The sequence below is a fragment of the Rhizobium sp. CRRU65 genome (assembly GCF_048551595.1).
Taxonomy (GTDB): Bacteria; Pseudomonadota; Alphaproteobacteria; order Rhizobiales; family Rhizobiaceae; genus Rhizobium; species Rhizobium leguminosarum_J.
Genome location: NZ_JBLYZH010000018.1, coordinates 1 through 54,291, shown reverse-complemented (window position 1 = coordinate 54,291; position 54,291 = coordinate 1). Strand labels below are relative to the sequence as shown.

General features: G+C 61.8%; 56 protein-coding genes, 1 tRNA gene and 2 pseudogenes. 31 read left to right on the top strand and 28 right to left on the bottom strand.

Going from position 1 to position 54,291, the window contains the following annotated elements:
* Nucleotides 1-204 precede the first annotated feature (204 nt).
* From ACM5SV_RS29385 to ACM5SV_RS29370, 4 genes are read left to right on the top strand one after another with little or no spacing between them, the layout of a single operon-like run.
* Entirely contained in the window at nt 205-333 is a 129-nt protein-coding gene (locus ACM5SV_RS29385) for a hypothetical protein (protein WP_012756348.1), read from the top strand.
* A complete protein-coding gene (locus ACM5SV_RS29380; RefSeq protein ID WP_222015568.1) occupies nt 330-1,079 on the top strand; it encodes a metal ABC transporter ATP-binding protein in 750 nt (249 codons plus the stop codon). The genes ACM5SV_RS29385 and ACM5SV_RS29380 overlap by 4 nt, the downstream gene beginning before the upstream one ends.
* Nucleotides 1,076-1,948: a metal ABC transporter permease gene (locus ACM5SV_RS29375; RefSeq protein WP_222015566.1), complete on the top strand. Its 873-nt coding sequence runs from the start codon at nt 1,076-1,078 to the stop codon at nt 1,946-1,948. Before ACM5SV_RS29380 ends, ACM5SV_RS29375 begins: the two co-directional genes overlap by 4 nt.
* 16 nt (nt 1,949-1,964) lie before the next feature.
* Nucleotides 1,965-2,864, top strand: a complete 900-nt coding sequence (locus ACM5SV_RS29370; protein ID WP_419425464.1) for a metal ABC transporter solute-binding protein, Zn/Mn family — start codon at nt 1,965-1,967, stop codon at nt 2,862-2,864.
* A gap of 112 nt (nt 2,865-2,976) precedes the next feature.
* Here the strand turns inward: ACM5SV_RS29370 and ACM5SV_RS29365 are convergent, their stop codons facing one another.
* The 4 genes from ACM5SV_RS29365 to ACM5SV_RS29350 all read right to left on the bottom strand — a co-directional run bounded on the left by ACM5SV_RS29365 (nt 2,977) and on the right by ACM5SV_RS29350 (nt 5,138).
* A complete protein-coding gene (locus ACM5SV_RS29365) occupies nt 2,977-3,561 on the bottom strand; it encodes a cation transporter (protein ID WP_012756351.1) in 585 nt (194 codons plus the stop codon).
* Nucleotides 3,562-3,638: 77 nt separating this feature from the next.
* On the bottom strand, nt 3,639-3,947 hold the full coding sequence (locus ACM5SV_RS29360) for a Dabb family protein (protein WP_222015562.1): 309 nt from the start codon (nt 3,945-3,947) through the stop codon (nt 3,639-3,641).
* A 134-nt stretch (nt 3,948-4,081) separates the two neighbouring features.
* On the bottom strand, nt 4,082-4,507 hold the full coding sequence (locus ACM5SV_RS29355) for a hypothetical protein (protein ID WP_032996248.1): 426 nt from the start codon (nt 4,505-4,507) through the stop codon (nt 4,082-4,084).
* A 142-nt stretch (nt 4,508-4,649) separates the two neighbouring features.
* Nucleotides 4,650-5,138: a RidA family protein gene (locus ACM5SV_RS29350; protein WP_222015561.1), complete on the bottom strand. Its 489-nt coding sequence runs from the start codon at nt 5,136-5,138 to the stop codon at nt 4,650-4,652.
* 195 nt (nt 5,139-5,333) lie between these two features.
* On the opposite strand from ACM5SV_RS29350, the gene ACM5SV_RS29345 reads away from it, so the two are divergent.
* Complete coding sequence (locus tag ACM5SV_RS29345) at nt 5,334-6,026, top strand: TetR/AcrR family transcriptional regulator (RefSeq protein ID WP_222015559.1); 693 nt, start codon at nt 5,334-5,336, stop codon at nt 6,024-6,026.
* An 85-nt stretch (nt 6,027-6,111) separates the two neighbouring features.
* On the opposite strand, the gene ACM5SV_RS29340 is transcribed toward ACM5SV_RS29345, so the two are convergent.
* Nucleotides 6,112-6,462, bottom strand: coding sequence for a DUF2200 domain-containing protein (locus ACM5SV_RS29340; protein WP_222015557.1), 351 nt, complete (start codon nt 6,460-6,462; stop codon nt 6,112-6,114).
* A 412-nt stretch (nt 6,463-6,874) separates the two neighbouring features.
* Here ACM5SV_RS29340 and ACM5SV_RS29335 point away from each other — a divergent pair, with 412 nt between their 5' ends.
* The 4 genes from ACM5SV_RS29335 (at nt 6,875) to ACM5SV_RS29320 (ending at nt 10,499) form a co-directional block, all read left to right on the top strand.
* Nucleotides 6,875-7,546, top strand: coding sequence for a DUF938 domain-containing protein (locus ACM5SV_RS29335; protein ID WP_222015555.1), 672 nt, complete (start codon nt 6,875-6,877; stop codon nt 7,544-7,546).
* Nucleotides 7,547-7,857: 311 nt separating this feature from the next.
* Nucleotides 7,858-8,967, top strand: a complete 1,110-nt coding sequence (locus ACM5SV_RS29330; RefSeq protein WP_260690233.1) for a sulfite oxidase — start codon at nt 7,858-7,860, stop codon at nt 8,965-8,967.
* 283 nt (nt 8,968-9,250) lie between these two features.
* Nucleotides 9,251-9,877: a class I SAM-dependent methyltransferase gene (locus tag ACM5SV_RS29325; protein ID WP_222015671.1), complete on the top strand. Its 627-nt coding sequence runs from the start codon at nt 9,251-9,253 to the stop codon at nt 9,875-9,877.
* A gap of 112 nt (nt 9,878-9,989) precedes the next feature.
* Nucleotides 9,990-10,499, top strand: a complete 510-nt coding sequence (locus ACM5SV_RS29320) for a nucleoside kinase (RefSeq protein WP_012756360.1) — start codon at nt 9,990-9,992, stop codon at nt 10,497-10,499.
* 25 nt (nt 10,500-10,524) lie between these two features.
* Here the strand turns inward: ACM5SV_RS29320 and ACM5SV_RS29315 are convergent, their stop codons facing one another.
* The 4 genes from ACM5SV_RS29315 to thrC are packed head-to-tail and all read right to left on the bottom strand — an operon-like array spanning nt 10,525 to nt 16,804.
* Entirely contained in the window at nt 10,525-13,437 is a 2,913-nt protein-coding gene (locus tag ACM5SV_RS29315) for a sensor domain-containing phosphodiesterase (protein WP_017993188.1), read from the bottom strand.
* Nucleotides 13,434-14,048, bottom strand: coding sequence for a GNAT family N-acetyltransferase (locus ACM5SV_RS29310; RefSeq protein ID WP_012756362.1), 615 nt, complete (start codon nt 14,046-14,048; stop codon nt 13,434-13,436). Before ACM5SV_RS29310 ends, ACM5SV_RS29315 begins: the two co-directional genes overlap by 4 nt.
* Before the next feature lie 29 nt (nt 14,049-14,077).
* Nucleotides 14,078-15,376: a M16 family metallopeptidase gene (locus ACM5SV_RS29305; protein ID WP_012756363.1), complete on the bottom strand. Its 1,299-nt coding sequence runs from the start codon at nt 15,374-15,376 to the stop codon at nt 14,078-14,080.
* Nucleotides 15,377-15,379: 3 nt separating this feature from the next.
* Nucleotides 15,380-16,804, bottom strand: a complete 1,425-nt coding sequence (gene thrC / locus ACM5SV_RS29300; RefSeq protein ID WP_222015553.1) for a threonine synthase — start codon at nt 16,802-16,804, stop codon at nt 15,380-15,382.
* Between the two features lie 287 nt (nt 16,805-17,091).
* On the opposite strand from thrC, the gene ACM5SV_RS29295 reads away from it, so the two are divergent.
* Nucleotides 17,092-17,739: a hypothetical protein gene (locus tag ACM5SV_RS29295; protein WP_020486924.1), complete on the top strand. Its 648-nt coding sequence runs from the start codon at nt 17,092-17,094 to the stop codon at nt 17,737-17,739.
* Nucleotides 17,740-18,041: 302 nt separating this feature from the next.
* On the opposite strand, the gene ACM5SV_RS29290 is transcribed toward ACM5SV_RS29295, so the two are convergent.
* The 4 genes and pseudogenes from ACM5SV_RS29290 to ACM5SV_RS29275 all read right to left on the bottom strand — a co-directional run bounded on the left by ACM5SV_RS29290 (nt 18,042) and on the right by ACM5SV_RS29275 (nt 22,746).
* Nucleotides 18,042-18,731 carry an HAD family hydrolase gene (locus ACM5SV_RS29290; protein ID WP_017993195.1) on the bottom strand — a complete coding sequence of 230 codons (690 nt, stop codon included), beginning with the start codon at nt 18,729-18,731 and terminating at the stop codon, nt 18,042-18,044.
* Between the two features lie 356 nt (nt 18,732-19,087).
* A complete protein-coding gene (locus ACM5SV_RS29285) occupies nt 19,088-20,497 on the bottom strand; it encodes a Dyp-type peroxidase (RefSeq protein WP_222015552.1) in 1,410 nt (469 codons plus the stop codon).
* Nucleotides 20,498-20,647: 150 nt separating this feature from the next.
* A pseudogene (locus ACM5SV_RS29280) lies at nt 20,648-20,879 on the bottom strand (hypothetical protein); the annotation flags it as partial.
* Between the two features lie 34 nt (nt 20,880-20,913).
* Entirely contained in the window at nt 20,914-22,746 is a 1,833-nt protein-coding gene (locus ACM5SV_RS29275; protein WP_222015551.1) for a methyl-accepting chemotaxis protein, read from the bottom strand.
* Between the two features lie 262 nt (nt 22,747-23,008).
* Here ACM5SV_RS29275 and ACM5SV_RS29270 point away from each other — a divergent pair, with 262 nt between their 5' ends.
* Nucleotides 23,009-23,218 (top strand): hypothetical protein, encoded by a 210-nt coding sequence (locus ACM5SV_RS29270; RefSeq protein WP_024323048.1) that lies wholly within the window; start codon nt 23,009-23,011, stop codon nt 23,216-23,218.
* On the opposite strand, the gene ACM5SV_RS29265 is transcribed toward ACM5SV_RS29270, so the two are convergent.
* Complete coding sequence (locus ACM5SV_RS29265) at nt 23,215-23,439, bottom strand: hypothetical protein (RefSeq protein WP_222015675.1); 225 nt, start codon at nt 23,437-23,439, stop codon at nt 23,215-23,217. The two genes, ACM5SV_RS29270 and ACM5SV_RS29265, sit on opposite strands and share 4 nt — an antisense overlap.
* A gap of 147 nt (nt 23,440-23,586) precedes the next feature.
* Between ACM5SV_RS29265 and ACM5SV_RS29260 the strand changes: the two genes are divergently transcribed.
* Nucleotides 23,587-24,018: a hypothetical protein gene (locus tag ACM5SV_RS29260; RefSeq protein WP_260690232.1), complete on the top strand. Its 432-nt coding sequence runs from the start codon at nt 23,587-23,589 to the stop codon at nt 24,016-24,018.
* Between the two features lie 45 nt (nt 24,019-24,063).
* Here the strand turns inward: ACM5SV_RS29260 and ACM5SV_RS29255 are convergent, their stop codons facing one another.
* Nucleotides 24,064-24,750, bottom strand: coding sequence for an ArsR/SmtB family transcription factor (locus ACM5SV_RS29255; RefSeq protein WP_166478033.1), 687 nt, complete (start codon nt 24,748-24,750; stop codon nt 24,064-24,066).
* Between the two features lie 72 nt (nt 24,751-24,822).
* On the opposite strand from ACM5SV_RS29255, the gene ACM5SV_RS29250 reads away from it, so the two are divergent.
* The 3 genes from ACM5SV_RS29250 (at nt 24,823) to ACM5SV_RS29240 (ending at nt 26,817) form a co-directional block, all read left to right on the top strand.
* A complete protein-coding gene (locus tag ACM5SV_RS29250; protein WP_018069138.1) occupies nt 24,823-25,152 on the top strand; it encodes an NIPSNAP family protein in 330 nt (109 codons plus the stop codon).
* Entirely contained in the window at nt 25,149-25,499 is a 351-nt protein-coding gene (locus ACM5SV_RS29245; protein WP_222015549.1) for an antibiotic biosynthesis monooxygenase family protein, read from the top strand. Before ACM5SV_RS29250 ends, ACM5SV_RS29245 begins: the two co-directional genes overlap by 4 nt.
* A gap of 178 nt (nt 25,500-25,677) precedes the next feature.
* A complete protein-coding gene (locus ACM5SV_RS29240) occupies nt 25,678-26,817 on the top strand; it encodes a site-specific DNA-methyltransferase (RefSeq protein WP_012756374.1) in 1,140 nt (379 codons plus the stop codon).
* 161 nt (nt 26,818-26,978) lie between these two features.
* On the opposite strand, the gene ACM5SV_RS29235 is transcribed toward ACM5SV_RS29240, so the two are convergent.
* From ACM5SV_RS29235 to mutY, 3 genes are read right to left on the bottom strand one after another with little or no spacing between them, the layout of a single operon-like run.
* Nucleotides 26,979-27,344 (bottom strand): nuclear transport factor 2 family protein, encoded by a 366-nt coding sequence (locus ACM5SV_RS29235; protein ID WP_182211004.1) that lies wholly within the window; start codon nt 27,342-27,344, stop codon nt 26,979-26,981.
* Between the two features lie 5 nt (nt 27,345-27,349).
* Nucleotides 27,350-27,964 carry an HAD family hydrolase gene (locus tag ACM5SV_RS29230; protein WP_012756376.1) on the bottom strand — a complete coding sequence of 205 codons (615 nt, stop codon included), beginning with the start codon at nt 27,962-27,964 and terminating at the stop codon, nt 27,350-27,352.
* 2 nt (nt 27,965-27,966) lie between these two features.
* Nucleotides 27,967-29,058 carry an A/G-specific adenine glycosylase gene (gene mutY / locus ACM5SV_RS29225; RefSeq protein WP_128407839.1) on the bottom strand — a complete coding sequence of 364 codons (1,092 nt, stop codon included), beginning with the start codon at nt 29,056-29,058 and terminating at the stop codon, nt 27,967-27,969.
* 108 nt (nt 29,059-29,166) lie between these two features.
* On the opposite strand from mutY, the gene ACM5SV_RS29220 reads away from it, so the two are divergent.
* Complete coding sequence (locus tag ACM5SV_RS29220) at nt 29,167-29,658, top strand: DUF721 domain-containing protein (RefSeq protein WP_130708747.1); 492 nt, start codon at nt 29,167-29,169, stop codon at nt 29,656-29,658.
* A gap of 74 nt (nt 29,659-29,732) precedes the next feature.
* On the opposite strand, the gene ACM5SV_RS29215 is transcribed toward ACM5SV_RS29220, so the two are convergent.
* The gene (locus ACM5SV_RS29215) at nt 29,733-30,176 is read right to left on the bottom strand and encodes an RbsD/FucU family protein (protein ID WP_222015548.1); all 444 of its coding nucleotides are present in this window, start codon (nt 30,174-30,176) and stop codon (nt 29,733-29,735) included.
* Nucleotides 30,177-30,413: 237 nt separating this feature from the next.
* Here ACM5SV_RS29215 and ACM5SV_RS29210 point away from each other — a divergent pair, with 237 nt between their 5' ends.
* The 6 genes from ACM5SV_RS29210 to ACM5SV_RS29185 all read left to right on the top strand — a co-directional run bounded on the left by ACM5SV_RS29210 (nt 30,414) and on the right by ACM5SV_RS29185 (nt 39,659).
* Nucleotides 30,414-31,418, top strand: coding sequence for a LacI family DNA-binding transcriptional regulator (locus ACM5SV_RS29210; protein WP_221970880.1), 1,005 nt, complete (start codon nt 30,414-30,416; stop codon nt 31,416-31,418).
* Between the two features lies 1 nt (nt 31,419).
* Nucleotides 31,420-32,907, top strand: a complete 1,488-nt coding sequence (locus ACM5SV_RS29205; RefSeq protein WP_222071799.1) for a sugar ABC transporter ATP-binding protein — start codon at nt 31,420-31,422, stop codon at nt 32,905-32,907.
* Nucleotides 32,908-32,920: 13 nt separating this feature from the next.
* The gene (locus tag ACM5SV_RS29200; protein ID WP_012756382.1) at nt 32,921-33,853 is read left to right on the top strand and encodes an ABC transporter permease; all 933 of its coding nucleotides are present in this window, start codon (nt 32,921-32,923) and stop codon (nt 33,851-33,853) included.
* Between the two features lie 26 nt (nt 33,854-33,879).
* The gene (locus ACM5SV_RS29195) at nt 33,880-34,881 is read left to right on the top strand and encodes a substrate-binding domain-containing protein (protein WP_113545740.1); all 1,002 of its coding nucleotides are present in this window, start codon (nt 33,880-33,882) and stop codon (nt 34,879-34,881) included.
* A 326-nt stretch (nt 34,882-35,207) separates the two neighbouring features.
* Nucleotides 35,208-35,978, top strand: coding sequence for a DsbA family protein (locus ACM5SV_RS29190; RefSeq protein WP_404943758.1), 771 nt, complete (start codon nt 35,208-35,210; stop codon nt 35,976-35,978).
* Nucleotides 35,979-36,197: 219 nt separating this feature from the next.
* Nucleotides 36,198-39,659, top strand: coding sequence for a chromosome segregation SMC family protein (locus ACM5SV_RS29185; RefSeq protein WP_222015544.1), 3,462 nt, complete (start codon nt 36,198-36,200; stop codon nt 39,657-39,659).
* Between the two features lie 251 nt (nt 39,660-39,910).
* Here ACM5SV_RS29185 and ACM5SV_RS29180 read toward each other — a convergent pair whose 3' ends face one another.
* Nucleotides 39,911-40,093 (bottom strand): hypothetical protein, encoded by a 183-nt coding sequence (locus ACM5SV_RS29180; protein ID WP_041935471.1) that lies wholly within the window; start codon nt 40,091-40,093, stop codon nt 39,911-39,913.
* Nucleotides 40,094-40,118: 25 nt separating this feature from the next.
* The gene (locus ACM5SV_RS29175) at nt 40,119-40,475 is read right to left on the bottom strand and encodes a hypothetical protein (protein WP_222015542.1); all 357 of its coding nucleotides are present in this window, start codon (nt 40,473-40,475) and stop codon (nt 40,119-40,121) included.
* 62 nt (nt 40,476-40,537) lie between these two features.
* On the opposite strand from ACM5SV_RS29175, the gene ppdK reads away from it, so the two are divergent.
* Nucleotides 40,538-43,246 (top strand): pyruvate, phosphate dikinase, encoded by a 2,709-nt coding sequence (ppdK, locus tag ACM5SV_RS29170; RefSeq protein WP_222015541.1) that lies wholly within the window; start codon nt 40,538-40,540, stop codon nt 43,244-43,246.
* 37 nt (nt 43,247-43,283) lie between these two features.
* On the opposite strand, the gene ACM5SV_RS29165 is transcribed toward ppdK, so the two are convergent.
* Nucleotides 43,284-43,562: a hypothetical protein gene (locus tag ACM5SV_RS29165; protein WP_222015540.1), complete on the bottom strand. Its 279-nt coding sequence runs from the start codon at nt 43,560-43,562 to the stop codon at nt 43,284-43,286.
* 135 nt (nt 43,563-43,697) lie between these two features.
* Between ACM5SV_RS29165 and ACM5SV_RS29160 the strand changes: the two are divergent.
* Nucleotides 43,698-43,853, top strand: a pseudogene (locus ACM5SV_RS29160) (tRNA lysidine(34) synthetase TilS); the annotation flags it as partial.
* A gap of 8 nt (nt 43,854-43,861) precedes the next feature.
* Here ACM5SV_RS29160 and ACM5SV_RS29155 read toward each other — a convergent pair.
* Complete coding sequence (locus tag ACM5SV_RS29155; RefSeq protein WP_003546062.1) at nt 43,862-44,059, bottom strand: hypothetical protein; 198 nt, start codon at nt 44,057-44,059, stop codon at nt 43,862-43,864.
* A gap of 124 nt (nt 44,060-44,183) precedes the next feature.
* On the opposite strand from ACM5SV_RS29155, the gene ACM5SV_RS29150 reads away from it, so the two are divergent.
* Nucleotides 44,184-44,429, top strand: a complete 246-nt coding sequence (locus tag ACM5SV_RS29150) for a hypothetical protein (RefSeq protein ID WP_003546063.1) — start codon at nt 44,184-44,186, stop codon at nt 44,427-44,429.
* A 16-nt stretch (nt 44,430-44,445) separates the two neighbouring features.
* Here ACM5SV_RS29150 and ACM5SV_RS29145 read toward each other — a convergent pair whose 3' ends face one another.
* Complete coding sequence (locus ACM5SV_RS29145) at nt 44,446-44,838, bottom strand: hypothetical protein (protein WP_012756390.1); 393 nt, start codon at nt 44,836-44,838, stop codon at nt 44,446-44,448.
* A gap of 338 nt (nt 44,839-45,176) precedes the next feature.
* Between ACM5SV_RS29145 and ACM5SV_RS29140 the strand changes: the two genes are divergently transcribed.
* Complete coding sequence (locus ACM5SV_RS29140) at nt 45,177-46,088, top strand: DUF1499 domain-containing protein (RefSeq protein WP_222015539.1); 912 nt, start codon at nt 45,177-45,179, stop codon at nt 46,086-46,088.
* A gap of 641 nt (nt 46,089-46,729) precedes the next feature.
* On the opposite strand, the gene ACM5SV_RS29135 is transcribed toward ACM5SV_RS29140, so the two are convergent.
* From ACM5SV_RS29135 to ACM5SV_RS29125, 3 genes are read right to left on the bottom strand one after another with little or no spacing between them, the layout of a single operon-like run.
* A complete protein-coding gene (locus tag ACM5SV_RS29135; RefSeq protein WP_222015538.1) occupies nt 46,730-48,451 on the bottom strand; it encodes an SDR family oxidoreductase in 1,722 nt (573 codons plus the stop codon).
* Entirely contained in the window at nt 48,448-48,906 is a 459-nt protein-coding gene (locus ACM5SV_RS29130; protein ID WP_222015537.1) for a thiol-disulfide oxidoreductase DCC family protein, read from the bottom strand. Before ACM5SV_RS29130 ends, ACM5SV_RS29135 begins: the two co-directional genes overlap by 4 nt.
* A gap of 30 nt (nt 48,907-48,936) precedes the next feature.
* Complete coding sequence (locus tag ACM5SV_RS29125) at nt 48,937-49,848, bottom strand: MBL fold metallo-hydrolase (protein WP_130800580.1); 912 nt, start codon at nt 49,846-49,848, stop codon at nt 48,937-48,939.
* A 162-nt stretch (nt 49,849-50,010) separates the two neighbouring features.
* Between ACM5SV_RS29125 and ACM5SV_RS29120 the strand changes: the two genes are divergently transcribed.
* The 5 genes from ACM5SV_RS29120 to ACM5SV_RS29100 all read left to right on the top strand — a co-directional run bounded on the left by ACM5SV_RS29120 (nt 50,011) and on the right by ACM5SV_RS29100 (nt 52,983).
* Nucleotides 50,011-50,084, top strand: a tRNA-Gln gene (locus tag ACM5SV_RS29120).
* Nucleotides 50,085-50,241: 157 nt separating this feature from the next.
* Nucleotides 50,242-50,880, top strand: coding sequence for a nucleotidyltransferase domain-containing protein (locus tag ACM5SV_RS29115; RefSeq protein WP_260690228.1), 639 nt, complete (start codon nt 50,242-50,244; stop codon nt 50,878-50,880).
* A gap of 10 nt (nt 50,881-50,890) precedes the next feature.
* Nucleotides 50,891-51,280, top strand: coding sequence for a hypothetical protein (locus tag ACM5SV_RS29110; protein ID WP_260690227.1), 390 nt, complete (start codon nt 50,891-50,893; stop codon nt 51,278-51,280).
* 25 nt (nt 51,281-51,305) lie between these two features.
* The gene (locus ACM5SV_RS29105) at nt 51,306-52,262 is read left to right on the top strand and encodes a DUF3387 domain-containing protein (protein ID WP_222015536.1); all 957 of its coding nucleotides are present in this window, start codon (nt 51,306-51,308) and stop codon (nt 52,260-52,262) included.
* A complete protein-coding gene (locus ACM5SV_RS29100) occupies nt 52,249-52,983 on the top strand; it encodes a M48 family metallopeptidase (RefSeq protein ID WP_222015535.1) in 735 nt (244 codons plus the stop codon). Before ACM5SV_RS29105 ends, ACM5SV_RS29100 begins: the two co-directional genes overlap by 14 nt.
* A gap of 87 nt (nt 52,984-53,070) precedes the next feature.
* On the opposite strand, the gene ACM5SV_RS29095 is transcribed toward ACM5SV_RS29100, so the two are convergent.
* Nucleotides 53,071-53,838 carry an SDR family NAD(P)-dependent oxidoreductase gene (locus ACM5SV_RS29095; protein WP_419425463.1) on the bottom strand — a complete coding sequence of 256 codons (768 nt, stop codon included), beginning with the start codon at nt 53,836-53,838 and terminating at the stop codon, nt 53,071-53,073.
* Between the last annotated feature and the right edge of the window lie 453 nt (nt 53,839-54,291).

Below are 54,291 nucleotides of genomic sequence, written 5' to 3'. Positions count from 1 at the left end.
GTCAGCGAGTAGGGGCCATGGCCTGATCATACGTCAAGTCTGGCTCAGCAGCATATGGCTGTCAAATGGATGCGCGCACGCGATCATCTCATGTCGAATGCTGCCCGTATTTAGCTTAGCAATGAATCTGGGACTAGCTTCCGCCTCAATCTCGCCGCAATCGTTATAACATAACGGTAATGTTATTACATTGTAGGATGCGCCATGCCCCCGAGCCCCGACCGCCCCTCCGTCAGCCTGCTGGGACAGTCGGCATTCTCTAGGGTGATCGGCATGGCGCTGGTCATTACCGTGCTTTGGCTGGCGATCCACTGGGCGGTTCTCTTGCCATGACGCCGCTGATCCGTCTGGAGAATCTGACCGTCGCCTATAACCGGCACCCCGCCATCCACCATGTCTCCGGCGCCTTTGCCTCGGGCAGCCTGACGGCGATTGCCGGGCCGAACGGGGCGGGCAAGTCGACGCTGTTGAAGGCGATCATGGGCGAGCTTCGTCCCGCCGAAGGCAGGGTCGAGCATCGGCTGGGGCGGGCGGAATTCGGTTATCTCCCGCAGGCGGCCGAGATCGACCGGCGCTTTCCGATCTCGGTGATCGACACCGTCATGTTCGGCGCCTGGAAGAAGACGGGCGCCTTCGGCCGCATCGCGCCCGCCGAGGTGAAGAGGGCAGGCGAGGCGCTCTCTGCCGTCGGCCTCGACGGCTTCGGCCGCCGTCATGTCGGCTCGCTCTCGGCTGGCCAGTTCCAGCGTGTGCTCTTTGCCCGCCTGCTGCTGCAGGATGCCGGCATCATCCTGCTCGACGAGCCGTTTACGGCAATCGATGCCCGCACGACCAGGGACCTCGTCGATATCGTCACCCGCTGGCATGGCGAAGGCCGCACGGTGATCGCCGTGCTCCACGATTTCGAGCTGGTTCGCGCCCATTTCCCGCAAACGCTGCTGCTCGCCCGCGAACTGGTCGGCTGGGGTGCGACCGCCGACGTCATGTCCTCAGTCAATCTCCTGAAGGCGCGCGCCATGGCCGAGCGTTGGGATGAGGATGCAAATGCCTGCGCATCCGAAGAGGCGCCAGCGGCATGACGGCTTACGATCTCTTCCTGGCACCCTTTGCCGATTACGGTTTCATGCGCCGGGCGCTCGTCGCCTGCCTCTGCCTCGGGCTGGGCTCCGGCCCGATCGGCGTCTTCCTGATGCTGCGGCGCATGAGCCTGATGGGCGACGCGATGAGCCATGCGGTGCTGCCGGGGGCTGCCATCGGTTACCTCGTCGCCGGCTCCCTGTCGCTGACGGCGATGGGCCTCGGCGGCCTCTTTGCCGGCCTGTCGGTGGCGCTGCTGTCCGGCGCCGTCAGCCGGATGACCGTGCTGCAGGAGGATGCGAGCTTTGCCAGCTTCTATCTCGCCTCGCTGGCGCTCGGCGTGTTGATCGTCTCGCTGCGCGGTTCGAATATCGATCTCCTGCATGTGCTCTTCGGCACCATCCTGGCGATCGATGCGCCCGCCCTCTATCTGATCGGCGCGATCACCTCGCTGACCCTGGTCATCCTTGCCTTCATCTACCGGCCGCTGGTGGCCGAATGTTTCGATCCGGGGTTTCTGCGCGCCGTCGGCGGGCGCGGGCCGGTCTATCACGTGCTCTTCCTGCTGCTCGTGGTGCTGAACCTCGTCGCCAGCTTCCAGGCGCTCGGCACGCTGATGGCGGTCGGCCTGATGATGCTGCCGGCAGCCGTTGCCCAGCTCTGGTCGCGCAGTCTGCCTGTCATGATGGCGATAGCAGCGGTCAGTGCCGCCGCCTCCGGTTATCTCGGCCTGATCGCCTCCTACCATCTCGAGCTTGCCTCCGGCCCGACGATCATCATGACGGCGGCGATCCTCTACGGCTTTTCCATTCTTTTCGCGCCCTCCGGCCTGGCCCGGCGCTTCTTTCCCCGCCCGCATTTGAAGGGCTGATCCCAAGGAGACTTCGATGACACCGCACAGACTGCTTCTCTCCGCAGCAATCCCCGCTTTGATGGCGCTGTCGGCCGTGCCCGCTTCCGCCGAAACGCTGAAGGTGGTGGCGTCCTTCACCGTGCTTGCCGATGTCGTCAAACAGGTCGGCGGCGAGCACGTCAAGGTGACGAGCCTCGTCGGGCCGAACGGCGATCCCCACGAATTCGAGCCGTCGCCGGCCGATGCGAAGAATTTGAACGCGGCGCAGGTTACCTTCGTCAGCGGCGAGGGGCTCGAAGGCTGGATGGACCGGCTGATCACCGCCTCGGGCTACAAGGGAAAACCGGTCACCGTTTCCGAAGGCATCAACACCCGCACCATGGATGAGGACGGCGAAAAAATCACCGATCCGCATGTCTGGAACAGCCCCGTCAACGTCAAGATCTGGGTCGCCAATATCGAAAAGGCGCTGTCATCGGCCGATCCCGCTGACGCCGCCGCCTTCAAGGCCAATGCCGAGAAATACACCAAGACGCTGGATGAACTGAACGCCTACGCCCATGCGAAACTCGACAAGGTCGCCGACGATCGCCGCAAGGTGCTGACCAGCCATGACGCCTTCGGTTATTTCGGCCGCGAATATAACGTCAGCTTCCTGGCGCCGCTCGGTCTGTCCACCGAAAGCGAGGCCTCGGCCGCCGACGTCGCCAAGCTGATTGAGCAGATCAAGGGCGAGCATGTGAAGGCCTATTTCTTCGAGAATTCCAACGATCCGCGCCTCGTCAAGCAGGTCGCCAAGGCAACCGGGGCCGAGCCCGGCGGCGAGCTCTATGTCGAATCGCTGTCCGACGCCACGGGGCCGGCGCCGACCTATGAGAAGATGTTCAAATACAATGTCGACCAGCTCGCCGCCGCCATGGCGAAATCGAGCTGAGCTGGAGCAATTCCAGGCAAAGCGCGAAGCGGTTTTGCCGAGAAATGCGCAAAAACAAAAAGTCAGAGCGGTTCTGCGCTTCCATGAAAAGCTGAACCGCTCTAGCGAGCGATCAGGCTGCAGCCCGGTGCTCGTCACGGGCTGCGGTCCACACCTCGCGCGCCGCATCGGCATTGATGATCGCGATGCCGACTCCGACGATCAGATCGGGCCACGCCGACCTCCAGAAAAACGCGGTGATCAATCCGGCGCCGACGATGGCGATATTCGCGACCGCGTCGTTGCGGGCAGACAAGAAGGCCGCTTTCGTCAGGCTTCCACCGTCATGACGAAAGCGGGCGAGCAGCAATGCACAACTCAGATTGACGACGAGGGCGCCGAGGCCAGTCAAGGACAGCGCAAAGGGCTCCGGTGCGACGGGCACGGTGAACTTCTGCCAAGCGGTCCAGATCGTTGCGATTGCCGGTGCCAGCAGAATTGCAGCGAGCGCCATGCCTACGCGTGCCCGGGAGCGAGCCGACCAACCGAGCGCCATCAGGATCAGGAGATTGACCGAGGCGTCTTCGAGGAAATCGACCGAGTCCGCAAACAGTGAGACCGACCCGATCGAAAGGGCGACGGCGAACTCGACCCCGAAATAGCCGAGGTTTGCGAGCGCGACGGTCGTGACTGCGCGGCGGAGAGTGGAGCTATGCATGTCCCTTTCAGCCTTTTCGATAAACCCACCGCCATCGCCGAGGCTGATCCCGTTTTAGCGCGGCCGGCCAACAGCCCTCACAAATTGAGGTCGAAGACCAGGATGCCGGCAAGGCCTCCATCCGTCGACGAGACGATGCGCTCGCCCACGGTCACATGCTCGGGATGGATGAGGTAGGCATCCCGGGCCTCGGCGCTTTCAAAGGTCACGGCAAACCCGTCGACGAAGCCGCCATGCAGTCCCTCGGGCGAAACATTCGGCCCGTATTTGATATCCACTATGCCGGGAATGACCTGTTTCAGGGCGACGATCGCCGCAAACAGCGACTGCTTGTCTTCGCTCGTCACAGCGGTCTTCAGCCGCAGGAATACGCAGTGCAGGATCATCAGTGGTCCTCCCGATTTCTTTGGCCGATTTCTTTGGCCCGATTTTCTTTGGCTGGAGAATAGCGGCGAAAGCCGGGAGAGCAATGAGATTTATTTTCACGCAGGCGTTGCGCCGCAAGCCGTGAGCCGGCAGATTACATCTGGTCGGTCTTGACCATGGGCCGCTTGTAGATCTTCTGGACGAGATCGCTCGCCAGCGCGCGGGCTTCGTCTTTTTGGTCCGCCGTCATCGGCCGGCAGGTGTTCCGGGTGTTTGAACTGTCGAGCACCGTCGTAGAACCGGAATTGGCGATGACGAGATGCCAGCTGCAGGAGGCGACCTTGTCGATGGCGACGGCACCATGGCAACCGGTGGAGAGGCAGAAGGCAACAGTCACCTGCGCCCCGTGGTCGCCTTTATAGGCCAGCCCGACGGCTTTCTTGATATCCGTGACCCATCGCTCGCATTGCGCCTGTTTTGGCCCCGGCTGGCAGCTCTTGGTGACCGGAGTGATGTCGCCGGCCTGAAGCGGCGAGACGCAAAAAACACCCATCGAGAGGGCGAGCAGAAACTTGAGCATGGGATTTTCCTTGTGCAAGGAATGAGTGGCGCACATCGCAAGCCGTTGGTCAATGGCCATCAAAAAAAGGAAGATGGCGCGCCCAACAAAGGTTGGCGCGCCACCGGGAAAATCCGAAAATTGTGCAGATCCGACGCCGCCGCTAATCCAGAACGACGACGGCTTCGACCTCGAAGAGCATGGGGTCGATGGCAAGCTTGGGAACGGGAATCAGCGTCTGCGCCGGCAGTGCTTCGCCGAACATGTCCTTGACGTTGCTGGTCAGCACCTCGAGCTTGGACATGTCGTGATCGACCACGAAGACCGTCAGCTTGGCAACCTGATCCGGCTTTGCACCGAGCGCATCGAGGGCGGTGCGCAAATTCGCATAGGCCTGCTTCACCTGGACGGCGAAGTCGGGCGACAAGGCTCCCGTACTGTCCTGGCCGCCCTGTCCGGAGATATAGGCCAGCCGGGCTCCTCGGGGCACGATCACCGCCGTGCTGTAGCCATTCGGCGAGGGGTCGTAGAGGTTTTTCGGATTGACGATCGTTAGCTTGAGACCGTCCTCATTGGCTGTCGCCGCAGTGGGAACGCTGATGGTCATGATGATTATCCCTCCGATAATGAGATGCTTGATTGCGCGTGACATGATTTTCTCTCGGGCTTCTCAGGGCTGCGACCGACGGCTTCTTTCGGCCTGCAGGATGAAACTTTTTCGTCTCTATGATATGACTCGTACGGCGTACGATTAAATTGCATCGTACGCCGTACGAGTCAATCGGTCAGAATCGACATTCCCAGCATTGTCGGCTTAGATCGACGTCTGATGAGTAGAGGAAGACGGATGGCAGCCAAACGCAGCGGCGCTGAGAGCAAAGGGTCTGGGCGGAGAGGTACGCCGCCCCAGTCCGGGCCGCGCAGCGAACCGACTCTCTCGCTGGAACGGATCGTGGCGACTGCGGTGGATCTGCTGGACGCCGAGGGCGTCGATGGATTGAAGATGCGCCGGCTGGCCGATCGCCTCGGCGCGGGCGCGATGAGCCTCTATTGGCATGTCGACAACAAGGAGGAGGTCTTCGATCTGGCGCTGGATTCGGTGCTCGAATATCGCGGATCGCCTGATATCGTCGAGTCTCGAGACTGGCGCGGCGACGTCGTTCATATGCTCGAAGACTGGCGCGCCAGCATGCTGCGCCATCCCTGGTCGGCCTCGCTGCTGCCGCGCCGGGCGCTCGGCCCGAACATCCTTATTCGCCTGGAACTGCTGAGCAAGACCTTGTCCGGAGCCGGTGTCACTGATGCGGATTTGAACGTCGCGATCTGGTCGCTCTGGAACTATGTGATCGGCGCGACCATCACCCGGGCGAACTTCGACCTCTCGGACGAGGACAGAGCGGCCGCGCAGCAGCGCCTGACAGGTCTGAGCCAGCACTATCCGACGATCGAACGCTCTCGTCTGCTGCTGGATAATGATTGGGACGGCGCTTTCAGCAAGGGCCTCGACTTCCTGCTCGATGGTCTTGCTCCGCGCCAGTGAACATTCGTCATTCCCGAACGAGACGGTGCCGGATTCTGCGGGCGCGCCGTGGGTGATCCCGCACGGCCGTGACGCTGTTTCCCGGCTATTTCCGCAGGATTTTCTCCATCGCTTTCCCCTTGGCGAGTTCGTCGACCAATTTGTCCAGATAGCGGATTTCCCGCATCGTCGTTTCCTGGATGTCTTCCACGCGGACGCCGCAGATCACGCCGGTAATCGACGATCGCGAGGGATTCATCTGCGGCGCTTGCGCAAAGAAATCCTCGAAGTTGGTGTTCGCAGCCAATTGGTCGTCCAGGCTCTGCTGGCTATGCCCCGTCAGCCAACGGATGATGTCATCGACCTCCGTCTTCGTGCGCCCCTTCTTCTCTGCCTTGGCGACATAGTGGGGATAGACGCTCGCGACGCTGATGGAATAGATGCGATGCTTCGTCATCGAGTGCTCCTCAACGTTCCAGATGTTTTCCGGCTTGAGATAGCTGACTTCAGGTTCTCAACAAGTGGCCGATAATCGGTAAGCTTCCGCGGGCGCGAAGTAGATCAGTGCAAAGGCGTCATCTCTACAGCGCCGCGCGTCTTCGACCGGATTGCACCAACAACGGACATCGGCTCGGCTTGGGTAGACGACCGCTAGGGGGCCGAAAGCCGTCGGTCGGCTTCCGGGCTCCGATTTTCGAATGCAGACCTTGAGCCTGGCGGGCGCGTGATCTGACGCGAAGTGGACGTTCGGTCGCCCTCGGCCGAACGCACGCGCCGGCGACCCCCTTCGTAAGTCCGAAATCCTTGGTTTCTGTCCCATCATTTCAGCTATAAGGTGGGAGACATCGCCCAAAGGGGATTCAAGGCCAATGCCCCCAGAGAAGAAGGACCGTTCGCCTGTTGCGCTGGAACAGCGCGACATAAGCGCCGACCAGCGCATGTTCTCACCTTCCGTTGCGCGAAATTCGGCGCCGATCGTCGCGGTCCTAAAACGTGTCCTTCCAACACATGGCGCCGTGCTGGAGATTGGATGCGGGACCGGCGAGCACGCCGTGTGTTTTGCGGGAGCAATGCCCAACCTCACCTGGCAGCCGAGCGATCCGGACGCCGACGCCCGCACCAGCACGTCTAGCTGGATCAAATTCGCAGGGCTGAAGAATGTGCTGGCACCGCGGGATATTGATGTGTGCTCAGGACAATGGGGCGTCGAACAAACGGGGCATTTTGACGCCATCGTGTCGATCAATATGATCCATATCGCGCCGTGGGCGGCAAGCTTAGGATTGTTCGCAGGAGCTGGCCGTTTGCTTCACGCTGGTGGGCTTCTTCTTCTTTACGGCCCATTCATGCGCGACGGGGCACACAACGCCCCCTCGAACGCTGCTTTCGACGCGGCTCTAAAGGAGCGCAACCCATCCTGGGGGGTGCGTGATATCGCTGATCTTGAACAAGTGGGTGAGGCCGCTGGACTTAATCTCCGCGAGACGATCGAGATGCCTACCAACAATACGTTGCTGGTCTTCTCCAGCGGTAGCGCCTGAACGACAAGCGGGCGCGAAAGAGACGTGGGCCCATAGCAGCATTCGGGCCCTTTGCTGCTGTTCGAGGTCGATCCGAGGAACGTGCGGTATGTGCTAGAGCGGTTCAGCTGTTAACGGAAGCGCAGAACGGCTCTATCCTTTTGTTTTTACGCAATTCCGGACGGAAAACCGCTTCGCACTTTTCCTGGAATTGCTCTAGAATGCGGCCGAAGGTGGAACGCGACAGACGCACTGCGAGGGGCGGTGTGATCGAACCGGAATTCGCGCGACCGAGAGCCGACGTTGTGCTCTTGGAAGGGGAGACGAGGACTATGCCGACACCAGAGCAACCCAGTCTAATAGTTCGACAGAAATCCCCACAGAACATCGAGTTTCCGTTTGCGTCGCTCTCCGATTGGCTGATCCCAACCGAGCTGTTCTTCGTGCGAAACCATTTCGCGTCGCCGGACCTCGATGCGCGAGACTGGAGATTGCGCATTGACGGGGCGGTGGAGCGGCCGATCGAACTTGACCTCGGCAGCATCAAGGCGATGCGGAGCACGACTTTCACCGCCGTCGTCGAGTGTGCAGGGAACGGCCGCGTCTACTATGAGCCGCCGAAGGAGGGGTTGCAGTGGCAGAACGGAGCCGTCGGCAATGCCGCGTGGACAGGTGTTCTTCTGCGCGAGATTTTGGAAATGGCGGGCGTTAAGCGAACCGCATGTGAGGTTCTGCTCGTAGGCGCAGACAGCGGCGTCGTCGACGCGAACAAGAAAACGGCTTCTCCCGGCCCCATCGCTTTTGCGCGCAGTTTACCGCTTGAGAAGGCCATCGCTGACAGCACGATCCTTGCCTATTCGATGAACGAGGAGCCGTTGACGCGCGATCACGGCTACCCGCTGCGCGCGGTCGTGGGTGGCTGGTTTGGCATGGCTTGGGTCAAGTGGATCACGCATATCACGGTTGTGGAACAACCCTTCCTTGGCTACTGGCAGGCGCGCGACTATTTTCGTTGGGAGCGCAGCCTCGGGGAACCCAGGCTGGTCCCCCTCGCGGAGATGGAGGTCAAAGCGCAGATCGCGCGTCCCGTGCAGGGGGCGCGTCTCATCGCCGGCCAACCGTATCGGATTTTCGGAGCCGCCTGGAGCGGAGAGGCTGCTATCCGGCAGGTGCAAGTCTGCACCGGAGATGGCAGGGGCTGGCGCGAGGGAAGGCTCCTCGAAACAGAACGTCCCTTTGCATGGCGCTTGTGGGAGTACATGTGGACCCCTGAAGAAGTGGGGCGATATATACTGCGATGTCGCGCGATCGATGGGGCGGGGTGCGTGCAGCCCGAGCTCCAGCGTTCCGACTGCGAGAGCTACGCGGCCAATTGGATCGTTCCGGTGGAGGTTACGGTCGTTCCCGAGCCACAGACGTACGAGGAGGAATTCGTGATCTAATCACCCGCATGGGGCGGAATGGGGGCTTGGCGCAACTGCGACCCGCGTTGTCACTCCGTCATGTCCGCTTTGCAGCACAGCGACGGGTGGCTCGATGACCATGATGAGGGCGCATTGCCGCCCGGCAGCATTGGCTCGGTCGGTGGTGTCTCTGACCGCATTTCTGCTAAAGCTCGGAAGCAAATTGCCCGCGATGTCACCAACTGCCGAAGCGGGTGAAAGGCGCAACGGGCTGATGGGCCTCTCGCTCATCGACCTGTTGTCTAAAAGGAGGCGCGTGAGGATGAGCACCGACAGGGAGACTGTGCGGTCCTATGATACGGTCGCGGCGGAGTACGCTGCCGAGGCCGCGGCGATGCCCGAATGGGTCGCGACAGAGATCGATGCGTTCGTGACCGAGCTGGGCGGCTCGGGCAGGGTGCTGGAGATCGGAAGCGGTGGCGGGCGAGATGCACTTGAGCTTGAGAAGCGGGGAATGAGCGTCCGGCGCACCGACATTGCAAACGGTTTCGTCGAACTGCTTCGCGAAAGTGGCTTCGAAGCCGACCTGCTGGACCCGCTGACCGATGACTTGGCCGACCCGCAGCGTCCCGGCACGCCGTACGACGGGATCTGGGCCTGTGCCTGCCTGATTCATGTCGCGCGCGAGGATTTCGGCACGGTGCTTGGACGGCTTGCCGAGGCGACCCGGACCGGTGGCCGATTGCACGCCTCGGTAAGAGAGGGCGAAAGCCAGGATGTGTCCACACACGGCAGTGCTGCAGCGCCCCGGCGCTACGTCGAGACGTACTGGCGCGAGTCTGCCCTGCGGTCCGCACTCACAGACGCCGGCTGGATCGTCAGCGAGGTACGTCGGTGCGTCGGAAAGCCCCATGATCAGTGGCTGAGCGTTCGGGCGAGTCGGGCGTGACGCACATAGAACTTGCGGAAATGGCCAGTTGTGGCGCGACTATGAACTCTAGGTGGTCACCGCCAGGTAGAGTGTCTTTTCACCAGATCGAAGTCCATGATAAGCGGCGCCTATGGGAATCAAGAACTATCTGATCGAAGGCGGTTCCGGCACTGGAAAAACGTCAGTCGCTACCGAACTGGAGCGGCGGGGCTACCATGTCGTCCATGGTGACCGGGTCTTGGCCTATGTCGGCGACCCCGAGACGGGCCAGGCACTCGCAGGACCGCCCAAAGGCGCGGACCGCATCGTTTGGGGATACGCGCACTGGATCTGGCCTGTCGACAAGGTCCGGGCTATTGCTGCCGACACCACCTATCCTGCCACCTTCTTCTGTGGCGGCTCGCGCAATTTCCACAAATTCCTGGACCTTTTCGATAAGGTTTTCGTGCTCGACATCGACGTTGAGACGTTGAACGGACGATTAGATGGGCGGCCGAATGAGCCGGGCTTTGAGCCGGCCGAGCGGGCGCTGGTGCTCCGCTATCATCATACCCGGGAATATCTTCCCATCGGCATCAATATCGACACGACGGGTACTGTCCCAAGTGTCGTCGACGATATCCTCGCTCAACTCACCTGACGACCGATGAGGCCGGCCGCTCCGCTCAGGCCCGTTTCGTCAGCGGAAAGCGGTCGCGCAGCAGCCGCAGCACCGATTCCGAAGGGATTGGCGGGCCGAAAAGGTAGCTCTGGCCGTAGTTGCAGCCCATCTTGGCAAGCTCGATCGCATCCTCGTTGGATTCGATCCCCTCCGCCACCACCTTCATGTCGAGTTCGCGCGCCATTGATATCACCGACCGGAGCACGATCGCCTTCTTGTCGCTGCTGTCGCGCACCAAAGTCTTGTCGAGCTTGATCGTGTCGAAGGGGAAGCGGGTGAGATAGGCGAGCGACGAATAGCCAGTGCCGAAATCGTCGAGCGCCAGTCCGATGCCGGCTTCCTTCAGCTTCTGCAGCACCAGCCGGGCCTGTTCCGGATTTTCCATCACCATGGATTCCGTCAGTTCGAGCTTGAGGCGCGAGGGCTGGCAATGCGTCTTGGCGAGAACCGAACGCACGTCGTCATAGAGCTCGTTATTGAGCAACTGCACGCTCGACAGATTGATCGAGACGAAGATCGGCAATTCGCCGGTCTGGTGCTGCCAGCTCATCAGATCGTTGGTCGCCTGTTCCAGTGCGAACATGCCGAGCGGGCCGATAAGATCGGAGGCCTCGGCGATCGGGATGAATTCGGACGGCGGGATATTGCCGCGTTTGGGATGTTCCCAGCGCATCAGCGCCTCGAAACCGGCGACCTCGACATCTTCCAGCCTTGCGATCGGCTGGTAGACCATCGACAATTCTTTGCGCTCGATGGCGCGGCGCAGATCCGTTTCGAGCTGCAGCCGGTCGGTGCCGAAGTCGCGGAAGGCCGGCTGGAACGGCTCGACACGGTTGCCGCCGGCTCGTTTTGCCCGGTACATCGCAAGCTCGGCGTCGCTGAGCAGGCCGGTGGCGCTCTCCTGCCGGTCGACCCAGGAGGCAAGCCCGACCGAGGCGGTCAGGATGATCTCGCGATTGGCGAAGTTGATCGGTACCATTATCGCCTTGCTGATCGCATCGGCAAAATCGGCGACCTTGGCCGGATTGTGCTCGGAAACCAGGATCAGGCCGAACTGGTCGCCGGCAAGCCGCGCCAGCGTGTCCTGCGGTTTCAAGAGGCGGCGTAGCCGCCGCGTCAGCGCGATGAGGATGTTGTCGCCGGCGGCAACGCCGAGCGAATCATTGACCAGCTTGTAGCGGTCGATATCGATCACCATCACCGTCGGCCGCAGCGTGTCGCCGCCCGGCGCCAGTGCCAACACCGACTGCAACCGGTCGAGGAAGACCTGCCGGTTCGGCAGGCCGGTCAGATTGTCGTGCAGCGCATCGTGCAGCAGCCGCTCGACGGAATTCTTCTGTTCGGTCACGTCGACGATCGTGCCGACGCAGCGGATGATTTCGCCGTTCGAGCCGAGCACCGGCCGGGCGCGGATCAGCAGCCAGTGGAAATGCCCGTCCTCGGCGCGAATGCGGAATTCGTGGTTCAGCCGCCCGCGGCGGTGTTCGAGCAGCACGTCGAGCGTAGCGCGGAAGCGGTCGCGGTCGTCGGGGTGCAGCCGCGGCAGCCAGTTGCGCGCCGCGCCATGCATGGCGCCGGGCGACAGGCCGAGCTTGATCGAGACGTCGGGAATGGTGACGACGCGGTCGCGCGCCACGTCCCAATCCCAGACCATGTCGCCGGAGCCGGTCAGCGCCAGCGATTGCCGCTCGAGATCGGAAAACAGCCCCTGCTGGAAGGCGCCGCCGGCAAAAGCATGCTGCATGACAGTGAAGCCGATCAACAGCACTATCAGCACCAGGCCGCCGCCGAGTGCTGGCTGGATGATGTCGTTGTCGAGCCGTCCGGTGACCGTCAGCCACGCCCCGAACAGCCAGACGAGGATCAGCGCCCAGGCCGGCACCAAAAGGATGGCGCGGTCGTAGCGGTTGAAGCCGAGATAGATGATCAGCAGCAACCCCATCGTCGCCGTCAGCGCGAAGGAAAGCCTGGCAATGCCGGCGGCAATCGACGGATCGTAGATCGCCACGCCGAAGAGCAGGGCAAGGCCGAGCACCCAGGCAAGCGTGGCGTAACCCAGATGCGCATGCCAGCGGTTGAGGTTGAGATAGGTGAAGAGGAAGATGACGAAACTCGACGCCAGCGCCACCTCGGCGCAGGCGCGCCATATTCGCTGGTCGGCCGAGGCGACGCTGATCAGCTTGCCGAGAAAACCGAAATCGACGCAGATATAGCCGAGCACCGCCCAGGCAAGTGCTGCCGTCGCCGGCAGCATCGAGGTGCCCTTGACGACGAAGAGGATGGTCAGGAACACGGCAAGCAGGCCGGCAATGCCGAGCACGATGCCGCGATAGAGCGTGAAGGCGTTGATCGTGTCCTTGTAGGCGTTCGGTTCCCAGAGATAGATCTGCGGCAGTTCCGGCGTCGACAGTTCGGCGACGAAGGTGATGACGGCGCCGGGGTTCAGCGTGATGCGGAAGACGTCGGCCTCGTCGCTCGGCTGCCGGTCGAGCGCGAAGCCTTCGCTCGGCGTAATCGCGCTGATGCGCTGCGAGCCGAGATCCGGCCAGAACAGCTTGGAATTGACCAGACGGAAATGCGGCGCGACGATGACGCGCTCGAGCTGTTCTTCCGAGACATTGGCAAGCGCAAATACCGCCCAGTCGCCCTGATGGTTCTCCGAGCTTGCCCTGACCTCGATGCGGCGGCGGATGCCGTCGGCGCCGGCCGCCGTCGAAACCTGGAAGGCTTCGCCCTGGTTGGCGTAGATCTCCGTCGTTGCCGTCAGGTCGAGCGCGGTATCGTCACGGGAAATTTTTACCGGTTCGGCCGCCTGGGCAACACCCGCCACGAAGGCGAAGGCCGCCAGGAAAAGGGCTGCGATCACCGCGATCACTCGTCCGGACGGTGACTTGGGCAGCATGCGGTCTCTTGTCATCGGCTGTCGGTTATCCTGCCTTTATCCGTATCAGTGGCGAGACGTGAAAACATCACATGGTCATGCCACTGACCGTTGATCTTCAAATATCCGCGCAGATAGCCTTCCTGTTGAAACCCGGCTTTTTCAAGCAGACGGATGCTGCGCGCGTTATCTGGAATACAGGCTGCTTCGATACGGTGCAACTCAAGCCCGGCGAAGATGTAAGGAATAACCAATTGAAGGGCGGCGAACATATGCCCCTGGCCGGCGTGGCGTTCGCCCATCCAGTAGCCGATCATGCAGCTTTGTGCCGCACCCCTTCTGATGTAGCCGATGGTGACGCCGCCGACGAGCGTCATGTCACCTTTCAGGAAAATGAACAGCGGCACCGCCTGGCCCGAGGCGTATTCCTGCTTGCCGCGGACGACACGGGCGCGGTAGGCGCCCTCCGTCAACTCGTCGCGCCGCCAGGTCGGCTCCCAGGGTTCGAGGAACTTGCGGCTTTCGGCGCGCAGCCGGTGCCACTGGTTGAAATCCTGGTAGCGCGGCAGGCGCAGGAAATACCTGTCGTTCTCCAGCTCCACCGCTTCCGGCTGCCGCTGCAGGAACCGAAAAACCGATTTTGGCATCGATCACTCCCGGCAGGACGAACGTCGGCTCAGCGGCTTGCCTGCAGCGTCTTCGACGCCGGGACCGAAAGCGAGGCGGTGATATCTTCCATCGGTGCGAGCTGGTCCAATGGCCCGATCGCCGAAAGCGTCGGCACCGTGTCATAAAACAGCCGGCCGGCAAGGTCGGTCAGCCGCTCGACGGTGATGCCTTCCAGCCGCTCCATCATCTCCGGATTGGAGATCGGCCGGCCGTAGAGCATCATCTGCCTGGCGATCTGGCCGGCCCGGGCAGCCGGGCTTTCCGCACCCATCAGCAGCTGGGCGCGGATCTGGGCGCGGGCGCGCTCGATTTCCTTCTGGTGGATCGCATCGGCTGACTTGTGCAGCTCATCGATGATGACGGGCACCAGCTCCGGCAGGTTTTCGCCGCCGGTTGCGGCATGAATGCCGAAGATGCCGGTGTCGGAAAAACCCCAGTGGAAGGCATAGACCGAATAACAGAGGCCGCGGAACTCGCGCACCTCCTGGAAGAGCCTGGAGGACATGCCGCCGCCAAGGATATTGGCGAGGATCTGCGAGCAGTAGAAATCGCGGGCGTGGTAGGGCTTGCCTTCGAAACCGAGCAGGATCTGCGCGTCCATCAGGTCGCGCGGTTCGCGCACGCTGCCGCCGATATAACGCGCCGGTTCCATGACGGGCGGCGCCGAAGGGGCCGTCGGCAGGTTGGCGAAACGATCCTCGACCATGCGCAGGAATTCTTCATGCTCGACGGCGCCGGTGGCGACCACGAACATCCGGTCGGTCGTGTAGTTGCGGCTGAGATAGCCACGGATCTGCTGCGGCGTGAAGGAGACGACGGTCTCCGGCGTGCCGAGGATCGCCCGGCCAAGCGTCTGGTCGCGATAGGCGACCTCGGAGAACCGGTCGAACACCACGTCGTCGGGCGTGTCGTTGGCGGCGTTGATCTCCTGCAGGATCACCTGCTTCTCGCGCTCCAGCTCCTCTTCCTCGAAGGCCGATTCCGTCAGGATGTCGGCGAGGATATCGACGGCGAGCGGCACGTAGTCCTTGAGCACGCGGGCATAATAGGAGGTCGTCTCGGTCGAGGTCGCGGCATTGACTTCGCCGCCGACATCCTCGATCTCCTCGGCAATCTGGCGGGCCGTGCGGCGCGCCGTGCCCTTGAAGGCCATGTGTTCGAGCAGGTGAGCGATGCCGTGCTCGTTGTCCGTCTCGTTACGCGATCCCGATTTGATCCAGACTCCGAGCGCAACGCTTTCAAGATGCGGCATGGTCTCTGTGACTACTGTCAGCCCGGATTTTAGCCGGGTGCACTCAACTGTCATTGGCTATCTTTCTGCGCCTGCTGTCGTCTCGCCGCGGGCATGCTTGCCGATAAAAGTCTCAACGGCTTTCAGCTCCGGTTTGATGATCTGGAAACGCTCCTCCCTGTGCATCAGATCAGCAAGCCACGTCGGAAGCGCCGGGTCAATACCGCAGGCGGATTTTACAGCGGCGGGGAATTTCGCCGGATGCGCGGTCGAAAGCGTCACCATCGGCGTATTCGGCTTTTCTTTCTTGGCAGCGACGAAGACGCCGATCGCCGAATGCGGATCCAGCAGATAGCCGGTCTCGGCATGGGTCTTGCGAATCGTTTCGGCCACCTGCTTCTCGCTGGCACGCCCGGCGCGGAAGTCACGGCGGATCGCCTTCAGCGCTTGGCTGCCGATCTCGAAGCCGTTGGATTGCTTGAGGCTTTCCATCGCCGCGCGCACCTTCGAGGCGTCGCGGTCATAGGCTTCGAAGAGCAGCCGTTCGAAGTTCGACGAGATCTGGATGTCCATCGACGGCGAACTCGTCGCCTTGACCGCCTTCATGTCGTAGCGGCCGGTCTTCAGCGCCCGCGCCAGGATGTCGTTCTCGTTGGTGGCGATCACCAGCCGGTCGATCGGCAGGCCCATGCGCTTGGCGCAGTAGCCGGCGAAGATATCGCCGAAATTGCCGGTCGGCACCGTGAACGAGATCTTCCGGTCCGGCCCGCCGAGCGCGACCGATGCCGTGAAATAATAGACGATCTGGGCCATGATGCGCGCCCAGTTGATCGAGTTGACGCCTGATAGCCGGACCCTGTCGCGGAAGGCCACGTCGTTGAACATTGCTTTCACGAGGTTCTGGCAATCGTCGAAATTGCCCTCGACGGCAAGCGCATGCACGTTCGGTGACGACGAGGTCGTCATCTGCCGCTGCTGCACGGGCGAGACTTTGCCGTGCGGGAAGAGGATGAAGATATCGGTGCGCTCGCGGCCGGCAAAGGCGTCGATCGCAGCCCCGCCGGTGTCGCCCGAGGTAGCGCCGACGATCGTCGCCCGCTCGCCGCGTTTTTCCAGCGCATAGTCCATCAGCCGGGCGAGCAACTGCATCGCCACGTCCTTGAAGGCGAGCGTCGTGCCGTGGAAAAGCTCCATGACGAAGCTGTTCGGCCCGGTCTGGACGAGCGGCGCGATCGCCGGGTGGCGGAAGGTGCCGTAGGCCTCGTCGATCATCGCCCGGAACGTGTCGTCGGGGATCTCGCCATTGGTGAAGGGCGACAGGATGGTGAAGGCGATCTCCTGATAGGTCTTGCCCCTGAGCGCCCGGATCTCCTTCTTGGAAAAGCTCGGCCATTTGCGCGGAACATAGAGCCCGCCATCGCGCGCCAGCCCGGTCAAAAGGGCGTCGCAAAAGCCGAGGGAAGGGGCCTCGCCGCGGGTCGAGATATAATCCACGTTCGTCATCCTTGATCTATCGCTGGAGGAAATCCGGCCGGGCGCCGCCATGGCCGCTCTGCCGGAAATCTGGGCTGGAAATCGGGCCGGAAATCGAAAAGGCGCCGCCTTGCGGGCAGGGCTTTGCTCGTATGCTTTTGAAGTTGCCCGCATCCGGCGTCGAAAAGTGCATCAAAACGGCGCTTACCCAATCGATTTTTGTTTGCGCCGCTGATATAGACCATCGCAAACCGTCATGAAAGGCCCTGCTGAAAAGACATGGGGCCTCCAAGAAACGCTTGTACAAGGGATGGAATATGGTGCTCGGCAAGGTCTCGCGTCTCATCGTCTCCGCATCTTTTCTTGCCCTGCTTACTGGTTGCAACTCGCTCGGCATAGGCGGCGACAGCAAGTCGTCGGCGCCGCCGACGCAGCCGAACGGCACCGCCCAGATCATGCCGCTGGCGCCCGCCAACCCGTCCTCGAACAATCCTTCGATCGGCACCGCCACGACGGCGCAGGGCACGGTCGCCCCCGTCGTCCAGGGCGCCTGCCCACAGATCTTCATGCGTGACCAGGACGCGATCTTCCGCACCTATGCCAAGGGCAAGAAGGACGATCCGCAGCAGATCGTCTACCAGGCCTCCTTCGGCGATTACACTCGCCAGTGCACGCTGAACGACTCGAACCTGACGATGACCATCGTCGCCCAGCTGCGCCTGATCACCGGCCCGGCCGGCACGCCAGGCCCGCTGACGCTGCCGATCCGCATCTCCGTCGTCGACGGCGAGACGGTGCTCTATTCCGAAGTCACCAAGTTCCCGACCGAGATCCCGGCGGGTGCTCCGGGCACGCAGGTGATCTTCCGCAAGGACGGCATCAAGATGCCGGTCGGCTCCGGCGCCCTGGTGCGCGTCAATATCGGCTTCGACACCCTGCCGGCAAAGACCAAGAAGAGCAGCTAAGCAATTCCAGCGGCTGCTTCCGAGATACGGATGCACGACCTCCCTCATTCCTGTGCTCGTCACAGGAATCCAGCCACGGCGCGTCTGCGCTGTGAATGACTCTCATCGACGAAGCCTTTCTCTCGCGCCCAAGGACTTGGGCGCACTGGATCCCTGTGACGAGCACAGGGATGAGGAAGGAGAGGGCGTACTCGCCTGACACAGCATTCCGGCTTGATCTCGGCCATTCTATGGGCTCGGCAGAGTCAAGGCGTGGTGTCAGTCCACAGCTCCGCGGTGTCGGGCTTAAGGCCTGAGGCGCCTCAGAGAACGTTGTCCCAGGCCGCCAGTGCGGCGACGACGCCTGGCAGGTCGTTCATGCGCGAGATTGCCGTTTCGGCGCCGGCATCCGTCAATTTGTCGGCATGGGCGGGATAGCTGTGCGAGGCGCCGGTGAAGCCGATGACGCGCATGCCGGCGGCGCGTGCCGCATGCACGCCGTGGACGGAGTCCTCGACCACAATAACCTTGTCCGGCGAAACACCCATCTGGCTTGCGCCATGCAGGAAGATGTCGGGCTTCGGCTTGGCGCGGTCCGGGCCGAGATCCTTGGCGGAGAAAATGTTCGGGGCAAACAGCGGCTTCAGGCCCACCTTGGTCAGCATCATGTCGAGCCGCTTGGTGCTCGAATTGGAGCAGATGCAGCGCTTGATCGGCAGCCTGGAGAGGGCGAATTCGACGCCCGGAATGGCCTGGACGTCCTCTGCCAACCTGAGGTCGAGCATATGCTCCGATTTATCGAGCAGCGAGGCCGAAAACGGGATGCTCGCCTCACGCTCGATCTGCAGCAGGATGTTGCGCCATGTCATGCCGGCGAAGCGCTCGCCCATTTCTTCGACGCCGATCGGATATCCGGCCTCTGTCAAAAGCACGGATTCGACTTCCGCCGCGATGATTTCCGAATCGACGAGAACGCCGTCGCAGTCGAAGATGATGAGGTCGAAGCCGTCCATATGTTCACGCCTTGCTGAAAGTCTGGGCTGGAAGTCGGGGTCTTGTCCGGGAATGCTGCGGCTTTACACGATGCCCGGCCAAAGCTCAACCTGATCTCAAGCATGGCAGCGATGCGGCATGCGACGGGCTCCGTCGTCGCAGTCGGATCGGCGGCGTTGGCCGCAGTCATTCCGGCCTAGACAAGCAGGAACTCGCTCGCCACCGAAGGCGCATGGGGAGGGAACCGGAGGCACAATCGAAGCCGCATCAGCCGAATGCTCGCCGGGCGCATCGTGCGCGGCGCTATAAAATGAGAGCGCCTGGAGATGACGATGGAATGACGTCGGCAGGATTGCCCGCCGACGTCATGGCAAGTTTAAAGCGAGCTCAGAAACGCGAGGGACGGCATAAAGAAATATTCGCCTCCCTTCATCTTCACCGCTTGAGGAACTGTTGCAACGGTTTTGAGGGAGCTGGGATCACCCCAGATGGCAGCTCCTTCCATATCTGGTCGCGCAGCATCTTGTTTTGTTTGACCGATGACCGGATCGACCCCAGGCGGTGGAAAGCCAGTTGGAACGGCTGGGAAACCGGGATTGTTGGCCCAATTTTTCTGCGTGAATTCGAACTGATTGCCTATGTCACTGTTGAACGCCATGAACAACAGACCGACGTATTTACTCGGCTTGTTGGCGATCTTGCCATCGTTCGGATTATCTGTTCGCACGCCATAGGTCTGGCCGCGTCGGGCCATGAGGTGCTTGCGCTCGCCAGCACTGTTTTCGAACCCGCCCGACCCTCGCGGATTGGTTTTCCGGATATGCCCTGAAAAGGGACACTTCGCGCCGCTCTTGTCGCTGAAGTAGTTGAAGTTGTTCGGGACGGGTGACTCAACTCCGTCTTCTGACTGCATCGTGACCGGCGTTCCGTCCTCAAAGCGCCCGACGACCATGGCGCCGGCCCTTTCGTCATCAGATCCGAATAAGCGATCTGCAAGTTTCTGCTCCTGCCTTTTGAAGCGGCGGACGTTTTGTTCCAGCTTCCGGTATACGAAGTAACTTCCGAAGTGAACGGCCGGATCGGGCGCTGCGGGATCAGGAACAATAACCTGTTCTAATGGGAAAGCCGGATCCCAGTTCGCAATCCCATCTGTCGCGTTTTCTTCCGCGTCGATGTCTTCCAGCAGAAACAGCGGCTGGCTGCGCCCATCGACATAGCCAAAGTGTTCGATACCTTCTTCATTGTCATTGTGAAGGCCCAGGCCATCTTGCGTCCCTACGATTGTTACTCCTTGCGAGGTTTGGATCAAGTTTACCACCTGATCATGAGCAGTGACCTTGGTGTCATTGAGCATATCTCCCACCAAAACGACCGCATGGATGGGATTGCGAAAATAAGAATCCCACCTGCTGACATCGGGGTCATTCAAATCGGATTTTTGCATACCCGCGCGGAATATCGGATCGCTCGGTCTTTGGGCGATTTGGAGGGCTTGATAGCCCGCGTCAGTAAGGCCAAGCCCAATGTACGGCGTTCCCGGCGTCGAAGGTTTGGCTTTGAATGCTTCAATTTCCATTAAATGTTGCTTTGCCGATTTCATCAGCGTCGTGGAAATCGCCCGAAGGAAGCTTTTCGCAGCCTCCTTATCGTCAAACCGCAGAAAAAACAGAGTCAAAAACTCGCGAACATGCGCCTTGATGATGTTCGGCTGAAGATTGTTAAGCATAGTGCTGTCATCAGTCGATAGATTTTTCCATGAGATTGGAGAGTTTAACGTGACGGACATCTTGCATTCCTCCGTTAATGACGTCGTCATTAAACAACAGGTAGCATATTAGAGTCAACGCAACCATTTATTATTTGATTTGTATTTCTAATGACGGTTTGAATCTTTTGCCATTTTTGATCTACAAACGAACCTATTGATATCGGGTGCTCACCCGCCCTCTTGGATAGGCTCTGCTGCCAGATCGGCTGAAGAGTGCAGTGACTGCCGGTCGTCTTCCGCTGAGAAGAGGATGGAGCGACTTTCCGCCGCCCGGCGCGCACAGCCGTTGTCGAAGAAACTTGACAGCAGGGCCTCGCCGAGACTGCCGGCAAGATGAGCCCGCCTTTTGTTACAGTCGAGGCAGGAGCGGCAGCCGCGATGATCTGAGGTCCCCGACGTCGCCGGAATGAACAATGGCGAGCAGATAGCAGCCGTCAGGCCGCCAGCTGCCCACCCCGGCGTCCGACTGCAGATTGCGTCGAAGCCGTCGCCCGAAGCCTGAACCGGGAAACCAGTTCACGCAGCGTGGCAGCTTCCTGAGCAAGCTGGCCGGATGCCGCGGTGGATTGCTCCACCATCGCCGCGTTCTGCTGGGTCACCTGGTCCATGGAATTGACGGCGGTGTTGACTTCGGCAAGGCCGGTCGACTGCTCTCTGGCCGATACGGCGATTGCATCCATGTGCTGGTTGATGCGGGCAATCTGCTCGCTGATCGCCTTCAGAACCTGGCTGGTGTCGAGAACCAGTTTGACGCCGCTTTCCACTTCCACCGAGGATTTCTGGATGTGGCCTTTGATTTCCTTTGCCGCCTGAGCCGATCTCTGGGCGAGTTCGCGCACTTCCTGGGCGACCACCGCAAAACCCTTGCCCGCGTCGCCGGCGCGTGCCGCTTCGACGCCGGCGTTCAGCGCCAGCAGATTGGTCTGGAAGGCGATCTCGTCGATCACGCCGATAATGCTGGAAATCTGCTGGGACGAAGCCTCGATGCGGCGCATGGCTTCTTCGGCATGCGACACGACTTCCGAAGATTTGGCGGCATTGCGGTTTGCATCGGTCGCTTCCGTGCGTGCCTCGTCGGTCCGCTTGCTCGAGTTCGAGACATTGGCGGTGATCTGATCGAGCGCTGCGGCGGTTTCCTCAAGAGAGGCTGCCTGCTGTTCGGTTCGTTTTGACAGATCGCCGGCCCCGGATGCGATTTCCCTGGTGCCTTCGTCGATCGCGGCAATGGCGGTCGCAATCGCGCTGAGCGTCTGATCGAGCTGCCGGATCGACATGTTGAAATCATGCCGGAGGTTCTCGAAATCAGGCGCGAACGGCTCATCGATCTGGAAGGCAAGATCGCCGGATGCAAGCCTCTTCAAGCCTGCGGCGAGGCCTGATGTCGCCGCCCGCAGCCGTTCGGCTGCATCTTCGTCGGCCTGCTTGCGCGCCGTGATCCGCTCGGCTTCGCCCTGCAATCGGGCTGCCTCGGCGTCTTGCTCAAGCTGCTTATTGGCAATCGCCGCCTGGCGGAAGATTTCGACGGCCGATGCCATCGTTCCGATTTCATCGGTGCGGCCGATCCCGGTGCAGGCAATTGCTATGTCACCGTCGGCAAGCTTTTGCATGTCGTTGGAAAGCGAAAGGATCGGCTTGGTGACGGTCTTGCGGGTCAGGAAATAGAGCCCGAGCGCAAACAGCGCGGCCGCAGCCAGAAGTGCTTTCAGAACAATATCGACCGAAGCTTTTATGTCGGCGCTATGCTTGGAAATATCGTCCGACGCCGCCGTGATCTGGTCCCCGGTCTGTTCCATGGCCGTTTCCAGCGTCGAGAACTGCGCCATGAATTCCGGCAAGGCCTTCAATGCCGCCGAGGGATCCTGGCTCGCCAGATCGACAATCTTCGTGGCGCTTTCGATATAGGTCAGAAGGGGACGTTCGATGCTGGCAAGCAGCGCCTTGGTCTTTTCGTCGGCGGCAAGAGCCTTATTGGCGCCAATCATCTCACGGAACGACGCGTCGTGCTCCACCAGATCCGCCTTCACCGCGGCAGGGTCTATGCCTGCTGCCGGGTTGGAGGCAAGCATCGACGCCAGCACATCCGCGCGCATTGCATCATGCATCATGTCGGCCTGCATGTGGTTGCGCAGAATTTGCGCCGACCGGGCAACGTCGGCGTTGTTTTCGGAGAGGGTCGAGGCGGACCAGATGCCGACGCCCGTAGCGCCGCCCGCCAATGCGAAAATCGCGATGCTCGCAATGATGATCTTATGCTGGATCGACGCCATGACAGGGCTCTCTCGTTAATTTAGAACGTGAGAGTAGCCGAACATGCTTAATTATTTTCTTAGCACCATATGGCTTAACGGCGCGAAAACAACAGGTTGTAGCGGATATTTCACTTTCGATGAAAGGTTGAGCTCTTTGTGGGTCGGGCGGATGCCCGCTACCGATAGGATGACGGACCTGCGCGAGTGCCGCGGCCTCGTCGAGGCTCATTGCTGCTTACCGGTCTGGGGCGTACGATGCACGTACAATGGGAGAGGGACCATGAGGCTTTCAGCTTTCGTCCGACCGGCGGCAGCCGTAGTGCTGCTGTTTGCCTTCACATCCACCGACGTCATCGCCAAGGGCAAGCACCGAAGCTGTGCGCAGCTGCAGGCGATGAAGGATAATGCCCTGACCGGCGGAAAGCATGCCGGGGATGGCCCCGACAAGAGAGCCAAGATCGAAAGGAAGATGAGGAAGAAAGGCTGCTAGATCAGGATGATTTTAGGCCCGATCGGCCTAAAATCATCCTGATCTAAATCAAAGAAGTAGAGCATGATGTCGTCCGAAAACCGCTCACACTTTTCTGCATCATGCTCTAGAGGCAAGTCGCCGCTAGCTTGCGAGTACCGAGAGAACACGGTCTGGAAGCAGGCGAGCCTGTTGCCGAGACGGCAGAGATTCGCCTTCGTTGTGGATGGCGCGACGTCCATCAAATCCGCCTCATGCCAGACTAACCGCAGCCCCAGGACTACCTTTGGCATTCTCATGCACTAGATGGCGATCGAGGAGGACGTCACCGCCGCTCTTGGGAGGAGAACAAGCGGCATGTCTAGAGAATGGATGAAGAGGAAGACTGCATGACGATCGAGGACATCATCGAAACCCTGGAAAAGACTGACATGCCCGACAGCCGGATCGACGCCTTCATCACCTGTGCCTTCTTGTTGAAGCAACTCCGGCCGGCCGAGCCCAACGATTTCGACGGTCCTAACGACTACCTGCCGAGCAGTATCAAGTCGGAGCACGGCTTCCTGATGGCGCGGCCCTTCACACACGACGTCAATCACGCCATCGACCTGTGCCGGGAAGTCCGGCCGGATGCGGTTTGGCACCTCGCCCGCGGCCGCCAGACACCGGACGAGTCGCTCTACGGTGCGCAGCTGCGCGAGATCAAGGAGAGCGAAAGCGTGCTGGGAGAAGCCGAGAGCAATCACGCAGCGCTGGCGCTCACGCTCGCGGCGCTGCGGGCGCATGTGCGGCAGGAAGATGAAAAGAGGGCAGGTGCGTGAGGGCGCTGGAGCGTGCCTCGGAACCTCTTGCAGCTCCGCAATAACCTACGGATCGACCGGGAAAAGCATGAGGAACTGCCGGTCGCCCTCCGGCGAAAATAGGATCGAGCGGCTTTCGGCCGTGCGCCGCGCCCAGCCTTTGTCGAGGAAGCTTGACAGCAGCGCCTTGCCGAGGCTGCCGGCCAGATGCGCGCGTCTTTCGCTCCAGTCGAGACAGGAGCGGCAGAGCGGCCGGCGCGACGATCTGAGGTCGCCGATATTAATGCCGATGCGTTTGAGATCGCTTTCGCCCTTTTCCGTCAGCGCCAGGCCGTCTCCGACCGCGTCGATCGAGCCGGAGGCAATCAGGCTGTCCAGCATGCGCACGCCGTAATCGCCGGCAAGGTGATCGTAGCAGATGCGCGCCTTGCGCAGCGCCGGCTCCTTCGGTCCCGGCTGGTGGCGCAGATGGCCGCGCCCGGCGGCAAAACCCATCATGCTTTCGATCAGCCGGGCGACGGCCTCGTCGGCGAGCGTGAAATAACGGTGGCGGCCCTGCTTGCGCTGGGTTAGCAGCCCGCCGGCCTCGAGCTTGGCAAGATGCGTGCTCGCCGTCTGCACGGTGATGCCGCCGACGCCGGCAAGCTCGGTCGCCGTCAGCGCCCGGCCGCCGGTGAGTGCCGCCAGCATGTTGGCGCGGGCGGGATCGCCGATGAGCGCGCCGATCTGCGCAATGTCAGGACCTTCCTTCATAGTTCGATCGTAACCGAAGCATCGCCGTCAGGCAATGTGCGAAAACGGGTGGGCAGCCAAAGGAGAAACGATATGATCACCTGCTTCATCCGTTATCAGATCGACCCCTTCAAGAAGGAGGCGTTTGCCGACTATGCCCGCAACTGGGGCCAGGCAATTCCGAAGAACGGCGCCGACCTGATCGGCTATTACGGCCCGCATGAGGGATCGGCAACGACCGCCTACGGCGTCTACAATATCGAAAGCCTCGCCGCCTACGAAGCCTATCGCGCCAGGCTGGCGGCCGACCCGCTCGGCCGTGAGAATTACGAATTTGCCAGACGCGAAGGCTTCATCCTGAAGGAGGATCGCATCTTCCTCAAAAATGTCTCCGCCCCTCACGCAAAGCTGGTGCTGCCATGATCGCCGTCATCTTCGAAGTCGTGCCCTATATGGGCGAACGCCACAAATATCTGGATCTTGCCGGCGAGCTGCGCGCCGAGCTTGAAACGATCGACGGCTTCATTTCGATCGAGCGTTTCGAGAGCCTGACGAACCGCGGCAAGCTACTGTCGCTTTCCTTCTTCCGCGACGAGGCGGCGGTGAAGGAATGGCGCAATCTCGAGTCTCATAGGGCTGCCCAGCAGGCCGGACGCGGCGGCATCTTTGCCGACTATCGCCTGCGGATTGCCAGTGTCGTCCGCGATTACGGCATGTTCGAACGCGACGAGGCGCCGGCCGACAGCCGCAGGGTTCACGACGCCGCCTGATCGCCGGCGGCGGCATTCTTGACGCCGCTCGGCAGCCGGCCGACGTCGGCAAAGTCTGCCGCTCACTCATCGGCCGGCCGAATAAATTCCCGAAATCGGCCACCGCTTCAGGCTTTGGTAACTAAGTTGCGTAACCATAACGGACAGTTAAGCGTAGAGCGTATGAGTGAGTATCAGAATGGCATCAGTTTTTCCGCTTGCCGACCTCAAGGCTTCCGTCAAGTCGGATTCCCGGCCGGGCTCTTGGGTTGACACGATCATCAAGGGCGATTGCGTCAGTGCCCTTGAAGCTTTGCCCAGCCACTCCGTCGATATCATCTTTGCCGATCCGCCGTATAATCTCCAGCTCGGCGGAACGCTGCATCGTCCCGATCAGTCGCTGGTCGATGCGGTCGACGACGAATGGGATCAGTTCGCCTCCTTCGAGGCCTATGACGCCTTCACCCGTGCCTGGCTGCTGGCCTGCCGGCGGGTATTGAAGCCGACCGGCTCGATCTGGGTGATCGGCTCCTACCACAATATCTTCCGTGTCGGCGCCACGCTGCAGGATCTGAATTTCTGGATCCTCAACGACATCATCTGGCGCAAGACCAACCCGATGCCGAATTTCAAGGGCCGCCGCTTCCAGAACGCCCATGAGACGATGATCTGGGCAAGCCCCAGCGCCAAGGCCAAGGGCTATACCTTCAATTACGATGCGCTGAAGGCGGCCAATGACGACGTGCAGATGCGCTCGGACTGGCTGTTCCCGATCTGCAACGGCAGCGAGCGGCTGAAGGGCGAGGACGGCAAGAAGGCGCATCCGACGCAGAAGCCGGAAGCGCTGCTCGCCCGCGTCATCATGGCCTCGACCAAGCCCGGCGATATCGTGCTCGATCCGTTCTTCGGCTCGGGAACGACGGGCGCCGTCGCCAAACGTCTCGGCCGTCATTTCGTCGGCATCGAGCGCGAACAGGATTATATCGATGCGGCCTCGGCCCGCATCGCCGCCGTCGAGCCGCTCGGCAAGGCGGAACTGACGGTCATGACCGGCAAGAAGGCCGAAGTCCGCGTCGCCTTCAACGTGCTTGTTGAAAGCGGCCTGATCAAGCCCGGTCAGGTGCTGACCGACGCCAGGCGCCGCTATAGCGCGATTGTCCGCGCCGACGGCACGGTAGCATCCGGCGGCGAGGCCGGCTCCATTCATCGTCTCGGCGCCAAGGTGCAGGGCCTCGATGCATGCAACGGATGGACCTTCTGGCATTTCGAAGACGGGCAGTCCCTGCGCCCGATCGACGATCTCAGGTCCGTCATCCGCAGTGATCTGGCAAAGGCGTAGTGAGCAACGCCTCTACGGATCGAAACCACCTTCTTCCGATTTCCCTCCAGTTGCGGAAGAAGACCAAGGCGCCCGGGGTCAAACCCGGGCGTCCTCTTTTTGTTTTTGCGCAATTCCGGACGCAAAACTTTTGCTGGAATTGCTCCAGTCAGAACTTCTGATCAGAACTCCTGGTAATCGGTGACCTCGACCCGTGTGACGCGGCCTTCCGCGTTGAAGGTGATCGTCTCCTCGCCCTCGCGGATCAGCGGCTTGCCCGTCTTGCTGTGGGTGGCGCGTACCGACCAGACCGATCGGCCGGAGAGCGGCGTCAACGTTTCCACCAGCGAATTTTCCGCCGTCTGATCGGGATAGTCGTCGAAGTAGCGCCGGAACGCAGCCATGATCTCGGCGCGGCCGGTGAGATCGCCGACGCCGTTCGAGACATAGGTCGCGTCCTCGGCGAAATAGGCCTCGATGGCGGGAAAATCGAGGGCGTTGATGGCGGCGTGAAAACGTTCGATTTCTTCCGCGGGGTCGAATGCCATGGGTCTCAGACCTTCAATCCATAAGCGGCAAGATCGCTACGCAGCTTCTCAGGCCCCGAAAACAGCACCGCATTCCAGCCATAGGCCTTGGCGCCTTCGACATTAACAGGTGCGTCGTCGATGAAGATCGTCGCTGCCGGATCGAGGCCGAAGCTTTTCGTATGCGTCTCGTAGATCGCGATATCCGGCTTGATCAGGCCGACATCGCCGGAAACGGTGACGCCACGTGGTTTGGTCAGAAAGGGGAAGCGCGCCTGCGCCTCGCGGAAGGTGTCGGAGGCGAAGTTTGTCAGCATCGTCACGTCACGCCCTTCGGCGATCAGCCCTTCCATGATCGCGACGCTGTCATCATAGGCGTGCGGCACCATCTCGTGCCAATATTTGCGGAAGGCGCGGATATGCTCTTCGCGCGCCGGGTGCTGTTTTATCAGCAGCGCTTCGGCCTCCGCCCAGGTGCGGCCGCGGTCCTGCTCGATGTTCCAGTCATGGGTGCAGATATTGGTGAAGAACCAGTTGCGCTCGGTCTCATCGGGAATGAGCCGGCTGAAGGGAAGATGCGGATCGTAATGAATAAGGACTTTGCCGATATCGAAAACGATATGTCTTATGTCGGTGGTCATGGTCATCCCTTGGATGTTTTAAACGCGAGAGGAATAGCCGCTGCGATCGCTTTTTTCATGATTGTTGGTAAGGCCTGGGCTTCAAGATTTGTAACCGGCTCCCACCATCCGTCATTCGTGCCGACCTTGGCAGCGATTGCCGCACGCCAGATCGAAAGCCTGAGCTCGAAATGGGTGAAGACATGGATGACGGTGCCAGAGGCCTGCCATGCCGCATCGAAGGGCGCGGCGGCAGCCGAGGTCTCGCCGTCGATGCGCGCCGTCCACGCCGTCGTCGGCACCTCGGTCATGCCGCCGAGCAGGCCGCTGTCGATGCGCCGCCGCAACAGGATCTCGCCATCACCTGTTACCGCGATGAAGGCTGCGCCATATCTGACCGGCTTCTCCTTCTTTGCCGCCTTGACCGGAAAGAGCTCGGGATCGGAAAGTTTGAGCGCCTCGCAGGCACCCCGGAACGGACAGAGCGAACAGGCCGGTCGCTTCGGCGTGCAGATCGTGGCACCCAGATCCATCATCGCCTGGGCGAAATCGCCGGGCCGATCGGCAGGCGTCAACAGCGCCACCTTCTCTCTCATCGCGGGCTTTGCGGCCGGTAGCGGCGTGGCGATCGCATAGAGCCTGGAGATCACCCGCTCGACATTGCCGTCCATGACAGCCGCCTGCCGGTTGAAGGCGATGGCTGCGACGGCGGCGGCCGTATAGTCGCCGATGCCGGGCAGGGATTTAAGGCCCTCTTCGGTATCGGGAAAGACGCCGCCATGCTCGTTCGCCACCGCTTCGGCGCATTTCTTCAGGTTGCGGGCCCGGGCGTAATAGCCGAGCCCCGCCCAGGCGGCCATCACCGCGTCGTTTTCGGCTGCGGCAAGATCGGTTACCTCGGGCCAGCGCTGGAGAAATCGCTCGAAATAGGGTTTGACCGCCTGCACCGTCGTCTGCTGCAGCATCACCTCGGACAGCCAGACGCGATAGGGATCGGCCTTGACGCCGCGGGCCGCCATGCCGGGCGAAACGCGCCAGGGCAGGTCGCGGTGGTGGCGATCGTACCAGTCGAGCAGGGGCTTTGCTGAGGGCGTGTCGAGTGTGGTGATCGTCATGATTTGCCGCGATGGGGGGAAGTGCCTATACTTGGCGAAGCAATGCCGCGCGATCAAGTCGCCTGTGCGAATTGGCATGCGAATTGGCGGCGTCGCTGAAGGGTTTCGATGAGTTATCCACGCAAAGGTGCAAAGCAGATCTCCGAACTGGCCAACGGGCTGATCGATCCCGTGCTCGCGAGGCGCGCCGGTATCAACACGGCTCTGCTCGGTTCGTGGAGCGAAATCGCCGGCGAGGATTTCGCCGATTGCACCCGGCCGGAAAAGATCGCCTGGGCCCGCGGCGGCGATGAGACCGGCGGCTTCCGCCCCGGCGTGCTGACGATTGCCTGCGAAGGCGCGCGCGCGTTGTTCCTCACCCATGCGCAGGGCGAACTCATCCAGCGCATCAACAGCTTCTTCGGCTTTGCCGCCGTCCACCAGATCCGCATCGTCCAGAAGCCGGTCTCACAAGCCATCCGCCGCTCCCGCACCCCGCCGCCGCTGAAGGGCGAAGCCGCCCGCAAGCTCGAAGGCATGATGGAGGGCATCGAGAACGACAAGCTGCGCCAGGCAATCCAGCGCCTGGGCACCGCGGTGATGGGCAAGCGCGGACGATAAATGTGGCGCGTGCTCGATCGGAGCCGATGACGCCTTCAAGCGTTCCTGCGACCTGGAGACGTCTCAGACCATCGCTAAACCACACCCTTCTTCAGGATGAAGTTGCCATAGGCCCGCGTTTCACCTGTGTGAACCACCGCAAAGCAGGATTCAGCCAACGGATAATAGGCGAAGCGCTCGATCGACCTGCTCTTGATGCTGCGCATTTCGACCGTCGAGCAGAGCAATTCCACATCCGCATGAACCGGTAGCATCGTGCCGGCCTGATCCGGATCCTCCATATGCATGAGCGGCTGTTCGACGAAGTGGTCGAGCGGCATGACTGCCAGGATCGCCGCTATGGCGTCCGTGGCGCTCGCCGAGTTCATCGACACGAGTTTGCCGGTCACGGTCTTCTTCGACACGCGGCACGCCGAAAAATTCTTGTCGACGATGGCGAGTTCATCCCCGTGGCCCATCGCGCTCAGTATCCACAAAAGATCCGGGCAAAGAATTCCCGGAATGTTTTTCAGTGCCATGTTCGCTCCTCCCAACGGACTCCCGTATCGCCATAATAGCTAACGAAAACGCTTGCGCAAACGTTTCGATGGCCATATATCGATTTCCAGCATTTCATTGGAGGATGAAATAGACCGGGTGACCGCCGAGCTGGGAGGCTTGTTCGCGGGCGGCAATATTTCCGACTTTTTGTTCTGGAGGTGACGCGGCGGCGGTCTGAAGCTGCGCGTCAGGCGTGATGGGGGAGGTCTGCAATCATGGCGACAATCACTGACGTTGCACGCGCCGCGGGCGTCTCGGTCTCGACCGTGTCGCACGTCGTCAACGGCACCCGGCATGTGAACGAAGCGACGGCGGCGCTCGTCAAGAATGCGATCGAAAGCCTCGGGTTCGTGCCGAACGCCGTGGCCCGGTCACTGGTGCGATCCTCGACGGACGCCGTGGGTATCGCGATCTCGATCAGCACCAACTACTATTTCAACGATATCGTGTCTTCTATCGAACGAGCCTGCGCGGCCATCGGCCAGCTCGTCTTTCTGTGCGACACGCAGAACGATCCGGAGACCGAGCTGCGGCTGGTCCGCGAACTCGTCCAGCGGCGGGTGGATGGGGTGATTCTGGCTCCGTCCGGTGATCCGGAAAACCGCGCCATCGACTATCTCAAATCGTCTCGCATGCCCTTCGTGCTTGTCGACCGTCTGACGGTTGCCGATGCCGACGGGGTTTGCCTGGACAACGAGGCGGCGATGGAGACGCTGATCGACCACCTGGTGGGCCACGGCCACCGCCGCATCGGCCTCATCGCCGGCGAGCCCGGGCTGCTTTCCACGATCGAACGCGTGCGTGGATATGTCGGCGCCATGCGCAAACACGGGTTGGAAATCGATCGCAGCCTGATGAGCGAAGGCAATGCCAACAGCGCGGATGCCCGCCAATCGGCGCTTGAGATCTTAAGCCGGGCGGACCGGCCGACGGCGATCGCCTCGGGCAACAATCTGGCCACGATCGGCGTCATGCGCGCTGTGCGGGATCTTGGGTTGCGCATCTCCGAGGATCTGGCGCTGATCGGCTTTGACGATTTCGATTGGGCCGACTGCTTCGAGCCGCGGCTGACCGTCATGGCGCAGCCGAGCGAGATGATCGGCATGCAGGCTGCGGAAATGCTGTCCAGGCGGATCAAATCGAGCACGGAAGACGTGCGGCAGGTTCGCCTGCCGGCAAAACTGGTAATTCGCCGCTCCTGCGGCTGCGGAGGGCATTGAAATGACGTCGGCATTGGCTCTTGCTGGGATCACCAAATCCTTTCCGGGCGTGCGGGCCCTGAAAGGCGTGTCGTTTTCTCTGCAGCCCGGAGAAATCAGGGCGCTGGTGGGTGAGAACGGGGCCGGAAAATCGACGCTGATGAAGATCCTTTCCGGCGCCTATTCGGCCGACGAGGGGCGCATCGAGCTTTTTGGCGAAGCGGTGCTCGATCCGACCCCAGCCGGGATGATCGCGCGCGGCGTCGCGGTTATCTATCAGGAACTGGCCCAGGCGCCGCACCTGACCGTTGCCGAAAACGTTCTGATGGGGCGGCTGCCATGCAAGGGCGCCCTGATCGACTGGGGCGAGGCAAAGCGCCGGACCATCGAGGTTATTGACCGGCTCGGTTTCGATGTCGATCCGACCGCTCGGATCGGGACGCTCTCCGTTGCCAAGCGGCAGATGGTGGAGATCGCCAAGGCCCTGGCGCGCAATGCCAAGATCATCGTTCTCGACGAGCCGTCGGCGGTGTTGGCGCAGGCAGAAATCGATCAGCTGTTTCGCGTTGTCCGGCAACTGGCTCGTGAGAGCGGCGTTGCCTTCGTTTATATTTCGCATCGCCTGCGCGAGGTTTTCGAACTGAGCGACACGGTCACCGTTTTGCGCGACGGCACAGTCATCCACAACGGACCTTCCAATGGTCTGACGACGGACGACCTCATTCGCAGCATGGTGGGCCGAGAAGTGGGCGACGTCTTCCCCACCCGCACGCCCCGGATCGGCGAGGAAGCCCTGTCCGCTCAGGGCATTTCGACGCCAGCGCTGCTCAAAAATGTCAGCATCCATGTTCGAAAAGGCGAGATCGTCGGTCTTTTCGGGCTGGCGGGCGCCGGCCGCACCGAGCTTTTGCGCGCCATCTACGGCGCGGATCCGCGTGGTGCCGGCGAAGTCAGGATCAACGGCGCGATGGCCAGCATCGCTTCGCCGCGCGCCGGCATCAGCAAGGGGCTCGGTCTCGTGCCGGAAGACCGCAAGACGGAGGGCCTCTTCCTGATACAGAGCGTCGGCTTCAACATCATGTCGGCGAGCCTGGCGCAGATCGTCCGTTTCGGGCTTCTTTCTCTGCGCCGCGAGCGCAAAATCGTGAATGGTCTGATCGAACGGCTGCGGATCAGGACGCCGAATGCCGCAGCAGCGACGCAGAACCTTTCGGGCGGCAATCAGCAGAAATGCGTGCTGGCGAGGCTGGTCAGCGCCGGATGCGAGATCCTGCTGGCCGACGAGCCCACACGTGGCGTCGACGTCGGGGCCAAGCGCGAGATCTACGACCTGCTGGTCGAACTGGCGGAGGCCCGCGGGCTGGCAATCGTCATCGCTTCTTCCGAACTGCCTGAAATCCTTGGTTTGTGCGACCGGCTCTATGTCCTGAGAGAGGGCGAGGTGACGGCTGAACTCGACGCGCGCACCGCGACTGAAGAAGACGTCATGCACTTCGCGGCACTACATTAATGAGGGGACTACCATGAAATATCTTCCGCGCGGAACGGGTCTTGCCGGTGCACTGATCGTACTGATCATCGCCGCCTCGCTGATCTCTCCTCATTTTCTCAACCCCATCAACATCCTGAATGTCCTGAGGCAAGTTGCGCTCTACGGGATCCTCGGCATCGGCATGACATTCGTGATCCTCACCAAGGGGATCGATCTTTCGGTGGGGTCGATCGTCGCACTGGTCGGCGTCACCGGCGCGGTGCTGATGGAGCAGGGGGTGCCCATCCCGCTGATGGTGCTGATCTGTCTCTCCATCGGCGCCCTCGTCGGCTGCGTCAACGGCCTCGGCATTTCCTATTTCCGCATTCCGGCCTTCATCATGACGCTCGGCTGCATGGTCATGGTGCGCGGCTTCGCGCTGATGATCGCCGACGGCGGGACCGTTAATCCGGGAAAGCTCGCCGACAGTTTCTTCGTGCTCGGCGGCGGTTACATGCTGGGCGTGCCGACACCGATCTACGTCTTTGCGGCAGTCTGCATCATAGCCGCCGTCGTGCTCAGCTTCACGCAGTTCGGCCGGGCCATCTATGCGGTCGGCAGCAATGAGGAGGCGGCGAGGCTCTCCGGCATCAACGTGCCGCTCGTCATCTTCAGCGTCTACATCATTTGTGGTGTGCTGGCGGCACTTTCCGGTCTGATATTCCTGTCCCGTCTTTCCGTCGGCGACCCGAATTCCGGCCTCGGCCTCGAACTGGAAGCGATCACGATCGCAGTGATCGGCGGCACGTCGCTGTTCGGCGGCGAAGGCACCGTTCTCGGCACGATCGGCGGCGCCATGGTGCTGGCCATCATCGCAAACATTCTCAATCTCGCAGGCGTTTCACCATTCTCACAACAGGTGGTGAAGGGCGCGATCATCGTTCTTGCCGTGCTGCTCGAAGCCGGAAGAAAACCACGCAAGTAGCGTGTTAACCAGAGGGAGGACTTAAAATGCTCAACATCACCAGACGCATGCTCATTATCTCCGCCGGGCTCGCCACCGTCTTGACCGCCGCACCCGCCTTCAGCGCGGACAAGATCGTCATCGGCTTCTCGCAGGCGAGCTCGAACTCCGCCCACCGCAACACGATGACCAAGCGCAACCAGGCCTATGCAGCGGAACACTTCAAGGATGTCGATCTGATCGTCACCAACGCGGAAGGCAAGTCCGCAAAGCAGATTTCGGATGTTGAAAGCCTGATGGTCCAGGGCATGAAGGTTCTGATGATTTCGGCGCAGGATAGCGCCGCCATCGCTCCGACCATCAAGCAGGTCCTGGCTGCCGGCATTCCGGTCATCACGCTCGAGCGCAGCCTCGATATTCCCGTTACGCTGCATGTCGGCCCGCACAACAAACCGATCGGCACGCTTGCCGGCAAGTACGTAGCCGAGGCGCTGAAAGGCAAGGGCAATGTCGTCGAGATCAAGGGCGATCCGGCTGTCGCTCCTGCGGTGGAGCGCCATGAGGGTTTTGCCGAAGCCATCGCCGGTACCGAGATCAAGGTGATCGCCGAAACCCATGCCGACTGGGACCAGGAAAAGGCGTTGAAGTTCATGGAAGACACGCTTCAGCGTTTCCCGGCCGGGCAGATTCAAGCCGTTTACGCCCATAACGACAACATGGCGTTTGGGGCGCTGCGGGCGATCCAGGCCGCCGGCCGCGACAAGGAAGGCATCCTCATCATCGGCATCGACGGCGAGAACGCCGCCATCCGCGCCGTTGCCAAGGGCGATCTGACCGCGACCTTCACCTATTCCACCGTCGCGCCTGAAGGCGTTATTGCCGCGCATGCGCTTGCCACCAATGACACCGCAGCGCTGGAAAAGCTCGGAACCTTGACCAAGAAGGACGACGGCTCGATGGAAATCGAGATTGCGTCGAAGATGATCACCAAGGAGAACGCTGCCGAGTTCTTCTGCAAGGGCTTCGGCGACGACCCTGAATGCAAGTAATCCGATAGACTTCGAAGTCCGGCGCGACAACAGAAGCGCCGGACTTTGGTTCGAGATACAAAGATCAGGCCGTTGACCGTTCCCCGACCGCCCGAACCCCAAGGCCACCTGGTCTGCCTGATGGGCTTTTCCCCCGCGCCCCAGCCGCCGCGATGTCTGCCGATGAAATCGGCAAAACCTCCAATCTCGCAATTTTTGGTCTAGTCGTCTTCCCGCGGTCACAATTCTTTGAAGGAAGTTGGCGAACCGTGCCTTGTGAGTGGCCGCCAGCCGTTATATCGCACAGTCATGCCGTCAATCTCATTAGTTATGGGGAATCCATGCAGATGTCCGAAATGCAACTGACGAAACGCCGCCTGCTCAGCGGTATCGCCATCGCCGCAGCTGCCGTAGCGCTTGTCGCCTGCAACGACAGCAAGGACGCGGCCGATGCTTCGTCTTCCGGCAAGACCATGGCCGACGGCACCAATGTCGACACCATGCAGACGGCAGCTACCTCGGCGACCGAAATGCCGGAGTCCGACGGCGATGTCGACATGGCCGAAGTGCTGAAGCCCGGCGTGCTGCCGGAAATGGCGCTCGGCAAGGCCGACGCCCCGGTCAAGATCGTCGAATATATGTCGATGACCTGCCCGCATTGCGCTCATTTCCACAATACCACCTTCGACACGATCAAGCAGAAATATGTCGACAGCGGCAAGGTGCAGTTCATTATCCGCGAATTCCCCTTCGACCCGCGCGCCGCCGCCGCCTTCATGCTCGCCCGCTGCAGCTCTTCCAATCCGGAACAGTTGAGCACGCCGGAACAGTATTTCCCGATGGTTTCGATGCTCTTCAAGCAGCAGCAGATCTGGGCTGCCGCCGATGATGGCCGCGCCGCACTGCTGCAGATGTCGAAGCTTGCCGGATTTACTGAGGATAGCTTCACGAAATGCTTGACGAACCAGAAGCTTCTGGATGAAGTGAACGCCACGCGGGAAAGAGGTTCCAAGGATTTCGGCGTCAACGCCACCCCGACTTTCCTGATCAATGGCAAGCGCTACTCTGGAGACATGCCGGTTGACACTTTGTCGAAGCTCATCGACAGCCTGCTCTGAACCGGATCGTTTCGATAGAACGGGCGATGGCGAAAGCCGTGCGCCCGTTTTTCGTTTTCAGCGCAGTTTGCAGGTGTGGCCCCCTCATCCGCCTGCCGGCACCTTCTCCCCGCTGGGGCGAAGGGGATTTGCCGCAGCGTCTCGATTCCCTCTTCTCCCCTGCGGGGAGAAGGTGCCCGTAGGGCGGATGAGGGGGCTTCCTGCCGTGGATATTTCCGCATGAAGTTCAACAAGCTGCGCCTGGTCGGCTTCAAATCCTTCGTCGAGCCGACGGAATTCATCATCGAGCGGGGACTGACCGGCGTCGTCGGCCCGAACGGCTGCGGCAAGTCGAACCTCGTCGAGGCGCTTCGCTGGGTGATGGGCGAGAATTCCTACAAGAACATGCGCGCCTCCGGCATGGACGACGTGATCTTTTCGGGTTCCGGCAACCGCCCCGCGCGCAACACCGCCGAAGTGGCGCTCTATCTCGACAACGCCGATCGCACCGCGCCCGCCGCTTTCAACGACAGCGACGAGATCCAGGTCACCCGCCGCATCGAGCGTGAACAGGGCTCGCTCTATCGCATCAACGGCAAGGAAAGCCGCGCCAAGGACGTGCAGCTGCTGTTTGCCGATGCCTCGACCGGCGCGCGGTCGCCCTCGATGGTCGGGCAGGGGCGTATCGGCGAGCTGATCCAGGCCAAGCCGCAGGCCCGCCGCCAGCTGCTGGAAGAGGCGGCCGGCATTTCAGGCCTGCATTCCCGCCGCCACGAGGCCGAGCTGCGGCTGCGCGCCGCCGAAGGCAATCTCGAGCGCCTCGACGACGTCACCTCGCAGCTCGAAAGCCAGATCGAGAGCCTGAAGCGCCAGGCCCGCCAGGCAAACCGCTTCAAGACCCTGTCTGCCGATATCCGCGCCCGCGAGGCGATGCTTTTACATATCCGCTGGGTGCAGGCGAAGGAAGCCGAGGCCGAGGCCGACAGCGCGCTGAACCAGGCGACCTCCGTCGTCGCCGAAAAGGCGCAGATGCAGATGGAGGCGGTAAAGAACCAGGCTATCGCCAGCCTGAAGCTGCCGGAACTGCGCGAGGGCGAGGCGCGTGCCGCCGCCGCCCTGCAGCGCCTGCAGATCGCCAGAAGCCAGCTGGAAGAAGATGCCGGCCGCATCCTGCGCCGCCGCGACGAGTTGACCCGTCGTCTCGCCCAGCTTGCCGAGGATATAAGTCGCGAGCAGCGGTTGGTGGCCGACAATGCCGTCATCCTGGCAAGGCTCGATGCCGAAGAGGCTGAGATTTCAGAAATCCTCGCCGATTCCGGCCGTTATGCCGAGGAAACCCGCGAGGCCTTCGAGGGTGCTGCGGCAAAACTTTCCGATAGCGAGCGCATCTTCACCCAGCTGACCGCCGAGCGCGCCGAGGCGGCTGCCGGCCGCAACCAGCTGGAACGCGCCATCCGCGATCTGACGGATCGGCGGATGCGCCTCGAACGGCAGATGGATGAGGCAAACCAGGAACTGTCAGCCGTCGGCGAGAAGATATCAGGCCTGCCCGATCCCGACGAAAAACGCGCCATCGTCGAGGCCGGCGAGATTGCCGTCGGCGACGCGGAAGCCGCCGTCCAGGTGGTCGACCAGGCGCTGGCCGGCGCTCGCCAGATCGAGGCGCTGTCGCGCGCGCCGGTCGATCAGGCCCGCTCCAGCCTGAATGCGCTGGAAACCGAGGCCCGCACCATTTCCCGCATGCTCGCCGCCGGTGCCGCGGCCGGCAAATTTCCGCCGGTTGCCGACGAGCTGAAGGTCGATCGCGGTTTTGAGACCGCACTCGGTGCCGCCCTCGGCGACGATCTGGAATCGCCGCTCGATGCCGAGGCACCGGCCCATTGGTCGGACAATGGCGATGGCGCCGGCGATCCCGCCCTTCCATCCGCTGTTGCGCCGCTGCTGACCCATGTCCGCGCCCCGGCAGCACTCACCCGCCGCCTGCGCCAGATCGGCCTGGTGGCGGAAGGCGATGCCGGGCTGCTGATGGCGGCGCTGAAGCCCGGCCAGCGGCTGGTGACGAAAGAGGGTGCGGTCTATCGCTGGGACGGCCACGTCACCGGTGCCGATGCCCCAAGTGCTGCGGCGCTCCGCCTTGCCCAGAAGAACCGCCTCGCCGAGCTCGAAAGCGAAGCGGCCCTTGCCCGCGACGTGCTTGCCGAAGCCGAGGAGCGGCAGGCGGCGGCCGCCGAAGCGATCCGCGCCGAGGAGCGCCGGCTTGCCGAGGCGCGCGACATGAGCCGCCTGTCGGCACGTCATCTCGCGGAAGCGCGCGATGCGCTTGTTGCCGCCGAGCGTGCCTCCGGCGATCTCATCCGCCGCCGCGATGTCGTCAGCGAGGCCGCCAGCCAGTTGCGCACGCAGCTGGAGGAGATCGCCATCCAGGAAGAGAATGCCCGCATCGAGCTGGAGGACGCGCCCGATCTGACTGATATCGACGAGCGGCTGCGCTTCCAGCAGGCGGAAGTTGCGACCGACCGCGGCGCGCTGGCCGAAAGCCGCGCCCGCCATGAAAGCCTGGCTCGCGAAAACGAAGCCCGCCAGCGCCGCATCCTGGCGATCGGCCAGGAGCGCGACACCTGGCGCCAGCGCGCGGCAAGCGCCGAAGATCATGTCGCGACACTGCGCGAGCGCGAGGAAGAGGCGCGGGACGAGGCAGCCGAGCTCGAATTGGCGCCGGATGAATTCGACGACAAGCGCCGCGCTCTGCTCAGCGAATTGCAGAAGGCCGAGGAGGCGCGCCGCCAGGCCAGCGATCTTCTGGCCGAGGCCGAACGCATCCAGCGCGAAGCCGACCAGAAGGCGACGACGGCGCTGTCGGAACTTGCCGAATGCCGTGAACGCCGCGGCCGCGCCGAGGAGCGCCTCGTCTCCGCCCGCGAGAAGCGGCAGGAAAGCGAAGGCCGCATCCGCGAGGTCCTGAACGTCGCGCCGCACGAGGCGCTGCAGTTGACCGGGCGGCCGACCATGCAGGCGCTTCCCGATCCGCGCGAAGTCGAACGCGAGCTGGAACGCCTGAGGATCGAGCGCGAGCGGCTGGGCGCCGTCAACCTGCGCGCCGACGAGGAACAGAAGGAGCTGAGCGAGAAGCTCGAAGCGCTGATCAAGGAACGCGACGACGTCATCGATGCGATCCGCAAGCTGCGCGGCGCCATCCAGAGCCTCAACCGCGAGGGCCGCGAGCGGCTGATCGCCGCCTTCGACATCGTCAACGCCCAGTTCCAGCGGCTGTTCACCCATCTTTTCGGCGGCGGCACCGCCGAGCTGCAGCTGATCGAATCCGACGATCCGCTGGAAGCCGGCCTCGAAATCCTCGCCCGTCCGCCCGGCAAGAAGCCGCAGACCATGACGCTGCTATCGGGCGGCGAACAGGCGCTGACGGCGATGGCGCTGATCTTCGCCGTCTTCCTCACCAATCCGGCGCCGATCTGCGTGCTCGACGAAGTGGACGCGCCGCTCGACGACCACAATGTCGAGCGCTACTGCAATCTGATGGACGAAATGGCGGCCTCCACCGAAACCCGCTTTGTGATCATCACCCACAATCCGATCACCATGGCCCGCATGAACCGCCTCTTCGGCGTCACCATGGCCGAGCAGGGCGTCTCCCAGCTCGTCTCCGTCGACCTGCAAATGGCCGAGCGCCTGCGCGAGATTGCCTGAGGTTTTCGGCGAATGCGTTTTCTGCGTCGGGGCAGGGCTGATTGTCACTGGAGATTCCGGCCCAGGGGATTGGCGAGAGCAGCCCCTCATCCGCCTGCCGGCACCAGCCGGGGTCGAGCCACGGGTCTCGACCCGTCCTTCGGACCCCCGCTTGCGGGGCGAAGGGACATTGCCGCGCCCTCTGCGTTTCCCTCCGACCTTTCGCAGGGCAGGCCCCCTCTGCCCGTTTCTTACAGGGTGAGGGGCAACCATCAGCGCCAACCGAGCATCCATTTGGACGCCGAGCGCTGGCGACGCAATTTCAGCAAAGGTGCGGCGCGGTTTTGCGCCCAGAAATTGCGTAAAATCAAGGACTGAGCAATAAACACCAAAAAAGGTCGGCTCTCTTGTCGCTTGTACCCCATTTGGGTGATGCTCTTTTCGCTGACTTGCATTAGAAGTTGTTTCAACGCAACCTAATTACTCTGCTGGAAAGCGGGCGACCAGAGGTTGCGCATTGTCGAATTTGCGTGCGGTTTTCCGGGCGAGGGCAAGAACCGGAAACTGAGAGCAAATCTTGGGAAGTGGTGATCTATTTTCCCAGGAATTGCGTAAAACGAGATCAGGACGGTTCTGTTTTGAGAAAAAGCTGAATCGTTTTCGGGTTGAGGGACCCCCCGTCCGGTTTTCCTGGCCGGACGGAAACAAGGCTTTGCGGGACATTGTTGCAGTCCCGCAAAGCTTTTTTTGTGCCCTTTTTTCTGTTTGAGCACCTTTCAACCGTTTCGACGTCGGCCACAGCCAAGATTTATTGTGCAGCGCAACATTCTGCCGCATTTGTCGATTTTCATTTCAACACCAACGGATTAAGCTAATCTCGATTTGGTGTTGGGGGGAAGATGACCAAGTGGGTCTATAGGTTCGGCGACGGGCAGGCTGAGGGCCGGGCGCGCGATCACGAGATTCTGGGCGGCAAGGGCGCCAATCTGGCGGAAATGTGCGCGCTCGGACTGCCGGTGCCGCCGGGGCTGACGATCGTCAGCGACGCCTGCAACACCTATTACAAGAACGGCCGCCATATCGAGGATGCGGTGAAGGCGGAGGTCCGCGCCGGCATATCGGCGATCGAGGCGGTCACCGGCCGTCACTTCGGCTCCGTCAGCCAGCCGCTGCTGCTCTCGGTGCGCTCCGGCGCCCGCGTTTCCATGCCGGGCATGATGGACACCGTGCTCAATCTCGGCCTCAACGACGAGACCGTACAGGCGCTCGGCCATGATGCCGGCGACGCGCGTTTTGCCTGGGACAGCTACCGCCGCTTCATCCAGATGTATGCCGATGTCGTCATGGGCCTCGGCAACGATGCCTTCGAGGAGATCTTGGAAGATGAAAAGGCCAAGCTCGGCCATGAATTCGATACCGAACTCAGCGCCTCGGAATGGCAGCATATCGTCTCGCTCTACAAGAAGCTGATCGAGGAGGAGCTGGAGCAGGAATTCCCGCAGGATCCCGAAGTCCAGCTCTGGGGCGCGGTCGGCGCCGTCTTTTCCAGCTGGATGAGCGCGCGCGCCGTCACCTACCGCCAGCTCCACAATATTCCGGAAGGCTGGGGCACGGCGATCAATATCCAGGCAATGGTCTTCGGCAATCTCGGCAATGCGTCGGCCACCGGCGTTGCCTTCACCCGCAACCCTTCGACCGGCGAGAGCGCGCTTTACGGCGAGTTTCTGGTCAATGCCCAGGGCGAGGATGTCGTGGCCGGCATCCGCACGCCGCAAAGCATCACCGAGGAGGGGCGGATTTCCTCCGGCTCCGAAAAACCCTCGATGGAAAAGCTGATGCCGGAGGCGTTTCGCGAGCTCTGCCGCATCTGCACCGAGCTCGAGATCCACTACCGCGACATGCAGGATATCGAATTCACCATCGAGCGCGGCAAGCTCTGGATGCTGCAGACCCGTTCGGGCAAACGCTCGACCCGGGCGGCAATGAAGATCGCCGTCGACATGGTCGATGAGGGCGTGATCACCGAGGACGAGGCGGTGCTGCGCATCGAGCCCTCGAGCCTCGACCAGCTCTTGCATCCGACGATCGATCCGCGCGTCACCCGCCAGGTGATCGGCACAGGGCTGCCGGCTTCGCCCGGCGCTGCCACCGGCGCCATCGTCTTTACCGCCGAAGAGGCAGTGGAGGCGGAATCCGAAGGCCGCAAGGTCATCCTGCTGAGGGTCGAGACCAGCCCCGAGGATATTCACGGCATGCATGCCGCGGAAGGCATTCTGACGACGCGCGGCGGCATGACCAGCCATGCGGCAGTTGTTGCCCGCGGCATGGGCATCCCCTGTGTCGTCGGCGCCGGCACCATGCGTATCGACGTGCGCAACGAGCGGCTGCTCGGTGTCGGCGTGACGCTCAAGAAGGGCGATATCATCACCATCGACGGCTCGGCCGGCCAGGTGCTGAAAGGTGAGGTGCCGATGATCCAGCCGGCGCTGTCGGGCGATTTCGGCCGCATCATGGGCTGGGCCGACCGCGCCCGGCGCATGACGGTGCGCACCAATGCCGATACGCCGGCCGATGCGCTCGCCGCCCGCTCCTTCGGCGCCGAAGGCATCGGCCTTTGCCGCACCGAACACATGTTCTTCGAGGGCGAGCGCATCCATGTGATGCGCGAGATGATCCTGGCCGTCGATGAGAAGGGCAGGCGGCTGGCGCTCGACAAGCTGCTGCCGATGCAGCGGCTGGATTTCACCGGCCTCTTCACCGTCATGCACGGCCTGCCGGTGACGATCCGCCTGCTCGATCCGCCGCTGCACGAATTCCTGCCGAAGACCGATGATGAGGTCGCCGAGGTCGCCTTCGCCATGGGCATGGAGGCCTCCGTGCTTCGCCAGCGCGTCGATGCGTTGCACGAGTTCAACCCGATGCTCGGCCATCGCGGCTGCCGGCTGGCGATCTCCTATCCCGAAATCGTCGAGATGCAGGCCCGCGCCATCTTCGAGGCGGCGGTCGCCGCAGCCAAGGAGACCGGAGCAGCCGTCGTACCCGAGATTATGGTGCCGCTCGTTGGCCTCCGCACCGAGCTCGATTACGTCAAGGCGCGCATCGACGAGGTCGCCGGCGCCGTGATGAACGAAGCCGGCATGAAGATCGATTATCTCGTCGGTACGATGATCGAGCTGCCGCGTGCGGCCCTGCGCGCCCATGTGATTGCCGAAGCCGCCGAATTCTTCTCCTTCGGCACCAACGACCTGACGCAGACGACCTTCGGCATCTCGCGCGACGACGCCTCGGCCTTCATCCCCACCTATCAGCGCAAGGGCATCATCGAGCACGATCCCTTCATCTCGCTCGATTTCGACGGTGTCGGCGAATTGATCAGCATCGCTGCCGAACGCGGCAGGCGCACCCGCAAGGACATGAAGCTCGGTATCTGCGGCGAACATGGCGGCGACCCGGCCTCGATCCGCTTCTGCGAAACGATCGGCCTCGACTATGTCTCGTGCTCGCCCTTCCGCGTGCCGATCGCGAGGCTCGCGGCAGCGCAGGCGGTGATTGCAGGCAGTCTGGAAGAGATCAGGCGCGGTCCGAAAGACCTGCGGGCGAGCGTGTAAAATATCGGCGGAGTGTGGGGCAGGGCGCCCAGGGTCCTCAGTAACGATACCGCCAGCGATCGCGGTAGACATAAGGCCCGTTCAGATCCCAGGCCATGCGGTTCATCATCTCGGCACTTTGCGCCCGTGATTCGGCCCGCCGGTCGAGATCGATGCGCTGCAGGCAGGTGGCAAAACCATCCGTGCCGCGCCGGAAGCCATAGCTCATGCACCGCTGCTCATCCGCCGCCCGCCGCTCCTCCGGCGTCATCGTCTGGCAGGCGGAAAGCCCGGCGACAACAGTGGCTAGGACGGTGATGAGAAGACGAATGCGCATTGGTCTGTTCCTTGAATGCTTTCTCAGAGGAAAGGCCATTCGGGCGGGGGCGTCAAGCTGCTCTTGGTCCAGGAGATCGCTGAGGCTTAGATGATGACGCGAACCGTCTGCCGTTGCGTCTCACTCGACCTCTCCTCCCTCATTCCTGTGCTCGTCACAGGAATCCAGCCACCGCGCGTCGGCGCGGTGAATGACGCTCATAGGCGAAGCCGGTCTCCTGCGCCCAAGGACTTGGGCGCACTGGATTCCTGTGACGAGCACAGGAATGAGGGAGATTGGGGTGACGCTCTCACCTGACTTCAAGCCGCCCCAGCCGGATCCCCGATCGGTAACAGCGCCGGATTGAGCGGCGGATCCTGTGGATTCTTCGTATCGGCCGGATCCTGCGCCGGCGTCAGCGGCGGTTTTTGCTGGATGGGATCGGGAATGCCGGGTGTCGGCGTCGGGCCGCGCGGTGTGTCGGCATTGGGTGTCGGGATCGGGTCTCTGTTGGGCATGAGTGCCTCCTTTTCGAAAAAGGAACGGCAGGCTTGGCACTTGGTTCCACTTTCGCTTGCCAACCTTTCTATGCATGAGGGCCATTCCTATGTATGAGGAAAGCTTGCAAACCTTGGAACGAGCATGGCCCTTCGCGATCGATTTTCGAAAAAACTGAACTGTCCGCAATGCGGCAATGAGGGCTTTGCCGAGGCCTCGGAAGTTGATGATCCCAAGCGCAAGCACCCGGATTTCAAGGTCGATCAGCTGCCGCGCGGTTTTGGCGTGCAGCGGCCTTCCAACCACCAGGAAAATTTCGTCATCAAGTGCGAATGCGGGCGCAAGTTTCCCTTCCGCAGCGTTGCGGAAGCAGCGGCCGAGCGGCGCTAACATCTTGCTCTAGAATTCAGATCCGCTCCAGCAGTTCGATGAAGGCATCGGCGAAACGCACCAGCGGCGCGGTCTCTTCATCAGGGGCCTGCATGCGGATCTCGGTGCCGTTGCCGTCGAGCAGCGCCAGCACGACGCGCATCTCCTGGCCGTCACCTGGGATACGCAGCACGGCAATGCGCCGGCAATCATCGATGAGGCCGCCGGCCGGCAGGTCGAACAGCAATTCGCCGCCGGAGCGTGCCGCTGCCTGGCGCACCGCCTCGCAGAAGCCGGCATCGCCGCCGGCATAACCTTCGAGCGAAAGTTCGAGCTCAAGCAGCTCCATCGGCAGCATCGGCTCGGACTGGTGGTCGATCCCGCCAAGCACTGACGCCTGCGGCCTTGCTGCAATCTCGGGTGAAATCATCCCGTCTCTCCTCTACATCTGGAGATAAAACCCCGGCAGAATGACCTTTTTTTGACATATCAGCAAGGGCTTATGAAGCCGCCGCCGGTTCGTCATGGCCTTCGCCGAGGATTCAAACGCAATGCCTCAGACAATAGTTTCAATTTAGCCGAATCTTGCCCCAGATCCGGATGATGTTAGCCGGGCCGGCCTAAAATCTGAATCCGGATCTAATTCAATGAATAGAGCATGATGTCGTCCGAAAACCGCTTCACACTTTTCGGCATCATGCTCTAAACAGGGGTGAGGCGATTTGCGTGGTCGAACGCGCGGGCGCTGACGAGCAACCGGTAAGTTTGATGGCCATCCGCTTCGACCGCCCCGTTTCCAACGCCGCCCGCTTTTCGCGGCTACTCGCGGCGTTTTCCCTGGTGCTGGCGCTGGCTGTCATGATTGCCCATCGCTTCGGCGGCCTCGCCACACCCTATCTGGTGCTGCTGCTGATTGCCGCCGCCGGCGGCGCGCTGCTTTCCGTCATGCTTGCCGCAGTCGGGCTGCGCAGCCTCTGGATGACGGGGGCCGAGGGCGGGCTGGCGGCGCTGGCGGCGCTGATCTTTGCCGCCTTTCCGCTCGGCCTCGGCGCCTATGCCACCGAGCGTTACATGACGCGGCCCGATATCTACGACGTTTCCACCGATCCGGTCTCCGCACCCGACTGGCTTTCGCCGCCGCACTCCGACCAGATCTGGCTGAAACGAAACGTCCAAGTGACGCCGGAGGATCGCGAAAAGCAGCTCGCCGCCTATCCCGAACTCACCGGCCGGCGTTATGAAGGCGCGCTCGACCGCGTGCTCGAAGCGGTGCGCAAGGTCGCCAAGATGAGCGGCATTACCATCACGAAAAGCAGTGGCGACACCGAGCCCGACCGCGATGCCGAGGACAGACCGGTCAAGCCGCCGCAGCCGGGCGACGATGCCGTGGCCGATGCGCCCGATACCATCCCCGTGCCGACGCCGCGCCCTTACGATGACGACGTCGCCAAGCTGATCCGCGGCGTCAACGGCGTGACGCTGCAGGGCACCACCCGCACGCTGATCCTCGGCCTGCGCTTCGATATCATCATTCGGCTCCGCGAAGAGGCCGAAACCACCTTCGTCGACATCCGCATCGCCTCCCGCTACGGCCAACACGACCTCGGCTTCAGCGCCGAAATCGCCGGCGATTATCTGAAGGCGCTGGATGCTGAGTTGCTGGGGATTGCGGGTGGGTGAGCAACGGTGGCGCAAAGCGCCAGCAATCGATCCAGTGAATCGATTGCAGCGGCGAACGCCCTGAGCCCAAGCGAAGGGCCGGGATAGGGTGCGGCAGATTCGACGCCCTTCGGGCCGCGACCTCTCTCCGACCTCATCCTGAGGCGCCCCGCAGGGGCCTCGAAGGACGAGGCCGGCCACTGGTATCTCCTCCGGCAATGGATGCGGCCGCAGCGCGCATCACCCGCCCCCGTCCTTCGAGGCTCCGGCCTCTGGCCTGCGCGCCTCAGGATGAGGGCTGATCGGTGTGCCATGTGGCTGGTGGGCTGGTCGGTCCCGCAAGACCGTAAGGAAGGGGGCCGGCGAAGCCGGTCTTTCCTTACAACGCCTACGCGGGATTCGACCGCGCTCGCGTCGGCATGGCGGGATAGTTAAGATGAGAGGGCGTGCCGTGTGGCCCCCTCATCCGACCCTTCGGGCCACCTTCTCCCCGGTGGGGAGAAGAGGACACATGCCGCAACCTCTCCGTCCCTCGCTACCTCTCGCAGGGCACGTCCCCTCTCCCCGTTTTTACGGGGGTCCGGAGGACGGGTCGAGACGAGTGGCTCGACCCCGGCAAGGTTAGGGTGAGGGGCAGGCATCCGCGCGAAGGCAGCCACCCCTCACTCCACCACCAACCACCCCGTATACCGCACCACCAACCCCGTCAGCCGCCCGCCGATCTCCACATGAAAGTGGAACCGCCCATCCCGCTCCTCCTCATACGTATTCCCGCCAGGCGCCAGAAACATCGGCAGCGGAATGCCGCAGAACCGCCAGCTGCGCACCACGAGCCGCAGCTTCTCCCCATCCGGCACCGGCGCCATCAGCACCCGGAACGGCCCGAACACCTCGACGAGCAGATGCCGGTCGCGGCCCTTGCCTTCGGCCTGCCAGCTACGGAACACCGTGCCGCCGAAATCCCGTGTCCAGATCTCCTTGTCGCCATCGCTCACGAAACGCACCGTCACCGGCACATCCTCACCCGCCGGGGGAAAGCCGATCACCCGAGCGACGATCCTGGCCAGCAGCCCGCCGCCGCGTTCGATCCGCGCCCGGCCGGAGGCGACGCGGGCGCCGCCGGCATGCAGGGCGGCGAGGGCGGGCGGCAGCCGCTCCCAGGCGCTGCCGAGGATCCTCTGGTAGAGCGGCTGGCGTGCCTCCTCGTTTTCCATCGTGATGCCGGATGTGATCTGAAACCGCTGGAAGGCCGCTTCGAAATCCGCAAGCTGCAATTCGCCGGCCGCCGGCCGCGCCCCATTCTCCGGCCGCACGCCGGTCAGCAGCCGGCGCACCAGCGCGTCCACTGCGATAACAGGAATGAACGGCCCGTCATCACCTTCGGCAATCAGATGCCAGCCGCAGGACAGCCGCTTTCCGGCGTGATCGACACCGCCGACGCGAACGAACATGCCGCCGCGATGTTCGCCCACCGCGAAAGCATGGCTGGCGCGCTGCAGCAGCCGCGCAAACGGCAGCAGCGACGGCAGGAGCCGGAAGCGGACGAGCCTGGCCGCAATACTGAGCAAGCGCTGCAGCGGCTGCGGCTCCGCGCCGACCCCGGTGAAAGTGGATTGCAGGCCGGCAAAGCGTGCCGGCAGCAGCTTCAGATCCGGCGCATCCACCAGCAGGAATTTGCGGCTGCGCAGCGGCTTAACCCCCGGCGGCGCCACCGTCACCCGCATCGCATCGATCAGCCCGCGCCCGGAGGCCGGCTGCCCATGGCGGAGCACCGTGACTTGTCTGCCGGCATAGGTGGCGATCGCCCTCACGACATTGAAGCCGATCTTTACATGCGGCGACGGAGCAATGCCGGCCGCGACAGATTCGATCCGGGAGAAATGCGGCGCCATCGCCTCGAGCGCAGCAAAGGAGAGGGCAGGCAGGCTGCTGAGCCCCGAGAGCGCGAAGGTGCCCTTGGCCTTGGCTGCCGCATCGAGCCCACCGATGCCGGCGACGAAACCGGTGCTGTCGGCGATATCGGCATAATCGATGCCGAGATCGATGCAGGCCTCGACCACCCTATAGGCATCCTTCCCGAAGGTCTGGAACGGCCCCGAGGCATCGACGACCAGATTGGGCCTCATCCGCGTCAGCTGTTCGGTGAGATCGCCGTCACGATCGAAGCTGACGGCCTGCACCAACGCGCCGAGATTATTGCTTCCCAGGCCCTCGGCACCATCTTTCGGCGTCCGGAGATCGGCAACGAAATCGTCAGCCTTTTCCAGCGACCGCCCCCCAACCAGCAGCCTGAGCCTGGGTTCATCGCCAAGCAGCCGGGCAAGCCGCCCGCCAAACGTGCCGTAACCGCCGATGATGAGCAGTGAAAACCGGTCCTCGCTCATGTGATGAAACGGCTGCGCTGCTGCGGCGTCGGCACCATGCAGCTTTGCCGCCCGGCAATCTTCAGCCGGTTGCGGGCGATGAATTCATAGAGCGCATCGGCCGCCCGCCGCGGCAGCAGCCGGAAGATCTTGACCAGCGAATAGGGAAAGCCGAGGCCCGCCACCATGCGGATCGAGCCGTCTGACTTGAAGAAGGCGCGGCCGTTTTCGATCAGGATATTGGTCTCATAGTCGCGCGCGTGCAGCCCGTAATGCCGGTAGAGTGCTGCGCCGAGCGGCGTCTGCGCGGCGAGGAAGCGGTATCGCTGCTGCTTGTCATGTTTCAGCGCGAATTTCACCCAGCCGGAGCAGAACACGCATTCGCCATCGAAGATGATCAGCGGCTGGTCATCGGCAAAATCAGGCACATCGGCATCGTCGCGATAGCTGTAATCGGCTTGAGCCCGCATCGTCATCTCCCCACCCTCATGACCCCACCCTCATGTTCATGCCGCCGGCCGGTAGTGGGCGGCAAGCGAAGGCGGCCCATCCGCCGCAATCTCGCCGCGCTCCAAGAGATCCTCGATATGGGCGAGCACGGAAAGGGCGGCCGCCCCATGCAGCTTCGGATCGGTATCGCGATAGATCACCTTCACCATCTCGGTTATCTGCTGGTCACCCGCCCGGACGCGCGCCAGCACCGCCTGCTCGCGCTTGAGGCGATGCGCCTTCAGCGCCCGGAGGAAACCGGCCGGCTCCGTCAGCGGCCCGCCATGGCCGGGCAGCAGCAGCCGGTCGTCGCGCGCAATCAGCCGGTCGAGCGATTCCATATAATCGGCCATCGAACCATCCGGCGGCGCGACGATCGAGGTCGACCAGGCCATGACGTGATCGCCTGAGAATAGGATGTCGCGGCCCACAAGCGCGAAGGCGGCATGATTGGCCGTGTGCCCCGGCGTCAGCACCGCGCTCAGCGCCCAGCCATCGCCGGATAGGGTCTGACCGTCACTGAGCGTTATGTCGGGCACGAAGGATAGATCCGAGCTTTCGGAGAAGGGATTGATCTCGCCCTCGCGCAGCGGCCGCGCCGGCCGGTGCGGCCCTTGCCCCACCGTCACCGCCCCCGTTGCCGCCTGCAGCCGCCTGGCCAGCGGCGAGTGGTCGCGATGCGTGTGGCTGACGACGATATGCGTCACCGCGCGGCCGCCAAGCGCTGCCATCAGCGCCTGAAAATGCGCCTCGTCCTCCGGCCCGGGATCGATGACCGCGACGGAGGAAGAGCCGACGATATAGCTGTTGGTGCCGAAAAAGGTGAAAGGCCCGGGATTGTTCACTGTAACCCGCTCGACCCCTGAAACAACCGGCACGGCCTGCCCATAGGCCGGCTCGAAAGCGAGGTCGAATGCGGGACTGTCCATGAAGGAATGATCTCGGGCCAATGACGTCGCCAATTCCTAGCACGATGGCGGGTGCTACGCAGCGCATAAATCTGCGCCGGGTTAAACTTAGTCATTGTGACAGGCGAAGAGCTTTGCTAATCAGGCGTCGATTTGAGCAGGCGGTTTCCGCTCAAGCTCTGGTGGGGCGTCGCCAAGCGGTAAGGCAACGGTTTTTGGTACCGTCATCCCTGGTTCGAATCCAGGCGCCCCAGCCACGATTTTCACGCTTTTATTCCTAATCTTTGCGCCTTTATGAGGCGGCACCGGTCGTCGCCTATGGTAACATTCTATAGATAACAATAGGATTGTATTTATATCTTTATCAGTATATAGATATCACTAGGATCGTAAAGATATCTATATGAGGCCTTCATGGCGCGACCAAAACCAGAAAGCGCTCTGCGCTTCCCGCTTTCAACAATTTTTGGGACCGAAGCGAATGTGCGGGTGATGCGGGAATTATCGCTTCACGGCGGGAAATTGAGTGTTGGCAATCTCATCAGCAGAACCAAGATATCCCGGCCTCCCATACTCGCCTCGTTGGCAACCCTTACAAGTCTTCGAATCGTTACTGAAATTGGAACCGGATATGCCCGTCTTTTTAGTCTCAACCGAGGCTCACCATTCTCTACCCCGGTGCAAGCCCTGTTCGAGACGGAGGAAAGGCGCTTTGCCGATATCCTTGCCGCGGTGAAAGAATGCGCCTCCCTCTTCGGGGACAAAGTTGTGGCGGCATGGGTATTTGGCAGCGTCGCGAGGGGAGAAGATAACGCCTCAAGCGATCTGGACGTGGCGCTCATAGCTGATGCGCCAGACATCGAAACGATACAAAACGGAAGCATCGATTTTCTTGCCGCTAAAGGAAACGAGTTATCCTTTGCGCCATCGATCAACACCCTGTCTGTCACTGACCTGAAACGATTGCGCCAAAGCGACGATCCCTTGTGGAAAGCGTTTCTAAACGAAGGACTGGTAGTGCTTGGACCTCGTCCGGAAACAATAAAGATGTGAAGAGATTACGTTGACCAGAAGTGGCCCCTCGAAACCCTCCGACGCTCGCCATGGTGCAAATCGCTTGATAATCGCCAGGGGATTTCTGGAATCGGCTAAATTGCAAATCAGCAGTGCTCAAGCAGGAACACTCGGAAATCCGATTGCGGCCACTGTGGTCAACGCGGCAATCGCCTACACGGACGCACTGACGGCAACGTTCGCAAATAAGATCAATCAAAACGATCACGCAGCGGTCATCAAGACTTTGCGAGACGCATTGGGAAATCGACTGCCAAAGTCTCAGGAGACCAGGCTAACTCGCATTCTCGGCAACAAAGACTTAGCCCAATACGGCGGCCGTTTCATGCTGCTATGCGAATGTCTCGACCGAGTACAAACGGCTTCCGACACTTCATGATGCTGTTTGGTCTATCTTCGCCGACGTGAAAAACAAGGGCGACCGCGAACAGTTCCGGCGCGTCCTTGTGCCCGATACCGTTCTCGGCGAAACCGGCGTTAGCTACGACCGGAACCAGAAGGTGCGCGAGGACTTCTATGCGGCGCTGACGGAGTTCGGCATCTGCCTGAAACTCGCCCTCTCGTCACGTGCTTTCTTCGAGGATACCGCTTTCGATGAAGTAACCATCGCGACCTATAAGAAGGACCTGAAATTCTTCACCGAACTGAGGATTCAAGCGAAGCTGGACGCGCAGGAGACCGTCGATTTCTCGGCGTACGAGAAGCAGATCAGGAATCTTGTCGACCGGCAGGTGGTCGGCGTCGACATCAGGCCTTCGGATGGCGTCATCGATATTACTGGCATGGCGGAGGGCGATCAGGCCGCCTATTCGCTCGATGATCCACAATTATGGGGGGACGAGAAGACCCGAGCGGAGACCGATGTCATCAAGACGCGCCTGACGAAGACAATCGAGCAGGACCTTGCTGACGATCCTTACGCCCAAGCAGTTTTCTCTGAACTGTTACGCAATGCGATCCGCGAGGCGGAAGCCCTATTCGACCATCCGCACAAGCAGTTCGTGCTCTTCAAAGACCTTGAGCAAAAGGCCAAGGCCCGAGCGAATCCGAATGTGCCGGACCGCTTCGGCGATAATCGTCACGCACAGGCTTACTATGGGCTCTTTCCCGTTGTTCTCGGGGAGCCGGTGGCTCTGAAACGTGGCGAGGATTGGCTGGTAGCAGAAGCGATGCACATCGACAGCGTCGTCAACGATGCCGTTGCCAAACATTCGATCAATCCTGCAAATGTGGAGGCGGAAATTCGCCGCGAACTCCTGCCCCGTTACTTCAAGGAATTGGCAGGGCTCGACCAAGCAACCGCTCTCATCGACCGCGTAGTGGAGGTCGTCCGTCTAGGGGTTAGCCGTGGGACACTTTGAGCGACTGCTGCATTACGGCGGCGAGGTCATCCCATATACCGTGAAAGTAACCACGGGACGCCGAGTGCGGGTGCGCATCCATGTGCACCATGACGGCACGGTGGAGGTCGAAGCTCCCGAAGAGGCGACAGCAGAAGAAATTGGGAAGGCTGTTCAAAAGCGAGCGCGGTGGGTGCATGATCATGTGCACGATGCGAAGCGTCGGTTCGAGCACGTGCTGCCGCGCGAATACGTCAGCGGCGAGCAGGTTCTATATCTCGGGCGACGCTACAGCCTGAAGATTCGCCTTGTGCCGCGCGAGCAACGGTCAGTGAAACTCAAGGGCGCTCTGTTGGAGGTCGGACACGATCATGTTTCGACTGATGCGGTCCGGGCTCGGGTGCGGGCTTGGTATCGTGTCAAGGCGCAGGACTACTTCGCGTACAGACTCGGGGTCATCGCGAAAGGTTTGCCTTGGCCCCAAGAGGTGCCGAGTTTCCAACTGAAGGAAATGAAGACCCGCTGGGGCAGTTGTGCAGCGGGGGGCACGGTGACCCTGAACCCGTTCCTCGTTCGTGCGAACCGCGAGTGCATCGATTATGTCGTCACTCATGAACTTTGCCACCTTCGGGAGCACAATCACAGCCCCGAGTTCTTCCGCCTCCTGAGTCGTGCGATGCCACAGTGGGAGACCATCAAGCGGTCCCTTGATGACATGGCAGAGGTCATCCTCAACGACTGACTTTGACCATCGCTTATTGATGTGCGGATTTCGGGTTCCGAGCGCATAACCCGCCAACCCGCCGCTCTCGCACCTTACTGCCGTTCTTCAAAACAGCCGCACACCGGTCAACTCCGCAAACCGCCCCACCAGCGCATTCTGAAACCCAGGATCACCCACCTCCGCCGCCGCCTCTCGCCGCTGCCGATGGTACCAATAACCACCGCTGACCTTCGCAGCCCCTTCATCGCTTACCGCAAGCCACGTCTGCGTAAGATGCCCCATCTCAAGATCATCGGGCGCGCCGGCGCCGCCCATCTTTGTCGGCACCCAGCCGGGGTCCACCGCGTTGCTGAAAACATCCGGCCAATGGCGGGCGATGGCGGCGGCGAGGGTGGCGATGTAGAGCTTGCTTTCCGAATAGGCCTGGCTGGCGTTCCACGGCCGCTTCTTCCAGTCGATATCGTCAAGGGCGCTGCTGCCGCTGCGGTGCATGCCGCTGGTGAGGTAGACCAGGCGATCGGGGCGGGTGATCCATGCGGTGAGCAGATAGGGGGCAAGCACATTCACGGCCAGCGTCTTGGCGTGTCCATCAGGCGTTTCGCTCCGGCTCCTTTCGAGGTAGATGCCGGCATTGTGGATGACGGCGTCCATGCGGCCGATGGCGTTGACCTGCTCGGCAATCGATCGTGTTTCCGTGGCGCTGGCGAGATCGCCGATGACGATGCCGAGTGCCGCGGGCGAAGTCTCTGCGATGGCGGAGGCGCGCTCGCGGGAGCGGGCATGCAGCACGACGTCATGGCCCTCCTTCATCAGGGTGCGGGCGGCGGCGAGGCCGAGGCCATCGGTGGAACCGGTGATGAAAATACGGCTCATGGGGTTTCCCTTCGCGGCGGTGGGGTAGGGCACAGAGTGCTTGGCTGGGGGTGCTCGGGTCAAGCCCGATCCTCGGCTCAAGGCCGAGGAGGACGGAGGGTGGGGAGACGCGATTGGCAAGAGGCGAGATGCCGGAACGATTCCAGCAGTGTGGGGGTGCGGTTTTGCAGACTGGTTCCCACAAACTCCGTCATCCTCGGCCTTGAGCCGAGGATCCATGCGGCGAGCGCGGTGTTGGTGGTCAGTACCTGGCAGAGCAAGGGGCATTCGTCCTAGAACACATGCAAGCAGAGTGCTTGGCTATGGATCCTCGGGTCAAGCCCGAGGATGACGGAGAGGTGGGGTGGGGCTGCGCGAAAACGGCAGCGGGCATGGATCCTCGGCTCAAGCCCGAGGATGACGGAGGGTGGGGTGGCGTCCCACCACTCAACCAACGAAATTCCCCCCATCACC

Excerpts from the sequence above, each read along its gene's own strand:
- ACM5SV_RS29385 (WP_012756348.1), top strand. The coding sequence starts at position 205 with ATGCCCCCGAGCCCCGACCGCCCCTCCGTCAGCCTGCTGGGACAGTCG.
- ACM5SV_RS29380 (WP_222015568.1), top strand. The coding sequence starts at position 330 with ATGACGCCGCTGATCCGTCTGGAGAATCTGACCGTCGCCTATAACCGG.
- ACM5SV_RS29375 (WP_222015566.1), top strand. The coding sequence starts at position 1,076 with ATGACGGCTTACGATCTCTTCCTGGCACCCTTTGCCGATTACGGTTTC.
- ACM5SV_RS29370 (WP_419425464.1), top strand. The coding sequence starts at position 1,965 with ATGACACCGCACAGACTGCTTCTCTCCGCAGCAATCCCCGCTTTGATG.
- ACM5SV_RS29365 (WP_012756351.1), bottom strand. The coding sequence starts at position 3,561 with ATGCATAGCTCCACTCTCCGCCGCGCAGTCACGACCGTCGCGCTCGCA.
- ACM5SV_RS29360 (WP_222015562.1), bottom strand. The coding sequence starts at position 3,947 with ATGATCCTGCACTGCGTATTCCTGCGGCTGAAGACCGCTGTGACGAGC.
- ACM5SV_RS29355 (WP_032996248.1), bottom strand. The coding sequence starts at position 4,507 with ATGCTCAAGTTTCTGCTCGCCCTCTCGATGGGTGTTTTTTGCGTCTCG.
- ACM5SV_RS29350 (WP_222015561.1), bottom strand. The coding sequence starts at position 5,138 with ATGTCACGCGCAATCAAGCATCTCATTATCGGAGGGATAATCATCATG.
- ACM5SV_RS29345 (WP_222015559.1), top strand. The coding sequence starts at position 5,334 with ATGGCAGCCAAACGCAGCGGCGCTGAGAGCAAAGGGTCTGGGCGGAGA.
- ACM5SV_RS29340 (WP_222015557.1), bottom strand. The coding sequence starts at position 6,462 with ATGACGAAGCATCGCATCTATTCCATCAGCGTCGCGAGCGTCTATCCC.
- ACM5SV_RS29335 (WP_222015555.1), top strand. The coding sequence starts at position 6,875 with ATGCCCCCAGAGAAGAAGGACCGTTCGCCTGTTGCGCTGGAACAGCGC.
- ACM5SV_RS29330 (WP_260690233.1), top strand. The coding sequence starts at position 7,858 with ATGCCGACACCAGAGCAACCCAGTCTAATAGTTCGACAGAAATCCCCA.
- ACM5SV_RS29325 (WP_222015671.1), top strand. The coding sequence starts at position 9,251 with ATGAGCACCGACAGGGAGACTGTGCGGTCCTATGATACGGTCGCGGCG.
- ACM5SV_RS29320 (WP_012756360.1), top strand. The coding sequence starts at position 9,990 with ATGGGAATCAAGAACTATCTGATCGAAGGCGGTTCCGGCACTGGAAAA.
- ACM5SV_RS29315 (WP_017993188.1), bottom strand. The coding sequence starts at position 13,437 with ATGACAAGAGACCGCATGCTGCCCAAGTCACCGTCCGGACGAGTGATC.
- ACM5SV_RS29310 (WP_012756362.1), bottom strand. The coding sequence starts at position 14,048 with ATGCCAAAATCGGTTTTTCGGTTCCTGCAGCGGCAGCCGGAAGCGGTG.
- ACM5SV_RS29305 (WP_012756363.1), bottom strand. The coding sequence starts at position 15,376 with ATGACAGTTGAGTGCACCCGGCTAAAATCCGGGCTGACAGTAGTCACA.
- thrC (WP_222015553.1), bottom strand. The coding sequence starts at position 16,804 with ATGACGAACGTGGATTATATCTCGACCCGCGGCGAGGCCCCTTCCCTC.
- ACM5SV_RS29295 (WP_020486924.1), top strand. The coding sequence starts at position 17,092 with ATGGTGCTCGGCAAGGTCTCGCGTCTCATCGTCTCCGCATCTTTTCTT.
- ACM5SV_RS29290 (WP_017993195.1), bottom strand. The coding sequence starts at position 18,731 with ATGGACGGCTTCGACCTCATCATCTTCGACTGCGACGGCGTTCTCGTC.
- ACM5SV_RS29285 (WP_222015552.1), bottom strand. The coding sequence starts at position 20,497 with ATGTCCGTCACGTTAAACTCTCCAATCTCATGGAAAAATCTATCGACT.
- ACM5SV_RS29275 (WP_222015551.1), bottom strand. The coding sequence starts at position 22,746 with ATGGCGTCGATCCAGCATAAGATCATCATTGCGAGCATCGCGATTTTC.
- ACM5SV_RS29270 (WP_024323048.1), top strand. The coding sequence starts at position 23,009 with ATGAGGCTTTCAGCTTTCGTCCGACCGGCGGCAGCCGTAGTGCTGCTG.
- ACM5SV_RS29265 (WP_222015675.1), bottom strand. The coding sequence starts at position 23,439 with ATGGACGTCGCGCCATCCACAACGAAGGCGAATCTCTGCCGTCTCGGC.
- ACM5SV_RS29260 (WP_260690232.1), top strand. The coding sequence starts at position 23,587 with ATGACGATCGAGGACATCATCGAAACCCTGGAAAAGACTGACATGCCC.
- ACM5SV_RS29255 (WP_166478033.1), bottom strand. The coding sequence starts at position 24,750 with ATGAAGGAAGGTCCTGACATTGCGCAGATCGGCGCGCTCATCGGCGAT.
- ACM5SV_RS29250 (WP_018069138.1), top strand. The coding sequence starts at position 24,823 with ATGATCACCTGCTTCATCCGTTATCAGATCGACCCCTTCAAGAAGGAG.
- ACM5SV_RS29245 (WP_222015549.1), top strand. The coding sequence starts at position 25,149 with ATGATCGCCGTCATCTTCGAAGTCGTGCCCTATATGGGCGAACGCCAC.
- ACM5SV_RS29240 (WP_012756374.1), top strand. The coding sequence starts at position 25,678 with ATGGCATCAGTTTTTCCGCTTGCCGACCTCAAGGCTTCCGTCAAGTCG.
- ACM5SV_RS29235 (WP_182211004.1), bottom strand. The coding sequence starts at position 27,344 with ATGGCATTCGACCCCGCGGAAGAAATCGAACGTTTTCACGCCGCCATC.
- ACM5SV_RS29230 (WP_012756376.1), bottom strand. The coding sequence starts at position 27,964 with ATGACCACCGACATAAGACATATCGTTTTCGATATCGGCAAAGTCCTT.
- mutY (WP_128407839.1), bottom strand. The coding sequence starts at position 29,058 with ATGACGATCACCACACTCGACACGCCCTCAGCAAAGCCCCTGCTCGAC.
- ACM5SV_RS29220 (WP_130708747.1), top strand. The coding sequence starts at position 29,167 with ATGAGTTATCCACGCAAAGGTGCAAAGCAGATCTCCGAACTGGCCAAC.
- ACM5SV_RS29215 (WP_222015548.1), bottom strand. The coding sequence starts at position 30,176 with ATGGCACTGAAAAACATTCCGGGAATTCTTTGCCCGGATCTTTTGTGG.
- ACM5SV_RS29210 (WP_221970880.1), top strand. The coding sequence starts at position 30,414 with ATGGCGACAATCACTGACGTTGCACGCGCCGCGGGCGTCTCGGTCTCG.
- ACM5SV_RS29205 (WP_222071799.1), top strand. The coding sequence starts at position 31,420 with ATGACGTCGGCATTGGCTCTTGCTGGGATCACCAAATCCTTTCCGGGC.
- ACM5SV_RS29200 (WP_012756382.1), top strand. The coding sequence starts at position 32,921 with ATGAAATATCTTCCGCGCGGAACGGGTCTTGCCGGTGCACTGATCGTA.
- ACM5SV_RS29195 (WP_113545740.1), top strand. The coding sequence starts at position 33,880 with ATGCTCAACATCACCAGACGCATGCTCATTATCTCCGCCGGGCTCGCC.
- ACM5SV_RS29190 (WP_404943758.1), top strand. The coding sequence starts at position 35,208 with ATGTCCGAAATGCAACTGACGAAACGCCGCCTGCTCAGCGGTATCGCC.
- ACM5SV_RS29185 (WP_222015544.1), top strand. The coding sequence starts at position 36,198 with ATGAAGTTCAACAAGCTGCGCCTGGTCGGCTTCAAATCCTTCGTCGAG.
- ACM5SV_RS29180 (WP_041935471.1), bottom strand. The coding sequence starts at position 40,093 with ATGCAAGTCAGCGAAAAGAGCATCACCCAAATGGGGTACAAGCGACAA.
- ACM5SV_RS29175 (WP_222015542.1), bottom strand. The coding sequence starts at position 40,475 with ATGCGGCAGAATGTTGCGCTGCACAATAAATCTTGGCTGTGGCCGACG.
- ppdK (WP_222015541.1), top strand. The coding sequence starts at position 40,538 with ATGACCAAGTGGGTCTATAGGTTCGGCGACGGGCAGGCTGAGGGCCGG.
- ACM5SV_RS29165 (WP_222015540.1), bottom strand. The coding sequence starts at position 43,562 with ATGCGCATTCGTCTTCTCATCACCGTCCTAGCCACTGTTGTCGCCGGG.
- ACM5SV_RS29155 (WP_003546062.1), bottom strand. The coding sequence starts at position 44,059 with ATGCCCAACAGAGACCCGATCCCGACACCCAATGCCGACACACCGCGC.
- ACM5SV_RS29150 (WP_003546063.1), top strand. The coding sequence starts at position 44,184 with ATGGCCCTTCGCGATCGATTTTCGAAAAAACTGAACTGTCCGCAATGC.
- ACM5SV_RS29145 (WP_012756390.1), bottom strand. The coding sequence starts at position 44,838 with ATGATTTCACCCGAGATTGCAGCAAGGCCGCAGGCGTCAGTGCTTGGC.
- ACM5SV_RS29140 (WP_222015539.1), top strand. The coding sequence starts at position 45,177 with ATGGCCATCCGCTTCGACCGCCCCGTTTCCAACGCCGCCCGCTTTTCG.
- ACM5SV_RS29135 (WP_222015538.1), bottom strand. The coding sequence starts at position 48,451 with ATGAGCGAGGACCGGTTTTCACTGCTCATCATCGGCGGTTACGGCACG.
- ACM5SV_RS29130 (WP_222015537.1), bottom strand. The coding sequence starts at position 48,906 with ATGACGATGCGGGCTCAAGCCGATTACAGCTATCGCGACGATGCCGAT.
- ACM5SV_RS29125 (WP_130800580.1), bottom strand. The coding sequence starts at position 49,848 with ATGGACAGTCCCGCATTCGACCTCGCTTTCGAGCCGGCCTATGGGCAG.
- ACM5SV_RS29115 (WP_260690228.1), top strand. The coding sequence starts at position 50,242 with ATGGCGCGACCAAAACCAGAAAGCGCTCTGCGCTTCCCGCTTTCAACA.
- ACM5SV_RS29095 (WP_419425463.1), bottom strand. The coding sequence starts at position 53,838 with ATGAGCCGTATTTTCATCACCGGTTCCACCGATGGCCTCGGCCTCGCC.